This window comes from Gemmatimonadaceae bacterium, assembly GCA_019637445.1.
Lineage (GTDB): Bacteria > Gemmatimonadota > Gemmatimonadetes > Gemmatimonadales > Gemmatimonadaceae > Pseudogemmatithrix.
In genome coordinates this window covers 1,038,086-1,094,335 of sequence record JAHBVS010000001.1, presented here as the reverse complement: position 1 = coordinate 1,094,335, position 56,250 = coordinate 1,038,086, and the positions used below count along the sequence as shown (strand labels likewise).

63 protein-coding genes and 1 riboswitch (2 of these 64 only partly in view) are annotated in these 56,250 nt (G+C 67.4%); of the genes, 18 read left to right on the top strand and 45 right to left on the bottom strand.

Annotation, left to right across the window (positions count from 1 at the left end; translation table 11 throughout):
• A protein-coding gene (locus tag KF709_05080; protein ID MBX3173761.1) for a Rieske (2Fe-2S) protein crosses the window boundary here: on the bottom strand, positions 1–180 show its start. 333 nt of this gene lie to the left of the window's left edge; 180 of the gene's 513 nt are visible here — the first part of the coding sequence; its start codon is at positions 178–180; its stop codon lies beyond the left edge, outside the window.
• A gap of 163 nt (positions 181–343) precedes the next feature.
• Here KF709_05080 and KF709_05075 point away from each other — a divergent pair, with 163 nt between their 5' ends.
• The gene (locus KF709_05075; GenBank protein ID MBX3173760.1) at positions 344–553 is read left to right on the top strand and encodes a hypothetical protein; all 210 of its coding nucleotides are present in this window, start codon (positions 344–346) and stop codon (positions 551–553) included.
• A 22-nt stretch (positions 554–575) separates the two neighbouring features.
• Entirely contained in the window at positions 576–971 is a 396-nt protein-coding gene (locus tag KF709_05070; protein MBX3173759.1) for a hypothetical protein, read from the top strand.
• A 67-nt stretch (positions 972–1,038) separates the two neighbouring features.
• On the opposite strand, the gene KF709_05065 is transcribed toward KF709_05070, so the two are convergent.
• Together KF709_05065 and KF709_05060 are read right to left on the bottom strand one after the other, a co-directional pair.
• Positions 1,039–1,671, bottom strand: coding sequence for a hypothetical protein (locus KF709_05065; GenBank protein ID MBX3173758.1), 633 nt, complete (start codon positions 1,669–1,671; stop codon positions 1,039–1,041).
• 1 nt (position 1,672) lies between these two features.
• Positions 1,673–2,113: a hypothetical protein gene (locus KF709_05060; protein MBX3173757.1), complete on the bottom strand. Its 441-nt coding sequence runs from the start codon at positions 2,111–2,113 to the stop codon at positions 1,673–1,675.
• A 104-nt stretch (positions 2,114–2,217) separates the two neighbouring features.
• Here KF709_05060 and KF709_05055 point away from each other — a divergent pair, with 104 nt between their 5' ends.
• Together KF709_05055 and KF709_05050 are read left to right on the top strand one after the other, a co-directional pair.
• Positions 2,218–2,511 carry a 4a-hydroxytetrahydrobiopterin dehydratase gene (locus KF709_05055; protein MBX3173756.1) on the top strand — a complete coding sequence of 98 codons (294 nt, stop codon included), beginning with the start codon at positions 2,218–2,220 and terminating at the stop codon, positions 2,509–2,511.
• Positions 2,512–2,516: 5 nt separating this feature from the next.
• Positions 2,517–2,753 (top strand): hypothetical protein, encoded by a 237-nt coding sequence (locus KF709_05050; protein MBX3173755.1) that lies wholly within the window; start codon positions 2,517–2,519, stop codon positions 2,751–2,753.
• 28 nt (positions 2,754–2,781) lie between these two features.
• On the opposite strand, the gene KF709_05045 is transcribed toward KF709_05050, so the two are convergent.
• From KF709_05045 to KF709_05035, 3 genes are all read right to left on the bottom strand, one after another.
• Positions 2,782–3,450: a DUF1080 domain-containing protein gene (locus tag KF709_05045; GenBank protein MBX3173754.1), complete on the bottom strand. Its 669-nt coding sequence runs from the start codon at positions 3,448–3,450 to the stop codon at positions 2,782–2,784.
• Between the two features lie 289 nt (positions 3,451–3,739).
• Positions 3,740–3,940: a hypothetical protein gene (locus KF709_05040; GenBank protein MBX3173753.1), complete on the bottom strand. Its 201-nt coding sequence runs from the start codon at positions 3,938–3,940 to the stop codon at positions 3,740–3,742.
• Positions 3,941–4,015: 75 nt separating this feature from the next.
• Positions 4,016–4,573, bottom strand: coding sequence for a dihydrofolate reductase family protein (locus KF709_05035; protein MBX3173752.1), 558 nt, complete (start codon positions 4,571–4,573; stop codon positions 4,016–4,018).
• A gap of 85 nt (positions 4,574–4,658) precedes the next feature.
• Positions 4,659–4,732: riboswitch (SAM riboswitch) on the top strand.
• Positions 4,733–4,842: 110 nt separating this feature from the next.
• On the opposite strand from KF709_05035, the gene KF709_05030 reads away from it, so the two are divergent.
• Genes KF709_05030 through KF709_05020 form a run of 3 tightly spaced genes read left to right on the top strand, consistent with a single transcriptional unit; the run spans position 4,843 to position 8,062 of the window.
• A complete protein-coding gene (locus tag KF709_05030) occupies positions 4,843–5,883 on the top strand; it encodes an alpha/beta fold hydrolase (protein ID MBX3173751.1) in 1,041 nt (346 codons plus the stop codon).
• Complete coding sequence (locus KF709_05025; GenBank protein MBX3173750.1) at positions 5,880–6,851, top strand: homoserine dehydrogenase; 972 nt, start codon at positions 5,880–5,882, stop codon at positions 6,849–6,851. Before KF709_05030 ends, KF709_05025 begins: the two co-directional genes overlap by 4 nt.
• The gene (locus KF709_05020) at positions 6,851–8,062 is read left to right on the top strand and encodes an aminotransferase class I/II-fold pyridoxal phosphate-dependent enzyme (GenBank protein ID MBX3173749.1); all 1,212 of its coding nucleotides are present in this window, start codon (positions 6,851–6,853) and stop codon (positions 8,060–8,062) included. Before KF709_05025 ends, KF709_05020 begins: the two co-directional genes overlap by 1 nt.
• On the opposite strand, the gene KF709_05015 is transcribed toward KF709_05020, so the two are convergent.
• The 5 genes from KF709_05015 to KF709_04995 all read right to left on the bottom strand — a co-directional run bounded on the left by KF709_05015 (position 7,977) and on the right by KF709_04995 (position 11,709).
• Entirely contained in the window at positions 7,977–8,867 is an 891-nt protein-coding gene (locus KF709_05015) for a DJ-1/PfpI family protein (protein ID MBX3173748.1), read from the bottom strand. The genes KF709_05020 and KF709_05015 overlap by 86 nt on opposite strands.
• Positions 8,864–9,925, bottom strand: a complete 1,062-nt coding sequence (locus tag KF709_05010; GenBank protein MBX3173747.1) for a DNA topoisomerase IB — start codon at positions 9,923–9,925, stop codon at positions 8,864–8,866. Before KF709_05010 ends, KF709_05015 begins: the two co-directional genes overlap by 4 nt.
• A gap of 96 nt (positions 9,926–10,021) precedes the next feature.
• Positions 10,022–10,327, bottom strand: coding sequence for a hypothetical protein (locus KF709_05005; protein ID MBX3173746.1), 306 nt, complete (start codon positions 10,325–10,327; stop codon positions 10,022–10,024).
• A 222-nt stretch (positions 10,328–10,549) separates the two neighbouring features.
• A complete protein-coding gene (locus tag KF709_05000) occupies positions 10,550–10,981 on the bottom strand; it encodes an RNA polymerase sigma factor (protein ID MBX3173745.1) in 432 nt (143 codons plus the stop codon).
• 53 nt (positions 10,982–11,034) lie between these two features.
• Entirely contained in the window at positions 11,035–11,709 is a 675-nt protein-coding gene (locus KF709_04995) for a hypothetical protein (protein MBX3173744.1), read from the bottom strand.
• A 181-nt stretch (positions 11,710–11,890) separates the two neighbouring features.
• Here KF709_04995 and KF709_04990 point away from each other — a divergent pair, with 181 nt between their 5' ends.
• The 3 genes from KF709_04990 (at position 11,891) to KF709_04980 (ending at position 16,293) form a co-directional block, all read left to right on the top strand.
• Complete coding sequence (locus KF709_04990; protein MBX3173743.1) at positions 11,891–12,226, top strand: PadR family transcriptional regulator; 336 nt, start codon at positions 11,891–11,893, stop codon at positions 12,224–12,226.
• Positions 12,227–12,228: 2 nt separating this feature from the next.
• Positions 12,229–14,865 carry an ABC transporter permease gene (locus tag KF709_04985; GenBank protein ID MBX3173742.1) on the top strand — a complete coding sequence of 879 codons (2,637 nt, stop codon included), beginning with the start codon at positions 12,229–12,231 and terminating at the stop codon, positions 14,863–14,865.
• Positions 14,866–15,078: 213 nt separating this feature from the next.
• Positions 15,079–16,293: a hypothetical protein gene (locus KF709_04980; GenBank protein MBX3173741.1), complete on the top strand. Its 1,215-nt coding sequence runs from the start codon at positions 15,079–15,081 to the stop codon at positions 16,291–16,293.
• Here the strand turns inward: KF709_04980 and KF709_04975 are convergent.
• The 11 genes from KF709_04975 to KF709_04925 all read right to left on the bottom strand — a co-directional run bounded on the left by KF709_04975 (position 16,290) and on the right by KF709_04925 (position 25,249).
• Positions 16,290–17,303, bottom strand: coding sequence for an alkaline phosphatase family protein (locus KF709_04975; GenBank protein ID MBX3173740.1), 1,014 nt, complete (start codon positions 17,301–17,303; stop codon positions 16,290–16,292). The two genes, KF709_04980 and KF709_04975, sit on opposite strands and share 4 nt — an antisense overlap.
• 9 nt (positions 17,304–17,312) lie before the next feature.
• Positions 17,313–18,101, bottom strand: a complete 789-nt coding sequence (locus KF709_04970; GenBank protein MBX3173739.1) for a TetR/AcrR family transcriptional regulator — start codon at positions 18,099–18,101, stop codon at positions 17,313–17,315.
• The gene (locus tag KF709_04965; protein MBX3173738.1) at positions 18,098–18,745 is read right to left on the bottom strand and encodes a hypothetical protein; all 648 of its coding nucleotides are present in this window, start codon (positions 18,743–18,745) and stop codon (positions 18,098–18,100) included. Before KF709_04965 ends, KF709_04970 begins: the two co-directional genes overlap by 4 nt.
• Positions 18,746–18,758: 13 nt before the next feature.
• Positions 18,759–20,351 carry a SulP family inorganic anion transporter gene (locus tag KF709_04960; protein MBX3173737.1) on the bottom strand — a complete coding sequence of 531 codons (1,593 nt, stop codon included), beginning with the start codon at positions 20,349–20,351 and terminating at the stop codon, positions 18,759–18,761.
• Positions 20,352–20,416: 65 nt separating this feature from the next.
• Complete coding sequence (locus KF709_04955) at positions 20,417–20,971, bottom strand: hypothetical protein (protein MBX3173736.1); 555 nt, start codon at positions 20,969–20,971, stop codon at positions 20,417–20,419.
• 94 nt (positions 20,972–21,065) lie between these two features.
• Positions 21,066–21,704, bottom strand: coding sequence for a hypothetical protein (locus tag KF709_04950; GenBank protein MBX3173735.1), 639 nt, complete (start codon positions 21,702–21,704; stop codon positions 21,066–21,068).
• Positions 21,705–22,414: 710 nt separating this feature from the next.
• Positions 22,415–22,948, bottom strand: coding sequence for a protease complex subunit PrcB family protein (locus KF709_04945; protein ID MBX3173734.1), 534 nt, complete (start codon positions 22,946–22,948; stop codon positions 22,415–22,417).
• Between the two features lie 83 nt (positions 22,949–23,031).
• Complete coding sequence (locus KF709_04940) at positions 23,032–23,394, bottom strand: hypothetical protein (GenBank protein ID MBX3173733.1); 363 nt, start codon at positions 23,392–23,394, stop codon at positions 23,032–23,034.
• Positions 23,395–23,611: 217 nt separating this feature from the next.
• Positions 23,612–24,031, bottom strand: coding sequence for a hypothetical protein (locus KF709_04935; protein MBX3173732.1), 420 nt, complete (start codon positions 24,029–24,031; stop codon positions 23,612–23,614).
• Between the two features lie 59 nt (positions 24,032–24,090).
• The gene (locus tag KF709_04930; protein MBX3173731.1) at positions 24,091–24,375 is read right to left on the bottom strand and encodes a hypothetical protein; all 285 of its coding nucleotides are present in this window, start codon (positions 24,373–24,375) and stop codon (positions 24,091–24,093) included.
• 268 nt (positions 24,376–24,643) lie between these two features.
• On the bottom strand, positions 24,644–25,249 hold the full coding sequence (locus KF709_04925) for a hypothetical protein (GenBank protein ID MBX3173730.1): 606 nt from the start codon (positions 25,247–25,249) through the stop codon (positions 24,644–24,646).
• A gap of 314 nt (positions 25,250–25,563) precedes the next feature.
• Between KF709_04925 and KF709_04920 the strand changes: the two genes are divergently transcribed.
• On the top strand, positions 25,564–26,139 hold the full coding sequence (locus KF709_04920) for a hypothetical protein (protein MBX3173729.1): 576 nt from the start codon (positions 25,564–25,566) through the stop codon (positions 26,137–26,139).
• Positions 26,136–27,104 carry an NAD(P)-dependent alcohol dehydrogenase gene (locus tag KF709_04915; protein MBX3173728.1) on the top strand — a complete coding sequence of 323 codons (969 nt, stop codon included), beginning with the start codon at positions 26,136–26,138 and terminating at the stop codon, positions 27,102–27,104. Before KF709_04920 ends, KF709_04915 begins: the two co-directional genes overlap by 4 nt.
• On the opposite strand, the gene KF709_04910 is transcribed toward KF709_04915, so the two are convergent.
• From KF709_04910 to KF709_04815, 20 genes are all read right to left on the bottom strand, one after another.
• Positions 27,101–27,889, bottom strand: a complete 789-nt coding sequence (locus KF709_04910) for a helix-turn-helix transcriptional regulator (protein MBX3173727.1) — start codon at positions 27,887–27,889, stop codon at positions 27,101–27,103. The genes KF709_04915 and KF709_04910 overlap by 4 nt on opposite strands.
• A 13-nt stretch (positions 27,890–27,902) precedes the next feature.
• The gene (locus tag KF709_04905) at positions 27,903–28,241 is read right to left on the bottom strand and encodes a type II toxin-antitoxin system PemK/MazF family toxin (protein ID MBX3173726.1); all 339 of its coding nucleotides are present in this window, start codon (positions 28,239–28,241) and stop codon (positions 27,903–27,905) included.
• Positions 28,229–28,468, bottom strand: a complete 240-nt coding sequence (locus KF709_04900) for an AbrB/MazE/SpoVT family DNA-binding domain-containing protein (protein MBX3173725.1) — start codon at positions 28,466–28,468, stop codon at positions 28,229–28,231. The genes KF709_04905 and KF709_04900 overlap by 13 nt, the downstream gene beginning before the upstream one ends.
• Before the next feature lie 122 nt (positions 28,469–28,590).
• The gene (locus tag KF709_04895; protein ID MBX3173724.1) at positions 28,591–28,998 is read right to left on the bottom strand and encodes a hypothetical protein; all 408 of its coding nucleotides are present in this window, start codon (positions 28,996–28,998) and stop codon (positions 28,591–28,593) included.
• A gap of 210 nt (positions 28,999–29,208) precedes the next feature.
• A complete protein-coding gene (locus KF709_04890; GenBank protein MBX3173723.1) occupies positions 29,209–29,442 on the bottom strand; it encodes a hypothetical protein in 234 nt (77 codons plus the stop codon).
• A 292-nt stretch (positions 29,443–29,734) separates the two neighbouring features.
• Positions 29,735–30,472: a hypothetical protein gene (locus KF709_04885; protein ID MBX3173722.1), complete on the bottom strand. Its 738-nt coding sequence runs from the start codon at positions 30,470–30,472 to the stop codon at positions 29,735–29,737.
• A 179-nt stretch (positions 30,473–30,651) separates the two neighbouring features.
• A complete protein-coding gene (locus tag KF709_04880) occupies positions 30,652–31,131 on the bottom strand; it encodes a hypothetical protein (GenBank protein ID MBX3173721.1) in 480 nt (159 codons plus the stop codon).
• A gap of 711 nt (positions 31,132–31,842) precedes the next feature.
• A complete protein-coding gene (locus KF709_04875; protein ID MBX3173720.1) occupies positions 31,843–32,628 on the bottom strand; it encodes a GIY-YIG nuclease family protein in 786 nt (261 codons plus the stop codon).
• A gap of 509 nt (positions 32,629–33,137) precedes the next feature.
• Positions 33,138–34,088: a DUF4268 domain-containing protein gene (locus tag KF709_04870; GenBank protein ID MBX3173719.1), complete on the bottom strand. Its 951-nt coding sequence runs from the start codon at positions 34,086–34,088 to the stop codon at positions 33,138–33,140.
• Between the two features lie 321 nt (positions 34,089–34,409).
• The gene (locus KF709_04865) at positions 34,410–35,051 is read right to left on the bottom strand and encodes a Bax inhibitor-1/YccA family protein (GenBank protein ID MBX3173718.1); all 642 of its coding nucleotides are present in this window, start codon (positions 35,049–35,051) and stop codon (positions 34,410–34,412) included.
• A 75-nt stretch (positions 35,052–35,126) separates the two neighbouring features.
• On the bottom strand, positions 35,127–35,957 hold the full coding sequence (locus tag KF709_04860; GenBank protein ID MBX3173717.1) for a hypothetical protein: 831 nt from the start codon (positions 35,955–35,957) through the stop codon (positions 35,127–35,129).
• Positions 35,958–36,079: 122 nt separating this feature from the next.
• On the bottom strand, positions 36,080–36,865 hold the full coding sequence (locus KF709_04855) for a DUF4097 family beta strand repeat protein (protein MBX3173716.1): 786 nt from the start codon (positions 36,863–36,865) through the stop codon (positions 36,080–36,082).
• Between the two features lie 3 nt (positions 36,866–36,868).
• Positions 36,869–37,774, bottom strand: a complete 906-nt coding sequence (locus KF709_04850; GenBank protein ID MBX3173715.1) for a DUF4097 family beta strand repeat protein — start codon at positions 37,772–37,774, stop codon at positions 36,869–36,871.
• Positions 37,775–37,776: 2 nt separating this feature from the next.
• The gene (locus KF709_04845; protein MBX3173714.1) at positions 37,777–38,448 is read right to left on the bottom strand and encodes a hypothetical protein; all 672 of its coding nucleotides are present in this window, start codon (positions 38,446–38,448) and stop codon (positions 37,777–37,779) included.
• The gene (locus KF709_04840; protein MBX3173713.1) at positions 38,445–39,011 is read right to left on the bottom strand and encodes a sigma-70 family RNA polymerase sigma factor; all 567 of its coding nucleotides are present in this window, start codon (positions 39,009–39,011) and stop codon (positions 38,445–38,447) included. The genes KF709_04845 and KF709_04840 overlap by 4 nt, the downstream gene beginning before the upstream one ends.
• 576 nt (positions 39,012–39,587) lie before the next feature.
• Positions 39,588–42,071 carry a hypothetical protein gene (locus KF709_04835; GenBank protein MBX3173712.1) on the bottom strand — a complete coding sequence of 828 codons (2,484 nt, stop codon included), beginning with the start codon at positions 42,069–42,071 and terminating at the stop codon, positions 39,588–39,590.
• Positions 42,056–45,166 (bottom strand): N-6 DNA methylase, encoded by a 3,111-nt coding sequence (locus KF709_04830; protein MBX3173711.1) that lies wholly within the window; start codon positions 45,164–45,166, stop codon positions 42,056–42,058. Before KF709_04830 ends, KF709_04835 begins: the two co-directional genes overlap by 16 nt.
• Before the next feature lie 57 nt (positions 45,167–45,223).
• On the bottom strand, positions 45,224–45,886 hold the full coding sequence (locus KF709_04825; protein ID MBX3173710.1) for an HAD-IA family hydrolase: 663 nt from the start codon (positions 45,884–45,886) through the stop codon (positions 45,224–45,226).
• 51 nt (positions 45,887–45,937) lie between these two features.
• Positions 45,938–47,131, bottom strand: coding sequence for a glycosyltransferase (locus tag KF709_04820; GenBank protein ID MBX3173709.1), 1,194 nt, complete (start codon positions 47,129–47,131; stop codon positions 45,938–45,940).
• Complete coding sequence (locus KF709_04815; protein MBX3173708.1) at positions 47,124–48,428, bottom strand: dicarboxylate/amino acid:cation symporter; 1,305 nt, start codon at positions 48,426–48,428, stop codon at positions 47,124–47,126. The genes KF709_04820 and KF709_04815 overlap by 8 nt, the downstream gene beginning before the upstream one ends.
• Before the next feature lie 90 nt (positions 48,429–48,518).
• Here KF709_04815 and KF709_04810 point away from each other — a divergent pair, with 90 nt between their 5' ends.
• The 5 genes from KF709_04810 to KF709_04790 are packed head-to-tail and all read left to right on the top strand — an operon-like array spanning position 48,519 to position 53,162.
• A complete protein-coding gene (locus tag KF709_04810) occupies positions 48,519–49,703 on the top strand; it encodes an efflux RND transporter periplasmic adaptor subunit (GenBank protein ID MBX3173707.1) in 1,185 nt (394 codons plus the stop codon).
• A gap of 3 nt (positions 49,704–49,706) precedes the next feature.
• Positions 49,707–50,924, top strand: a complete 1,218-nt coding sequence (locus KF709_04805; protein ID MBX3173706.1) for an ABC transporter permease — start codon at positions 49,707–49,709, stop codon at positions 50,922–50,924.
• A gap of 42 nt (positions 50,925–50,966) precedes the next feature.
• Positions 50,967–51,329 (top strand): hypothetical protein, encoded by a 363-nt coding sequence (locus KF709_04800; protein ID MBX3173705.1) that lies wholly within the window; start codon positions 50,967–50,969, stop codon positions 51,327–51,329.
• A gap of 1 nt (position 51,330) precedes the next feature.
• Positions 51,331–51,981 (top strand): CoA pyrophosphatase, encoded by a 651-nt coding sequence (locus tag KF709_04795; protein MBX3173704.1) that lies wholly within the window; start codon positions 51,331–51,333, stop codon positions 51,979–51,981.
• Positions 51,978–53,162: a phosphatase PAP2 family protein gene (locus KF709_04790; protein MBX3173703.1), complete on the top strand. Its 1,185-nt coding sequence runs from the start codon at positions 51,978–51,980 to the stop codon at positions 53,160–53,162. The genes KF709_04795 and KF709_04790 overlap by 4 nt, the downstream gene beginning before the upstream one ends.
• A gap of 1 nt (position 53,163) precedes the next feature.
• On the opposite strand, the gene KF709_04785 is transcribed toward KF709_04790, so the two are convergent.
• Together KF709_04785 and KF709_04780 are read right to left on the bottom strand one after the other, a co-directional pair.
• A complete protein-coding gene (locus tag KF709_04785) occupies positions 53,164–53,868 on the bottom strand; it encodes a hypothetical protein (GenBank protein ID MBX3173702.1) in 705 nt (234 codons plus the stop codon).
• Positions 53,865–54,740 (bottom strand): acyl-CoA thioesterase II, encoded by an 876-nt coding sequence (locus KF709_04780; GenBank protein ID MBX3173701.1) that lies wholly within the window; start codon positions 54,738–54,740, stop codon positions 53,865–53,867. The genes KF709_04785 and KF709_04780 overlap by 4 nt, the downstream gene beginning before the upstream one ends.
• A 172-nt stretch (positions 54,741–54,912) precedes the next feature.
• Between KF709_04780 and KF709_04775 the strand changes: the two genes are divergently transcribed.
• On the top strand, positions 54,913–55,791 hold the full coding sequence (locus KF709_04775; protein MBX3173700.1) for a hypothetical protein: 879 nt from the start codon (positions 54,913–54,915) through the stop codon (positions 55,789–55,791).
• Here KF709_04775 and KF709_04770 read toward each other — a convergent pair.
• A protein-coding gene (locus KF709_04770) for a TonB-dependent receptor (protein MBX3173699.1) crosses the window boundary here: on the bottom strand, positions 55,788–56,250 show its end. It continues 1,583 nt past the right edge of the window; 463 of the gene's 2,046 nt are visible here — the last part of the coding sequence; its start codon lies beyond the right edge, outside the window; the stop codon is at positions 55,788–55,790. The two genes, KF709_04775 and KF709_04770, sit on opposite strands and share 4 nt — an antisense overlap.

Genomic DNA, 56,250 nt, shown 5'->3' with positions numbered 1-56,250 from the left:
TTCATCGCCGACGCGCTCGCCCGTCAGGAAGACGCGCTGCATCGCCTCGAGCCGATCGGCACCAACGCCAACGGCGGCCAGCGCGGCCACGGCCATCAGACTCTCGCGCAGGAAGGCGCGGCGGCCGCCGGTAGGTTCGTCGTGGCAATCGGTGGTGGACAGATCGCAGGGGTCGTGCACAGGGGGCTCCGGTTGGAATTGGGCCGCGGGGGCAGGTTCCAGACTAACGTCCATACCCCGCCGGACGTTCAGGGCCCCGCACGTAAGGGCGAGGGGTAGCGGTCGGATGCACGCGGCGGCATCGTTGGGGAGCGTCACCCGACACCCCTGCACGGAGCCGCTCGTGGCGTTCACTCCAGAGGCGCAGGCCATCTGGGACAAGGTCCCGGAGGCCACGAAGACGAAGCTGCTCGACAGCGGGTTCTGCACGCGCTGCCTGGCCACGCGGCACTTCGACCTGACCGAAGCCGAGTTGCGCGACAAGGAGCTGGCCTTGATCGGCAAGTGCGGGACTTGTGGGGCGCGCGTCGTGCGCCTCGTGGCCTTGAACTGAACGGAGGGACTGCGTCTTGCGCGTGCTGCTCGCACTGATCGCCGTCGGACTTGCTGCGTCGTCGGCCGCGGCCCAGGCGCCGGGCTGGCGGGAAATTGGCAAGACATCGACCGGCAACGCCGTCTATGTCGATCCCGCCAGCATCTCGAAGGACGCCGCGGGCATCATCACCGCCACGGTGCGCGTGGTCTACGCCGAGCCAGTGGATACGCCACAGGGGCCGATCACCGGCTCGCGTGCGGTGGCGATGTTCGACTGTGCCGCCAAGAAGGTGGCGGTGAAGGAGAGCATCATCTGGCACGACGAGCGGCGGGGCACGATCTACCGCCAGAGTCGGCCGGCCAAGCCGGGCTTCGGCCCAGCGCTGACGAGCACCTTCGCGCACGTCGCCATGGAACACCTCTGCGCGGCTGGATAGCCGCGAGCGAGACGCAAACGGGGGCGGGCGCCGGAACCGGCGCCCGCCCCCGTCGCATTCCCAGGGCTCAGCGAATCTCGATGTAACGTTCGAGCCGCGCGACTTCCTGGGCGTTCACGTACTTGCCGATCTCCTGGCGGAACTGCCCGATGCTCCGGTACGGACGGTACTCCCGGAACTCACGCAGCATCCGCGGGCCGAAGCCCGGAATGGTGCGCAGGTCGTCATCGCTGGCGGTATTGAGGTCCATCGGCACGAACACGTATTGCTCCATCCGCGCGACCTCGTCCTCGCCCACATACTTGAGCATCTCCTTCCGGAACTGACCGAGTCCGCGGTACGGCCGGTACTCCAGGAATTCGCGCAGCATCCGCGGGCCAATGCCCGGCACCATCAGGATCTCCTCGCGGGTGGCCGCGTTGAGGTTGATGTGCACGAACAGCTTGACGTAGAGCTCCTTGCGCTGGTCGGCGGCCAGTGTCGGCGCGAGGAAGGCGTCGAAGGCCGTCATCGAGAGGAACGGGCGCGCGGCCACGAGCGCCTTGGCACGCTCGGCGTTCATATGTGGCAGCGCGGCAATCTCGGCCTCGGCGGCCGTGTTGGCCTCCAGCACGCCGAGGGATTTTCCGACCTGTGCGTTGGCGACGAGAGCGGACGCGGCGATCAGGGCGAGACCAAGGAACAACGAGCGGGCAGACATTTCAGGACTCCGACTTGTTGAGAAGTGGATGACGATACGCATAGAGCAGGCCCAGCAATCCGAACTGGATCAATGTTCCGGGCGCGAGGGCGGGGGCGGCGCCACGGATGACTTCCATCCAGAAGGGCAGCCCGACGAGATCCGGTTCGAACTCGCGCTCGGCCTCATAGTTCCCGCCCAGATGCAGCGCCGCACCCGCGACGCCGGCGACAATCAGCAGCAGCATCAGCACCTGCAACGCGCGCAGGCTGGCCTTCGAGCCTGCGGTCCACTGCCAGCCGATGACGAGCAGCGTCAGCGAGAGCAGGGCCAGCGGCACGACTTGGTACGTCTCTTCGTAATGCTCCAGCACCACGAGTTCCCCGATCAGGCCGACGCAGCCGAAGGCCAGGAGCGCGAGCAGGCCGCGGCGCAGCAGCAGCAGGGAATCGGATGAGGTCACGGGTCCTCCGGGAGGTGAGGGCTCACCACAAGTTTGACGTCGCCAGCGCTTGAACGTAAGTGAGGCTTGGCGCAGCTTGGGTCATCACCCTGCCGGAGACTGCGATGGCCCGCCCTTCCCGCCTCTCGGAATCAGAGATTGCCGCACGCCTCGCGACGCTGCCCGGCTGGAGCCGGGCCGGCGACGCCATTACGCGCACGTTTACGTTTGGGGGATTCCCTGACGCGGTGGCCTTCGTGCAGCGTCTGGTCGCACCCGCTGAGGCGCGGGAACACCATCCCGATCTCGACCTGCGTTACAATCGCGTGATTGTATCCTTGTCTACGCACGACCAGGGTGGACTGACCACCTTGGACTTTGAGCTGGCCGCGCTGGTGGATGGCGCGGTGGAGGGGTAGTGGCCATGACTCGAGTTTCCCTCGCGCTGCTTGCCACAGTCTTCGCGACGTCGCTGTCCGCCTGCGGCGACAGCAAGCCGGCGGCTTCAACGCCACGCACACCGGAGCAGCAACGCGCCGTGGACAGCACCATCGGCGCCTCCGGGCTCCCCGGTTCGCGCGGCGTGCAGAACGCGTTGTCGGCCGCCGACTCCGCAGCGGCGCGGCAGCGTCGACTCGACTCCATCGCGAACGCGCCCTAAACGCGTCCCCAGATCGAATCGCGCCGGATCAGTCTCGGCGCTCGAGGTCCCGCAGCCAGATGTTCCGGAACTGCACGGGGTCGCCGTGATCCTGCAGCGCGAGTGGTAGTCGGTCCTCGTGCGCTGCGTAGCTGGCGGCGCGCATGTGCGCCGTCGCACCCTGGAACGCCACGCCGTCGTGCACCAACACTCCGTTGTGGAACATCGTGATTCGCGCGGGTTCGATGACGCTGCCATCGGCCGCGAAGCGCGGACGGCGAAAGACGATGTCGTAGCTCTGCCATTCGCCGGGCGGCCGGCTGGCGTTGACCAGCGGCGGATGCTGGCCGTAGAGCGCAGCCGCCTGACCGTCGGCATAGGTCTCGCTGCGGTACGAGTCGAGCACCTGAACCTCGTAGCGCCCCATCAGGAACACCCCGCTGTTGCTGCGGTTCTGGCCCTCACCGCGCGGCGGGGCCACGGCGCGCCACTCGACATGCAGCTGGATGTCGCCGAAACCATCGGCCGTCGCGATGCTGCCCGTGCCGCGCACGACCTCCAGCGCCCCGTCGACGATGCGCCACTTGGCGGGCGAGCCACCTGCGCTGCGCCAGCGACTCAGGTCACGGCCATCAAAGAGCACGATCGCGTCGGCCGGCGGCGCGGCGCTGGCATCGGCCGCCGCGGGCGAGACGACGGGCGGCTTGGGGCGAGACATCGAGTGCACGTCCCACGTTTGCGCGGCGGCGCTGACGGACAGGCAGGCGAGCAGCCCGGCGGCTCGGCAGAGCGAGAATGGCATCGTGATGGGGATTTCGAAGGAGGTCGTAGCACCACAGGAAATCGACCCGCCGGCACTTCGTCGCGCAAGCAGAACGCGCGGGCGCGGCGCGTGCGCCTCCACCCCTCGCAGCGCCGCCGCTAGCCCGCTTCGCAGCCGAACCGTACGATTGTTGGGCCGCAGTCAACCGCGGCCGCAGGTGGCCCAGCGCCCTCGGTCCGGGATCCTACGCGCCGGAGGTTCCATCGCTGCTGAGCCGACGGTACAACCACACGATGGCAATCAGCGGCAGCACGATGAACACCATCGCCTTGAGCGCGAAGATCGTGATGAGGCCGACCGCCACGAGCAGCAGGATCGGGAAGCCGAAGATGGCCAGCGAGAGCAGCGGCCGTAGGGCAAAGAGGCGGAGAAAGAGAGACAGCACTTGAGGCTCCAGGGAAGGAGTGGCCCGGCGGGGTGCGACGGCCGGAATCCCTACGGTGGCCCGGTTCGGGGAGTGTCAGCGCCGCGGCTCGTACCTGAGCACAACCGCACCCGACCCGAGCTCCACGCGGTCCACCAGCGAGAGGTCGACACTCTTGGAAAGGCCCGCAAACAGGCTCGGCCCGTCCCCCGCGATCCGTGGGTGCACCACGAACTCGTACTCGTCGATCAGGTCGAGTTCGGCGAGTGCCATCGGCAACGTCACGCCGCCCGTGGCGAGGCCCTTGCCCGGCTGCTGCTTGAGCTTCCGCACTGCGTCCGCAAGGTCGCCGCGGATGAGCTCCGCGTTCCAGTCGACCCACGAAAGACTGTTTGACACGACGTACTTTCGTGCGGCGTCGATCGTGTGCGCAAACGGGTCGGTCCACGCTGGCATTTCCACCGTGCGGGTCGAGAGCCGCCACGCGGATTCCATCATCTGGTAGGTGACGCGGCCGAGCAGAAGGGCGTCGGCCCGCGCGATGCCCTCAAGGGCATGGCGATGCGTGTCCTCGGTCGGGATGACGGCGCGGTGATCGCAACAGCCGTCGAGCGTGACGTTGATGGAATATCGAAGGGGGCGATGGTCAGCCACGGCTAGCAGTCCAGGTGAAAGGTCCGAACCGAGAAAGCGGAACGTCTTGACGCCACCTTGACACCCCACTATCCTCCGCCTCACAGTTGAAGCCCGTGGTCATTTGCCGCGATTGCCGCCACGCTAAAGAATGTGCTAAAACGCGATGTGCCCGCGGCGACCCCGTGGGCGTTCTTGTCTCCGGCCGGTCGCCATCGGCCTTCAGCGGCCCTCTCGATCGAGAGGGCCTTTGCGTTCCCCGCGGTTACCTGCTTGCCGGAGAACGCACAGTGCCAACCGACTTCCTCGCGCCCAGCCCTGCGGATCCCACGCGCCCGCGGTACCACGCGCCGATCCCGCTGCTACCGCTCGACCGCGGCGGGGTCCTGCGCCACGCGCGCCTAGCATTCCACGTGGACGGGGAACCGTCAAGGACGCGCGATAACGTCGTGTTGGTGCTGCACGCACTCACCGGATCCGCCGATGCCGCGGGCGACTGGTGGCGCGAACAGATCGGCCCGGGCCGCGCCATCGACACGACGCGTTGGGCCGTGGTCTCTCCGAATCTGCTCGGCTCCTGCTACGGCAGCAGTGGGCCGCACGTGCCGGGCTGCGAGCTGTTCCCCGCGCTGACCGTGCGCGACCAGGCGCGCGCGCTTCGAATCCTGCTCGACCAACTCAACGTGCAACGCCTGGCACTCGTCACTGGTGGCTCGCTGGGCGGGATGGTCGCGCTTGAACTGGCCGCGAGCTTCCCCGGGCTGGTCGAGCAAGCCGCCGTCTTTGCCGCGCCCGCGACGCTCGGAGCCGGCGCCATCGGCTGGTCGCACGTACAGCGACGCGCGCTCGATCTCGGTGGCGAGCACGGGCTCGCACTCGCCCGTGAGATTGCGATGCTGACGTACCGCACCTCGCGCGGCCTCGACGCGCGATTCGCGCGCCGCTCCGGCGACACGGCGGCGTACGCCGTGCAGGACTGGCTGGCCACCCACGGCCAGCGGCTCAGCGCGCGGCTGCCGGCCGTCACCTATCGTGCCCTGTTGGAGGTGATGGACTCGCACGACCTCGCCCACGGGAGAGTCGGCATCGGCGAACGCCTCCGCGCGAGTGGCACGCGATTCACCGGCATCGGGATCCCGGGCGACATCTTCTGCGCGCCGGAAGACGTACGCAGTTGGGTGGATGCCGCCGGCGGCGAGTACCGCGAACTGCAATCGCCGCACGGGCACGACGCGTTCCTGCTCGAGCACGAGCAGGTCAGTGCCGTGCTCGCCGAGGTGCTTGCGTCGACGCCGCAGAGTCCAGCGAGCCGTGCGCAGGAGGTCGCGTGACGACGACCGTGAACCTCACGCTTGCCGGACTCGGCACGGTCGGCGGCGCGCTGGTCGATCTGCTCGATCGGCACGGGCCGGCAATCGCCCGCCGTATAGGCGTCCGGTACACCCTGCGACGTGTGCTGGTGCGCGACATCCAGCGCCCGCGCTCCGGCTCCGTCTGCCGTTCGCTCCTCACCGACGATGTCGGCGAGTTCCTGTCCACGCCGAGCGACGTGGTGGTGGAGGCGATCGGCGGCACAGTGGAGGCCGCAGGCATCGCCCGTACAACGCTGGCGCGCGGTCGGCGGTTGGTCACGGCGAACAAGGCGCTGCTGCGCATCGACGGGCCCGCACTCGCTGCCTTGGCGCGCGCGCACCGCGACGAGGGTGCCTCGCTGGACTTCGAGGCAGCCGTCGGCGGCGGCGTGCCGATCGTCCGCCTGCTGCGCGAGTCGCTCGGCGGCCACGGCCTGCAGCGCATTCGCGGTGTGCTCAATGGCACGACGAACTTCATCCTCTCGCGCGTGGAGCGGGGCCTTCGGTTCGCGGACGCGGTGGCCGCGGCGCAGCGCGCGGGCTTCGCCGAGGCCGATCCCTCGCGCGACCTCGCGGGCGCGGACGCCGCGGACAAGATCGCCGTGCTGGCGTGGCTCGGATTTGGGGTGGATCCCGCAACGCTGTTGGTACGCACGAGCGGCATTTGCGAGGCGCTTGCGGCGGACGCCGTGCGTGCGGCGAAACGCGGGCGGGCCCTGCGCCTGGTCGCCACGGCAACCCTCGTCGGCGAGGGCGTCTATGCGTCCGTGGCACCCCGCATCGTGCCGGCCGGCCATCCCTTCGCCCAAGCGCGCGATGAGCACAACCTGATCCAGCTCGAGAGCGAAAGCGCGGGCACCCTCACGATCGCTGGGCGCGGCGCGGGTGGCAGCGCCACGGCGTCGGCGCTGCTGGCCGACCTGCTGCGCCACGAGGAGACCAACTGATGCATCCCGAAACACTCGCCATCCGCACGCAGCATCCGACCAGCCCCGCCCGCGAGCACGCGGTGCCGCTGTTCCTCACCTCCAGCTTCGTCTTTGATGACGCCGAGCAGGCACGCGCGCTGTTCGCCGAGGAGATCGAGGGGCCGGTGTATTCGCGCTACTCGAATCCCAACACGGACGAGTTCGTGCGCAAGCTCTGCCTGCTCGAGGGCGCGGACGATGGAATTGCCACTGCGTCGGGAATGGCGGCGGTGTTCACGACGATCGCGGCGCTTGCGTCGGCCGGCGATCACATCGTGGCCGGCCGCGCGCTCTTCGGGTCGACGCACCAACTGCTGACGCGCGTGTTTCCGCGCTGGGGCATTACCCACACGTACGTCGACGGCGACGATCTCGGTGGCTGGGAAGCTGCCATCACGCCAGCGACGAAACTGTTGTTTGTCGAGACGCCATCGAACCCCGGCCTCGACCTCGTGGATCTCGCGGCACTCGGCGCGTTGGCGCAGCAGCGCGGGATCCCGCTCGCGGTGGACAACTGCTTTTCGACGCCGGTGATCCAGCGCCCACTGGAGTTCGGCGCGTCGCTGGTCGTGCACTCCGCGACGAAGTTCATCGATGGCCAGGGGCGTGCGCTGGGCGGGGCAGTCATCGGACGGCGTGACCTGATCGGCTCGATTCGCTACCTCGCGCGCCACGCAGGGCCCGCGCTTTCCCCGTTCAATGCTTGGGTGTTGAGCAAGAGCCTCGAGACACTCTCGCTCAGAATGGAGCGGCACAGCGCGAACGCGCTCCAACTGGCGGAGCGACTCGCGCGACATCCATCCGTCCAGCAGCTGCGATACCCATACCTGCCGTCGCATCCACAGCATGCGCTGGCGCGCCAGCAGATGCGCTGGGGCGGGGGTGTGCTTACGCTGACGGTCGCGGACTACGAAACGGCGCGCCGCGTCATCGACGCGCTGCGGCTCTGCTCACACTCACCGAACCTCGGCGACACCCGCACGATCGTCACGCATCCGGCGTCGACCACGCACTCCAAGCTCAGCGAGGATGAGCGTCAGGCCGTGGGGATCTCGCCGGGCCTGCTGAGAGTGTCAGTCGGGCTGGAGCACCCGGACGACGTGTTCAACGATCTCGCACAAGCGCTGTCGAAAGCCGCAACGCCAGTCGCTGCCCGCCCGTCCGCGCCGCAAAGTTGTCCTGCACCGTGATGTAGATGCCGTCCTCGGCGATTGCGTCGCGCCGCGCGAGGTCCGTGGGATCGGCGGCGTCGGGAACCGACTCGTACACACTCGGAATGATGGCACCGTTGTCGGTCGCGAAGCGTCCCATCCGGAAGCACGACGAACCCGCCACCGGGTCCCACGGGCAGGCCTGGTCGAGCGTCCAGCTCTCGCCGTAGCTCGAGCCGAGGTAGTCAGACTGCGCCGGCGCGCTACCCCAGGGCGCGCGGGCGTTGCGGCCGGCGAGCGGACTCTCGGCGCCCGCGACACCCGGGATGCGCGCCCAGGCCAGCACGTTCACGCCGTTGCAGACGGCCAGGATGCGCTTTCCAGCCGCCACAAACTCGACAATCACGGCGTTCACGGCATTCGCCGCGGGATCCGACCGCTGCCACGCCGCGTCGACGAAGGTGCCAGGGTAGGCATAGTAGTAGCGCGAGGCACCCCATCCCCCGACAATGACCAGCGCGTCGTAGTCGGCCACGTCGATGCTGGCCAGCGGCAGCGTTCCCATCAGGTTCACCGCGGCGGGAGCGAGCCCGGTGAACCGACCATCGTAGCTGCCGGCGTGCGGCACGGCCGTTCCGCCAGCTACGGAAGCGACGTCAATCAGTACGCCTGCCGCTTCGAGCGCCGCACGCGGGTCGTAGTACTCCTGGAAGAAGAACCCGTCGTTTGCGACAAGCATCAGGACGCGCGGCGTCGGTGGCAACGGTGGCGGGTCGCCGACGTCGCCGCAGGCGATCATCAAGGCAATCGCACTCAGTCCAAGTAATCTTGTGCGCAGGCTCACGTATGTGCCTCCAGCTGGTCGTGAAGAAACTGCAACACCAGGACCTCGTCGCGCCGAAGCGCGGCCGATGGTCGTGCGCCACGCTTGGCGCGCCTTGGTTCCGGCGCCGCGACTCCGCGATGATATGCCGCGATCACCGCAGGGTGCACGTAGTACTTGCGCGCCACCGCGCGGGTGTTGCCCAGGCGCTTGGCCACCGAGTCCAACGCCGCGTTCACGTTGCGCCGCGCCTCGGTCTCCGTCGCCGCCTGTCCGGCGTCACGCAATGCACGGGCCGCAAGCATGGTGCCGCTCCAGGTGCGGAAGTCCTTGGCCGTCACGTCCTCCTCGCAAAGCTCCTGCAAGTACTCGTTGACGTCGCCCGAGTCGACGCTCACGCGCTCGCCGTCGTCGTTGACGTAGTGGAACAACTCCTGTCCGGGCAGCTCCTGCAACTGCTTGACGATGCGAGCCAGTCGCCGGTCCGTGACGGCGATCTCGTGTTGCACGCCACTCTTGCCTCGAAAGGAGAAGGTGAGCGTGTGGCCATCCACGGCGACGTGCCGCCGACGCATGGTGGTCAGGCCCACCGACTTGTTGGCCTTCAGATACTCCTCGTTGCCGATGCGGATCAGCGTCTTGTCGAGCAGCCGGACCATCGTGGCCAGAAGCTTGCGGCGCGGGAGGCCCGGCAGGGCGAGGTCGCGCTCGATGCGCTCGCGCAGGCGTGGCAGGCCGGCACTGAAGGCCAGCATCCGATCAAACTTCGACTCATCGCGCTCCGCGCGGAATTTGGGATGGTATCGATACTGCTTGCGCCCCTTCACGTCGCGCGCCGTGACCTGCAGGTGTCCGCGAGGATCCGCGCAAATCCACACATCTGTCCACGCCGGTGGAATGGCGAGCGAGAGTAGGCGTTGCCGCTCCGTGGCGTCCGTGACGCGCTTCCCCTTCGGCGATACGAACGTCCAGCCGCTCCCGGCACGCTTACGCGTGATGCCGGGCTGCGCGTCCGTCACGTAGCGCAGCCCGGCGGACTTCGCCGCGGCGATGTGTTCGTCGTGGGGGTCGGTCGGCACGCGTCCATTCTGGGACGCGGGCCGTTGCTGCGCCAGTTGCGGAGAGGGGTCGCGCCGGCGCCAGAGGCGTGCGTCGTCGGCTGACGGCAGCCCAGGCTAGGTCGCTGGAACCGTCCGCACGCTGACCACGCCACCGTACTTGAGGTGCGGGCAATCTCGGGCGAGTGCGACTGCCTCGTCGTAGGAACTCGCGCGCACCATAAAGAATCCCGTCGGCTCGGCGGTCGGTGCGTCGCCGCCAAGGACGCGGGCATCCCCCAGCGCCTCGCCTCCCACAAAGTCAGCGCCCAGCGAGCCCGCCCAGGCGCGGTACTCGACGGCGAGTCGCTCGTGTCCAAGCGTGGTGTCGAAGCTGGCCGGCTCGTACAGGAGCAACGCAAACTGATCGCGGGTGTCGGGCACGGAGGCTCCAGACGAGGGTGATGGATGCGTGACTCGGCCGGCATACGCACCGACCGCAAGTAGCAGCACGGCGGCGGCAACGCGGCCCAAGTGTGAAATGCCAGTTCGTGGCCGCAGTAGGCCCCGGCCACGCAGCGCGCGCACGGTACGCTGCTTCAGCGCCGCCGGTGGCTCGACCTCGCGCGGGAGTTCAGCGAAGGGATCTTCAGTAGACATAAGACCTCAAGGTTGAAGCGCCGCGCGCAGGGCGCGGCGCGCGCGGGCGAGTTGGCTCTTGGACGTACCGGGCACGATGCCGAGCAACGCAGCGATCTCGTCGTGGGCGTAGCCTTCGATGTCGTGCAGCACGAGGACTTGGCGGAAGCCAGCGGGGAGCGCGTGGATGGCGCGCTCGAGATCCAGTCGATCAAACACGCCGGTCAGTCGGGCATCAGGTGCGCCGGTCGTTTCGAGCTCGGCATCGGAGAGCGGAGCGGCTTCCACGCGCACGCGTTCCCATCCCACGCGGACAACGAACCCGCAGAGCCAGGTCTTGCGTGCGGACTCCCCACGGAAGTCGTCCCAGCGCTCTACCGCTCGCACCCACGCCTCCTGCACGACCTCTTCGGCCGCGCCGACGTCGCCGCCGACGCTGCGCAGGGCCAGCGCGTACATCGCCGGCGTGTACTGGTCGTAGAGCGCCGAGAAGGCGCGTTCGTCGAGCGGTCTCAGTAGCGTCTCTCCCCGCCTGGCGGCTGGGCTGCGACCGGCTGGACGGAGCGTGGCACGACAACCATCAGGTTCGCCATCGGCTTCCCCGGGTCGACCACCAGTCCCGAGTAGGGATCGCGATTGCTCCCGGTGCCCGCCATCTCGGCCGTAAGGAACGGAATGTAGATCATGATGTGTGGCTGCCAGGCGCCTGCGCGCTGGCCTTGGTCGCTGTAGAGGTCTTGCTTGGCTGACATCATCCAGCTCATCGCGGGTCGGATGGGCAATTGAAACTCACCATCGGCGAGCGCGATGGCGAGCCGCCTGGCTGCCTCCTCGTTGGCGATCCCTGCGTGGGCCAGTTCCACGCCACGCATCGCCATCCGCATGATGGTCCGCGCACCCTCGGCGTCGAAGCAATGCGGCTCTAGGGACAGCGGCCAACTGCGGCTCACGTAGCACTCGACATCCACCGAACCTGAGTCCGCGATGACGTAGCGCCCGTTCTGGAAGAACCACACGCGGGCGTCGCCGCTGACGCTGGCGGGGGCCGCGCTGCGGGCGAGCGCAATCTCCTCCGCGCGCTCCATCAGCAGCCGCGGACCCGGCGGGCCGCTGACCTCCTGCGCCACGGCGGGCGACGCAGCGAGACCGATTGTGAGTACAGCCGCCGCGTACTGGTGCCACGCCACCGCGCGCTCCTGGTTGGGTTCGCAGTGAGTGCGGCTCGACGACCAAAAGGTTGCATGGAACCCAACAAGTTCCCTTCCTCCGCCCTGTCGCTGCAGCAGCGCGCTCTCCTCCTGACAGCCACATCTTGACAATCAAGAGTAAGGAGGCCAGCTTGCGCGTGCACCTATACCTCGAGGCCGCGTGGCAGAGCAGGGCACCGACGTCATCCAAGGCACGCTCGACGTCATCATTCTCAGGACGCTCGCCCTGCAGCCGCTGCACGGTTTCGGGATCGCGCGCCGTATCGAGCAGGTCTCGAAGAACGTCTTCAAGGTCAATCCCGGCTCGCTGCTGACGGCGCTGCAACGGCTTGAGCGTGATGGGGCCATCGACTCCGAATGGCGCATCACCGAGAACTCGCGGCGGGCCAAGTACTACTCCCTCACGCGGAAGGGACGCCAGAAGCTCAAGGTCGAGACCGAGGGCTGGCAGTTGCGTGCCGCCGCCGTCGCGCGCCTGCTGGGCGCCGAGGGCTGAGCGTGTCGCTGCTCCGGCATCTGTGGCGTGGCATCGCGGACCTCTGGGACCGCGCGCCGCGCGATCGCGACACCGCGGATGAGGTCGCCCAGTTCCGCGAGGCCTTGGTGGACGAAGGCCTCGCGCAGGGCATGTCCGCGGCGGAAGCCCAGCGCTACGCACAGCTCGAGCTCGGCGGCGAGACGCAGGCCCGCGAGACGGCGCGCAGCTATGGCTGGGAGCGTCCGGTCGCGTCGTTCCTCGAGGACCTGCGCTACGCCTGGCGTGGGCTGCGGTCAGACCGCGTGTTCAGCATCGTGGCAGTGTGCACCATCGCGATTGGGATCGGCGCCACCACCGCCATCGTCAGCGCAGTGCGGCCGGTTCTGTTCGACTCACTGCCATACCCGGACGCGGCGCGGGTGCGCGCCGTCGTCGAGCGCTCCGCCGATGGCGACCGTATTCCCGGGACCTTCGGGATGTACGCAGCGCTCGCAGATCGCGCGCGCTCCTTCGAGCAGATGGCCGTCTACGCGCCCTGGCTCCCGACGCTCACGGGTGACGCACGCCCTGAGCGCCTGAGCGGCCAACGCGTCAGCGCCGCGTACTTCCGCACGCTCGGCGTCGCCCCGGTGCGCGGCCGAGACCTGCACGTTGACGATGACCGGCCAGCGAGCGCGCCGGTCGTCATCATCAGCCACGCACTCTGGCAGCGACGCTTCGCCGCTGACACGGCGATCATCGGACGCAGCCTGCGCCTCAACGACGAGGACGTCACGATCGTGGGCGTGATGCCGGCCGGTTTCGAGAACGTCGTGGCGCCGAGCGCCGAATTGTGGGCCGCACTGCGATATGACCGAACGGAAGGACGTGCGTGGGGTCACCACCTCGGCACGATTGCGCGACTGCGCGCCGGTGGAGATCCGGCGGTGGCCGAGTCCGAACTCAATGCACTCGGCGCACGCGTAGTCCAGGAGCTGCAGCCGCCGACCTACGGCGAGCAGCTGCGCATCGTCACCCCATCGTTGCAGGAAGACCTCACGCGCGATGTGCGACCGGCGCTCTGGGCTGTCCTCGCAGCTGTCGGCGTCGTCTTGCTGCTCGCCTGCGTGAACGTGACAAACCTGCTTCTGGCGCGCGGATCGCGCCGGCGCGAGGAGTTCGCGCTGCGCGCGGCGCTAGGTGCCTCCCGCCCGCGTCTCATCCGCCAGGTGCTGACGGAGAGCCTGCTGCTCTCGACCGTTGGCGGCCTGCTCGGCATCGCACTCGCCAGTGTCGTTGTTGGGGGCATCGTTGCGGCAAGCCCAGCCGGCCTCACCCGAGTGCAGGCCATCGCGGTGGATCGGCCCGTCCTTGTCTTCGCACTCGTGCTGACGACGCTTGCAAGCATTGCTGTTGGAATGCTTCCTGCGCTGCAGGCTTCGGGCACCGACAATCATAAGCTCGACCTCGGTGCTGCCCGCGTGACCGGCGGCAAACGGCGCGGGCTGCGGGGCGGGCTGGTCGCGGCGCAGGTGTCCTTGGCGCTGGTGCTTCTCGCGGGCAGCGGGCTGTTGCTGCGCTCGATGCAGCGTCTGCTCGCCGTCGCGCCCGGCTTTGACGCCGAGGGCGTCGTGACGATGCAACTGCAGGCATCGCCGCGGCGGTACGCGGAACGCGGGTCGGTGGGCCGGTACTATGACGAGGTGCGCGAGACCGTGCGACGCCTGCCCGGCGTCGCGGAAGTGGCCGTGACCAGCCAACTCCCGATGAGCGGCGACAACGACGCCTACGGCGTCACGCTGGAGTCGCCACCGGAAGTCGCACTGACGGATGACCGCGAAATCTTCCGTTATGCGGTGAGCGCGGGCTATCTGGAGCTGATGCGCATTCCGCTGCGCGCCGGCCGCACGCTCTCCGAGGTGGACCGCGAGGACGCCGCGCGCTCCGTCGTGGTCAACGAGTCCTTTGCGCGCCGCTACTTCCGCGACCGCGATCCCATCGGCCAGCGACTCTGGGTCGGACCGGCGGACGGGGAACCGTACACGGTGGTCGGCGTGGTGGGCGACGTGAAGCAACTGTCGCTCGCCGGTGAAGTACCGGACGCCGTGTACACGACACCGTCGCAGTGGCGCTTCGACCAGTACGTGATGTCGCTCGTCGTGCGGGGCAATGCGTCGCCCGATGCCTTGGCGCCGCAGGTGCGCGATGCGGTGTGGTCCGTGGACCGCGACCAGCCGGTGGTCCGCGTTGCGACGATGGCTTCGCTGGTCGCGGACACGGCTGCCGAGCGGCGGTTCATCCTGGTCCTGTTCGAACTCTTCGCGGCGTCCGCCTTGGCACTCACGATGGCCGGCATCTATGGAATGATGGCCGGGCTGGTCTCCGAGCGGACGCGCGAGCTCGGCCTGCGCGCTGCTGTCGGCGCGACGTCGGCGCAGCTTGTGGCGTTAGTGCTCAGGTTCGGCGCGCGCGTGACGGGGATCGGGCTGGCCGTGGGCATTGCAGCTGCTGTCTTTGGGACGCGGCTACTGCGCGCGATGCTGTATGGCGTCTCGCACCTGGATGTGATCACGTATGGGAGCGCAGTTCTGCTGGTTGCCCTCGTGGCGACGATTGCCAGTGCGCTACCGGCTTGGCGGGCCGCTCGCATCGATCCGGCGGTGGCGTTGCGGGAGTGACCACACCGGCCGCCAGTCTCACGCAGCCCGCTCGATATGTGTGAGTCAGGTTTGCGTGTCCGCCGAGCCTGTGGCTCGCGCGCCGACCCCCCGCGGGGAACGCTAGCTTTCTGGTTGACCGCCACGCCGGATTGCGCCCTACATGCTTGCTGCCACTCCCAATAGCTCCCGGCGGGCCAAGCGCCCGGGCCGCCCTCGGCGGTGGCGCCCGTCGTGAGTCGTCAGCGGGCCCTTCCCGCGCGCTGGGTCCGCGGCCCCGAGCGGCTCACCATCATCGCCGGGGCCCTGCTGTTGATGCTCAGCACGGCGCTGTTGATCCTCGGCTGGCGCTATGTCGCGGCCGCCAACACCAACCTCCGCAACGCCGAACAGAGCGCGCAAACGTACGTCGGCCGCGTCTCCGAGAACGTCGCGAACCTCTCGCAGATCACTGGTTTCGGGACAGCGGCGGAAGCGCTGGCGCCTGCGCTTGCGGCTCCGGACGCCAGCCACGCCGTGGCAGACGCAATGGTCGAGCGCGCAGAGCGCTATGTGGAGGCCTGCACCTGCACTCCGCCTCGCGCGCAGCACGTCGCCGTCCTCTCGGGGAAGACCGGACGTTTGTACGAGGCCAAGGGCGTCGCGAACGCTGCATTTCCGTTGTACGCGGCGACGGCACTCCGCGCCTTGGTCGATACCGCGCCCGTGAACCTGCGGACCGTGCGCGCGATCCCGTTCACCAACGCGGGCTACCTCCTGCTGGCGCGCGTCTACCACTCCAGTGCGGGAACGCGCGTTGGCGCCGCGCTCACGTACAGCATCGAGGAGTTCCGCGAACTTGCGGCGGCGCACGCCTTCAGCCGACACATCGAGGCGGCGTATGCTGGCGTACCCGATCGGGATTCCCTCTTCGGCATCGAGTTCCGGTGGGGGTCCGGCGAGCTGCTCGTGCAGCGGGGCTGGTCAGGCGACGGCCCGAGCGACATTACCGAGATCGGCGTCGAGCCAAACGTCATCTATTCGATTCGCGCCACGCTGAACCCGGCGATGGCACATCTGGTGGTGAACGGTGGACTCGACAAGCCGCCCACGGGACTCTTTCTGCTCTTCGGCATCGTGCTGGTCCTCGTCGCGGGCACCGGGTTGCTCACGCTGCACCGCGCGCGCCAACTGATGACCGCGCGCACGCCGTTTGCGGATGCACCGGTTCGGGCCACCGTGCGGGCCAATCGAGTGCATCTCTTCATTGATACGTGGCGCCCCGGACCGATGCTTCTCCCGGCGCTGAGCGCTTCAGCGAGGCGCGCGTACCTACTGGCGGATCCCGGCGCCGGCCGGCTGCCGCTGCGCACGGTGGCTGAGGGTGTCGAGCTGCAACTGCCCGAGCGCGCGCCGGGACCAATCCAGCCAGTCGTCGTGATTGAGTACGCCGAGTCGGTCTCGGCTTAGGGCTGACGCCCGGGAGTCGCGGGCGCCAGAAACGACACGCCCTCCATCTGCGCCGCGACAGCGGCAGGCAGCACGATGCCGAGGTGCTGCAGGATGCTCGGGGCGATGTCCACGATGCCCGGCGTCTGCGTGGTGTAGCGCTGCGTCAGCGCAGCGTGATTGGTCGCGATCCAGGTCGTGCGCTCGCGCGCGGAGTTGCCGCCGTGTCCCTTGCCAGTCTCGGCGTCGCGTCCGTGGTCCGTGGTGACGACGATCATCCAATCCTCGCCGAGTGATTGGCGATGCTGCACGGCCGCCCAGATGCGGCCCACGAGATCATCGGCGCGGCTCACCGCGGTACTGAACGCCTCGCCCTGGCCGGACGCGTGGCCGACGTCATCTGTGTACTGCAGGTACACCCAGGAGAGATCCGGTCCCTCGTTGTGAATGAACGCCGCTGCCTCGGTGGCGACGCGGTCGTCGATCGCCGCAATGCGCAGCTGTCCCAACGACGGCGGAAACGCGATGCTGTCCTTCTCAAAGCCATCCGCCGCGTGGTCGATGCGGAAATCGCCGGCACCCGGCTGGCCCTCACCGACGAGGATCGTGCGATTGTCGGTCCAGGTCGAGAAGACCGCCGTGCGCTTCGACGCATCCACGGTTTCCACGATGCGGAAGACGTTCCAGTAGTCGTAGTTGGGTCTGAGCCCGTAGTTACCGCGCACGTTGTGCTTGTTGGCCCAGGTGCCGGTGATGAGGCTCATGTAGCCGGGCGCGGAGATCGTCGGGGTCTCCGTCGGGCCGCCGAGCTCGCCGCCAACATAGGCGCGAGCATAGCCACCGGCGGCGGCGATGGCGTCGATCGCGGGCGTCGGCGTCGTCTCGATGACGTCCGCCGGGATGCCGTCGAGCAGGATGAAGACGGCCTTGCGCGGTGTCGCCTGCGCGTCGAGCGGGGTGGCGCCGCCTAGAGTAGCGAGGAGGACCGCGCAGACCAACAGCGTAGGAAACGGCGTGCGGGAGTGACCCATTGCCGAACGCTACCGGGCGTGGCGCGGCGCGCCCTTCTGCCCAATGGCGACGAACACCAGTTCCGTGAGGAACGCCGTCGTTGAGCGTTCGACGGACGGGATCTTCACCTCGGTGAGCGAAGGCAGGTGCTCGGCGAAGTACTTCTGGCGGTGCGAACTCTCCACCACCGTGGAAACAAGCGCGACGGGATACGGGTAGGCGGGGTTGATCTCGACGATCAGGTCCGCCACGCCGCGACAGAGACGCTTGTAGCTACGGAAGAACCCCTCGCGATTCTCCGCGTCCACCTCGCGCTGCAGGTAGGTCTTGGACGACTCCGTGCTGACGATACGATACAAGGCGGACTCGCTGACGTGCGGCGTGTCCGCGTCGTCGAGGATCGTCTGCGTCAGCTCACGCAGGGCCAGGCGCAGCCGTTCCTCGGCCGACGCGATATTCCGCGTGGCCAATCCGATCCGATACTCCAGCCAGCTCCAGTAGTACGACGTGAGGTACAGCAGGAACAGGTGCTTGCTGCGGAAGTACCGGTACAGCGACGCCTCGGTGCTGCCGATCCGGTCCGCCAGCTTCCGGAACGTGAACTCCTCGTAGCCGATCTCGTCCATCAGCCGGATGCCGTGGTCGACGATGTCCCGGCCAAGCCGGGTCGACGTGGGATCCTTGAGATAGAGCTTCTCGTCGACCTGCAGCCGAACCGGCGCGTCGTCTCCCACGGGCGAGGCCGACGCCGACGCCGACGCCGCGGACGGCGTCGACGTCGGGGCCGACTTCGCTCTCGACGCCGTCTTTCGGGTCACACCGTGTTCATCCGCATGTGCGAATCGTAGAACGCAACGGCGCCCGTGTCCACGTCGTACATGCCGCCGATGAGGGCGATCTCGGATTTGTCGAGCATCTCGGCGAGCACCGCGCTGCGCTCCCGGATCTGGCGCTGCACCAGCCGGACGTTGAGCTCCGCAACGCGCTCGACGAAGGCGGCGTTGCCGGCATTGCGGTCCTTCGTCGTCTCGGTCTCGAGCGCCACGGCCGCCTCGAGCTTGGCGAGCAGCGTCGTGAGGTTGCCCATCTTCACGCCGTCGCAGGCGCCCTTGACCGCGCCGCACTTGGTGTGCCCGAGCACCACGACCACCTTCGAGCCTGCGACCTTGCAGGCAAACTCCATGCTGCCGAGGATGTCGTCGTTCAGGACATTGCCGGCGATCCGGCAGCTGAAGATGTCGCCGAGTCCCTGGTCGAAGATCAGCTCGGCCGACGTGCGCGAGTCGATGCAGCTCAGGATGATGGCCATCGGGTGCTGGCCATCGCTGGTCTCGTTCACCTGCTGCAGCAGGTTGCGGTTGGCCTTCAGGTTGTTGACGAAGCGCTCGTTGCCCCTGCGCAGGACCTCGATGGCCTGGACCGGGGTCAGTGCGTCGCGCATCTCGCGGGTGAGGGTCTTCATTGTGTTGGGTGCTCTAGAGGGTGATGCCGCGGAATTCGGCCTGGATGGAACGTGCGGGGGCGCCGACCTTGAAGTCCCGGAGGATCTCCAGCACGTCGAAGTCGACGACCTTGCTGCGGGAGCCGTCGATCACGACCCGCGAGCCTGCGGGGACGACCTGGAGCTGCTCGAGGATGCGCCCCTTGTTCAGGAACGACACCTCCTCGGCCAGCGTGATGGTGTACTCCGAGGTCTCGGGCGCGTGCTGCGAGACGCTGAAGGGATTGCGCAGGTTGTGGTGCAGGACGATGGCCACACCGGTCGCGAGGCCGATGCCGATGCCGCGGAGCAGGTCGGTGGCGACAATGCCCACCACGGTCACCACGAACGGGACGAACTGTTCCCAACCGTTGCGATACATCTGCTTGAACAGCGCCGGCTTGGCCAGCTTGTAGCCCACCACGAACAGGATGGCGGCCAGCGTCGCGAGCGGGATTAGGTTGAGCACGTTCGGAATCGCCACCACGCAGACCATCAGCAGCACGCCGTGCAGGATCGCCGACAGCTTGGTGCGTCCGCCGAAGGCGATGTTGGCCGAGCTGCGGACGATCACCTGCGTGACCGGCAGGCCGCCGATCAGTCCGGACACGAGGTTGCCGAGCCCCTGCGCCTTCAGCTCCCGGTTGGTCGGGGTGATGCGCTTCTGCGGGTCAAGCCGATCGGTGGCCTCGACGCAGAGCAGGGTCTCGAGACTGGCGATCACCGCCAGCACCAACGCGACGACGTACACATCCGTGCGAAGCAGGGCGCGGAAGTCCGGCGTGGCGAACTGGCCGAGGAACTCCGCGAAGCTCGAGGCGACCGGGATCGCGACCATCTGGTGCTGCGGGATCGCGAACGGCAGCGCCCCCGTCGACATCAGCCAGGCCAGGAGGATGCCCATCGCGACCGCGGCCAGCGGTCCCGGGATGGTGCGAAACAGCTTCCAGCGCGGCGCGAGCAGCGTGTCCCAGACGACGAGCAACGCGAGCGAGAGCAGGGAGACCGTGAGGGCCGCTGGCGAGACGCGCTCGACAAGCGTGTGCAGGGAGTTGATGGCGGCCTGGCCGCCGGCTTCCATCAGGTCCGCGCCTGGCGGCTGCAGGGTGCCGAGGGCGTGCGGGATCTGCTTGATGATGATCAGCAGGCCGATGCCGGTGAGCATTCCCTTGATGACCGACGAGGGGAAGTAGTACGCGATGCCGCCGAGGCCGATGTAGCCCATCACGATCTGGAGCAGGCCCGCGACCACGACCGCCGCAAGGAACGCCTCCCAGCTGCCCAGCGATCCGATCGCACCGAGCACGATGACCGCGAGTCCGGCCGCGGGGCCACTCACGCCGAGCGGCGAGCCACTGGCGATGCCTACGACGATGCCGCCGACGACTCCGGCGATGAGGCCGGCGAAGAGTGGAGCTCCGGATGCCAAGGCAATCCCAAGGCAGAGCGGCACCGCGACGAAGAAGACGACGATACTGGCGGGCAGGTCGTATCTGAGCTGCTGGAAAAGTGTTGTCAGTGGACGCTCCCGAATGTGTGATAGTAATACTCGCCGCGATAATAGTATTACTATCAATTCAATTGTCAAGGAGTCGCCTGACACTCATCGTGCCGCATCACAGCAGAAGTCGGTGATGTCCCGCCGCGCCCGCGCTACGGCAGTATCAGCTCAACTTCGGAGCCGGGAAGCCGGCAGGCGGTTCCGCGAATGTCGACAAGCGGCGGGCCGCCGACCCCGAGGTCGACGCTGATATCCGCGTTGATGTCGATCGCGCAGTGCCCGGAGCGTCCATCGGAGGTCTCGAAGTCGACGCCGCCGGTGATCCGGAACTCATAGTCGGCGACTTCGTCGACTGCGGTGATCCTGACCCGCGCCCGCACGCCGGGTTCACCGTTGAGCCGTAGCGTCTCGCCATCAACCAAGGCATCGCAGTTGAAGTACGCCTGCCTGAAGTCAACCGAGACGACCGTCGTGCCGGACTCGGCGTTCGTGGTTCCCGTCAAGCCGCCGCGCTTCTCGTAGCCGCCGCCGTCACCACAGCCAAAGACCTCATCGATCGTCTGACTGAACTCACCGGCACCACCAATGGGATCGAAGCCTCCGCCGAAGCCGAGGAGAAACGGGTGCATCAATCGCTGCGCTTCGTCGGAGGTCAATGCGTCCCCCGAGTTCCCGGTGACGGATCCGTCGCAGCCTGTGGTGAGCATTGTTGCGACTACGAGTGCGCCGAGCGCGGCCGTGCGTCCGAACGAGTTCATCGCGCCTCCACACGGCCCCGGCGGGCCGCGACTGGGGTTCGTGTCAGATTGAAGTGAGCGTGGGGTTCTTGACCCGGCACATGCTGCCTTCTACCTGGAGCCCGGTGATCCCGAGGGCCAGGCCGAAAGCGACGTGGAGGTCGACCGCACAGCGCCCCGATCGGTCGTCGTCGGTCTCGAAGGAGAAGGCGCCCGTGAGAGCCAACTCAAACGATGCCTCGCCGCCAAGCCGCTTCACCGCGTAGACGCCGCGTATTGTTCGGTCTCCCTCGATCTTGATGTCGGCGCCTCCCGTACCCAGCAGGCAGCGAAAGAAGTCGACTTCCACGTCGCCGGTGAGATCGAAGTCGTTGGCGACGCTATCGCTCAGGCCCTCGACGCGTCCTTGCACGGCATAGAATCCCGACGCGGCGCCGGCGTCGCAGGTGCCGACGCGGTCGATCACGCGATCAACCGTTCCGTCCGGCAGGGAGTCGATGGCTCCGACGAGGGAGAGTTCGACCAGGATGCCGAGGAGGTCCCCGACCTCGGCGTCAAGCAGGCGATCGCCTGAGTTGCCGGTGGGCGACCCATCGCAGCTGGCGACGAAGCAGACGGCGGCGAAGGCCAGCACGGCGCTCGCGACTCGGCGCGCGCAGCGTGAAGCGACGCTGCGGTGGTGACGCGTGGCTGAATTCGGCATCAGGAACCTCACGGTGTCGGCGTGGAACGCTTGCCTTGCTTGCCGCACGGGTCCCACGAAGGGGTACGAGTGGGCGACGAGGCCCTGACACACGCTGCGTCTGGACCGTGGCGCATTGGCGCACGGGACGACTTCGCTGACCGCGAGCCCGCGCGGTGGCCGTTCGAGTGAGATTGGGGGGCTTCCGCCGCCCCTACATCCGAAGATGTAGGTGGGACCGCGCGGGCGCTATGGATGCAGAGTAATGCGTTGAGTGACGCGCATCACTCGGGAATACTCGCAGTAACAATCGCCTGCTTGCACGCAGGGCCACACTGTCGCCCATTGGGATAACGCGTAGTGTAGCTCACCGTCGTCGCGGGATGCGTGATTGAGCCCATTGGCGTCGTCACACGCACCCGTACCCGCTCGAGAAAGAGGCCCGGGTACTGGATCAGGGTCGGACAGGTGCTGGCCTCGTCAGCGCACTCAAAGCGATAGGTCGGTTGTATCGGAACGGATTCGTCAGGAAGCACGTCCACCGTGAACGGACGATCCGGCAGGCTACTGAGCTGAACCGCGAGGCCACTGACGCAGCCAACCTGCGTGCAGACCTCGGTAGGCGAGGAGCAGCCTGAAGCCAGCGAGACCACGAACAAGGACGATAGGGTCCAGCGGATCGATGCCGAGTGCATACCTGAGTCGTAAGGGTCGCTTGGGGCGCAAACTTGTCAGCAGCGGCGTACTTCGTCGTACATGACAAGTATTGCGGGCGGAGGCGCCCGCGGAACGACGAGGCCGTCCACGTCCGCAGTGACTACCTGGGAGACGACGCAGTTCCTGCCAGGACGGACGGCGGCGGTCACGACGAAGGTCGTATCACGGAGCCGAGCCACGTGTCGGATCTCGATGGAGTATCCGCCGTTGGGAGTCGAACCATTGAGCGCGACCACCACCATCTCCGACGCAAAATCTACGGCCGGCGGTGTGGGCGGCGGAGAGAGCGGGGCGACGATCGTGTCCCAGATGGCCGACCACTCCGCTTCCGTGCGCGCGACACGCAGGCCACGGCAGCAGTAGCCGGTGTTCCACGGGTTCCCAAAGGCTGCCCGGAACTCCTGCTCGCGCTCCGCGCCAAGGGAGAACGGCGCGGCGGCCAAGAGTTCGATCACCTCGGGCTGAGAGAACGAAGGCGACGTGGACGGAGAACACGCGGCCGTCGCGAGCGTGGCGGCAGCCGCGGAGAGGAGAAGCACAGGCCGCATCATGTCTACTCTACTCGTCGGAAGTCGATTTCATCACACGCGAGCGGCAAGCGCCTTCCCAGGCACGGCGATCGTGGCAGTCATCAGTTTGCTCCCGGGTGATGCGCCTCGTAGAACGCCCGTAGCTCCGGCGGCATCGGCTCCTCAAACTCGCGCTCGAGCGTCGGCCACTCAGCGCAAAGTTCAGCGAGCATCTCCACAGAGGGGCGCCTTGGGCACTGCTCCAGCGCCTGAACGTCTCGGAGCAGGTCGATCACCCCGTCCCACGACGCGCCCCCGATGCTCCACCCGTCGCCCGCGGGATGATCCGAGTGACGATTCGCCTTCATCGCCTCGACGCGCGCGTGGAACTCGTCCTGCAGCCGCGCCAGGATGCGCCGACGCGCCTCGGGCCAGCACGCGCGGCAGAAGCGATGCAGCTCGAGCGTGTTCCCGTCGTCATCCATGCGCACTGCGCGGCCGATGGTTCCGATGGCCCCGCAATCGTCGCAGGTCGCGGCTGCGTCTCGGAGCGGCTCGTCGCCACTGTGTATCAACCTCTCGGATCGGCTCATGCCTGAGTCTCGCGCTAGTGGCGGTCGCACCTGCGTCAGCGGCTGGCTTCCTACCTCACCACGCCAATCGCTGTCGCTCGGTTTCAGCGCGCGTCCAGTTGGTCCGTCTTCATCGTCCCGGACGCAGCGTCTCGTGTTCAAAGACAATCGCCATCCCTGAGTCCTGGGCTACGGCGAGGGCCGCGTAGATGTATCGCGTCGTGTCGCGGCTTCCCGCGTCCTGCCAGAGAAATCCGCCGGTGACGAGGACCTGGCTCGTGGAGAGTGAATCGAAGCTCAGGCCCTCCCAGGCGAAGTAAGCCGGCGGTGTCCACGAAGTCAGGTAGCGCTGGCGCAACTCGTCACGCGAGAAGCGTCGCTGTGCCCCGTTGAACACGATGCGTGCGCCCTGGAAATGATAGAAGTTCGCGATCTGGCCGCGGCGACCGGCCGAGAGTGCCGCGCCGTACTGGTCGTAGAGGCGCTGGGCTGAGGCAATGAGATCCGGCGGAGGGCCGTCGTTTACGACTGGTGATCTCGCGATGCGCACGGAGCATCCGGCACTGACTCCAATTGCCGCAACTGCAATGAAGGTACGCAAAGAGCGGGTCATGGCTTCGCTGCGCTTGTCGAATCCCGGGCCGCCAACATCTCGCGTACTGCGGAGAGTCCCATGATCAGGGCCGCCATCCCGCCACGAACTCCCTGCGCTTCGATCTTGGTCGAGTCACGCATCGGACTGAAGCGAGCATCCGTTGCCTCACCGTTGGACGCAGGCGTGACGAAGCGCACTATGCGCTGCGTGCTGTCGGTGCGCTGGATCTCGTAGGACTTCGCACGCAGATGGCGGAGAAATGCCACGAAGAGTGTGTCGGCGTTGCCGGGAACCGACACAGATCCCATCGGGGCCTGAGCGCTGGCTGTCGCTGTCGGGACAGCGAAGGAGGCAAGAGCGATGAGAAACAGCGCTGTGATGCCTTTCATAATCGCCGCGTGGGAGTTTGTGCTGGCGAGAGACATCCAGCGATGGAGTGAGTGCCGAGAGGTGTGCTGAGCCGCTACCGCGTACCGCGCGCACAGACGATGCTGCGGCGGATGGCGGGTTGCAAGCCAGCGTCGTTCTGCAAGGGCACGCCACCCCAGTCTCCACGGCGGCGACCCACTACAGCCCGAACGCGAACCGCAGTCCCGCAAACGTGGACCCAAACTCCGAGAGTCCGCCGCGGTCTGTCTCCCCAAACACGTTGACGCGCTTCACGAACACGCCCACCTCACCGCGGCGAAAGCGGTAGCCGACATCGGCAGACGGCGCGACGAAGTAGCCGTCGCCCTTGAAGTAGGCGCCCGCCTCCGCGCCCTCAGGCTGGGCCGCGCCGGAGCGAGCCATCGCGTTGACAATCAGGCCGCCCGCGTGCAAGCCGCCGGCGATGAACCACCTGCTTCCGTAGGAGATCTCCACCACCGGACCGGCCGCCTGGTAGTTCATCGTCGTGCGCTCATCCTGGGTCGAGTTGGACACCAGTGTCTCGACGCCGAGTCGGAGATGGGGGCGCACGCGAACCAGGAAGAAGAAGCCGGACATATGCGGTCCCTCGGCGCCGTCAGCGGCGAGATCGTCGAACGCGGGGTCGAGGCGAGAGAGGTTCATTGAACCGACGATCAGCGCCGAGCGAATGCCGACCTCGTACTTCTGGTCACGCTGCTGCGCCTGGGCGGTGGTCGAGAGCATCGCGGCCGCCAGGCCGATGAGCAGAAATGTCTTTTGCACGTGCAGTCCCCTGAGAAAGTGTGTGCCACCTGTGGTGCTCCGGCGAACGCCGAGCCTCGTGGCACAGGGAGGATGCGGCGAAGGGCCCGGTGGGCGATTGAACGCAGCGGCTGACTTCGGTTCGAAGGTCAGCCGCTGTGTTCAAGACCCACGTGACGGGCAGTCGCATCCTTCCCACACCGGCGCGGCAGCCGACACACACTCACTTGAGGTCTCACTGTATGCCCATTGCATTTCGTCATCGCGACGATGCCCCTCCTTCGATTCCTGAACTGGACGGATTCACTGTATACCGCGAGTTCGACGCCGGAGTCATGTCTCGCCTCCAAGGCCGCGACATCGCGCAGATTGAGGACCGCTTCACTGAAGGACATCGCGCCTACGTGGCCGCCGTGCACGGAGTGCCCGCCGCGTGGGGCTGGGTGGCCACCGCCACCGCGCGCATCGGTGAGGTCGAGGCGAGCTTCTCGCTGCTCGCCAGCGATCGCTATCTATGGAACTTCGTGACGCTCGCGGGCTTTCGCGGGCGAGGGATCTATCCACGCTTGCTGGACGCCATCGTGACCGCAGAAGCACTCGAGGCCGATCGGTTCTGGATTGCCTACGCCCCGGAGAACCACGCCTCGGGCACCGGCATTCGGAAAGCCGGGTTCACCCTCGTCGCCGATCTCTCGTTCGACCGCGCGGGTCGTCCGGTGGTGCGCGACATTCGCGACGGTGGCGGAAGTCTCGCGGCGCGGCTGCTTGGGCTTCCCGAGATCAACGAAGCCGTCGCGCACTGCTGGAAGTGCGCTCGCGGTGCGGCGCCGGCACAGTCGTCGTGCGTGAGCGGGCCCTGCGCCTGCGACTACCAGATCGCGGACAAGTCCTGCGCCGAGGAACTCGTATGAGAGCCGCCATCTACCACCGCTACGGGCCGCCCGAAGTCGTCAGCGTTCAGGAGCTGCCTACACCGACGCCGAAGGACGACGAGATTCGCATCAAGGTCCGCGCGAGCACGGTATCCACCGGTGACTGGCGGGCGCGCAGCCTGGAGATGCCGCCGGGCTTCGGACCCTTCGGAAGGCTGTTCTTTGGGATCACCGGTCCCCGACAGCCGATCCTCGGCACCGAACTCTCGGGCGTGGTGGACGCCGTCGGACGCGCGGTGTCTTCGTTCGTGCCCGGCGACGAAGTGGTCGTCTTTGCCGACACGGCGATGGGTGGCCACGCCGAGTATCGGTGCATCTCGGCGAGCGGCCTCGTGGTGCCGAAGCCGCCCACGCTGAGCTTCGAGCAGGCGGCCGCACTCTCGTTCGGCGGCATGACGATGCTCGGGTTCTACCAGCGCGGCAAGCTTGCAGTCGGCGAGCGCGTGCTCGTCAACGGCGCCTCGGGCGCAGTCGGATCGGCTGCCGTGCAGTTGGCGCGCTACTTCGGCGCCGAGGTCACTGCGGTGTGCGGGCCAAGCAACGTCGAGCTTGTGCGGTCAATCGGTGCCGACCACGTCATCGACTACACTGCCGAGGACTTTACGACGAATGGCCAGACGTACGACGTGATCGTGGATACCGCCGGCACCGCGCCCTACGTGCGAGCCAAGCGCTCGCTCTCAGCGAACGGGCGATTGCTCGTCGTGCTCGGCGGATTCCTCGAGCTGCTGCAAGCGCCGTTCGTCGGCGTGACGAGTTCGCGGCGCGTGATCGCCGGTCCGTCGCCCGCCCGCGTGGACGACCTGCGGCGTCTGGCGGAGATTGCGGCGTCCGGCGCATTCACACCGGTGATTGATCAGGTGTTTCCGCTGGAGCGGATCGTGGACGCGCATCGGCGCGTGGATTCCGGGCGCAAGCGCGGCAGCGTCGTGGTGACGCTCTAGGGCTTGTCGGTGCCGGGGCCGGCATCAACCTGCAGCAGGGATGGTGGGAAGCCGAACATCTGGGTGGACGTCCGGGTGAAGTGAGCCGCGTCGGAGAACCCGGCGCGGTGTGCCGCACCCGAGACGGACTCGCCCTGCGCGAGCAGGTCCCAGGCGAGGATGAACCGCCGCCAGAGCACGTATGGGCGGAGTCCCATCCCCGTCTGTTCCACGAACAGGTGGCGGAACCGCTCCGGCGACAGGAACACTTGTGCGGCGACTTCGTCGAGTGTCACCGCGCGGTCGAGGCGCGACCGGATGTATTCCGTGGCGCGCAGGATGCGTGCGTCGGTCACGACCGTGGGAGCGGTGTCACCGGCAAGTGCGGCAACCACTTGCGTGGCATCGGCCGTGAGGCGCGTCTTGGGTGACCCGGCGAGCCAGGCCGCGAACAGATCGGCGCAGCGCGTGCGCACGGCGGCATCGTCGACCGAGGCGATGCCGCGGTTGAGGTGACGCTCCGTGAGCGCGCGCCCTTGCGCGGTTTCCGGCTCAATGAAGATGACGGCGTTGTAGGTCGCAGTGGTGGCGTCCAGCGAGTGTGGTTCCTGTGATGCGACGATACCCAGCGGGTAGGGGCGCCACTCCTCTGCCTCGGATGCCCGGAGGCCGACCGGTCCGGTGTAGCCGAAGACGATTTGGATGGCCTGGTGGGCGTGCGGCGGGATGACGCGGTGTGCGCGTCCGATGAGCAGGACGCCTCCGTCCCACGCTACGAGGTCACCGGTGCCGATTGCCTTGGACATTTCGAAGCGTGCCCTACGCCGCAAACATCTCCTGCAGGATACCGAGCACCTTGCCCAACGTCGGCGCCGTGACCGTCCCGAGCCGCTTCACGAGGCGCTCGCGATCGACCGTGCGCAGCTGGTCGAGCACGATGTGCCCATCCTTGCCGAGGAACCGGCAGGCCACCCGGAACGGGTACCCGTGGCTCCCCGTCGTCAGCGGCGCGACGATGAAGGTGCCCATGTGCGCGTTCAGCTCATCCGGGGACACGATGACGCACGGGCGTGTCTTCCGGATCTCCCGTCCTCGCGTCGGATTGAGCTGCACGAGGTAGACCTCGCCGCGCTTGATGGCGGTACCTACCACGACCATTCCTCGTCGTCGAAGCGGGTGCTCGAGGGCTCGTCGAGGAGGCCTGTGGGCCCGTGTTTCGCGGCGGCCTCCGCCCATCCCTCCCGGGTGACCGCGGCGGCCGTGATGATGACTGCCCCCTCCTCGACGCGGATCTCGACCTCGTCGGCCAGCCCAGCCTGCTCCAGGAGGGGCTTGGCGAGGCGGATGCCGCGGGAGTTGCCGATGCGTACCAGGCGGGTCTTCATGGGGGCCTCCAATTGTGTGATTACAACGTAATCACATACCGTTGGGTGCGCCAGTTGCCGGTGGTCCCGCTGACGGTTGCTTGTGCTGCAGCCTTCCACGCTTCCGCAGCGCGGCGGTCAGCTCACCAAGCCGTGCTAGGTTGTCCCGCGGCGGACCGGCTCCGCAGTGCTGCGACTGCAGAACGCGCCGCGGCACTGGAGCCGAGCGCCGGCGTGCCCCGGTCGTCGTGTGCGCGGCGCGCAAACCAGAGCATGCCGGCGGACGAGGCGGCACCGAGCGCGACGGAGACTCCGACGAGCGGCAGCAGCGCCCAAGGCGCGCGCCCGCTTACTGTGCTTGCCACCGCAGTCAGCATGAGCGCGACAGCGCCGCTTCCGACCGCACCCCACCCCAGCATCCGACCCATTGAGAGCGTCACGAACGTGGCGCGTCGCTCCGTGACTGCGACGGTGCCTGCGAACGCGGCGCCGGAGAGGGCGCCGATGACGCCCGACACGAGCGCGCCGTTCACGAAGAGGTCAACAAGCACCCCGGTCGGCGGAGCCGATGCGCGAGCCAGGGCAAGGTAGCCAAGCACCGTGAGCGCGGCGCCGCCCGCAAGAGCCCACGGGAGCGCCCATGTGATTGCCGTTCCGAGCACACCACGTAGAGTTCGAAGCATTCTAGAAAGTCCTCCGAGGGCGTTGGATCAACCTGACGTCTTCTTCAGCTGCAAGCGTCGTTAGGCTGCAGCGCGCCGCTAGTGCGGCGACGCCTCGCGCGCGATGCTAGCTCTTTCCTCACCCGACGCGGATCCTCCGAGTCGCGCGCTGAAGCGCTGCGACTCGCCGATGCGCTCGACCTCAATCGCGATCGCGTCGAGCGCCGACTCCATGCGACCCAGGCGCTCTGCCAACGCGGGATCCGCAAGCCTGGACTGGATCTGCCGGACGCGAACCACTCCATAGACGATTGCCCAGACTACGGAAGCCACGCCCGCGCTCCCCGCAATAACTATGACGGCAACTGCTGAATTCATGTACGTCCTCCCCACGCTGAGTTCGTACAACCCTACGCGCCCATCGACACGAGAGTGTCAGCCTAACGTTTGCTTCTGCTGCGGACACTCCATTAGAACGCGCGGGCGCAGCCCGCGCTACCATTGTGTGGCCGTCAGCAGCAAGCGTCGTTAGCGTGCGCGAACGAGACCCGGCCGTGGCGTTTGACGAGCCGCGCAGATGTGGAAGGACGCATCGCGCATACTGTCTGCGGGGGTACGGGTGCGCCTAATTGCGCTTCTGGCTCAGAACTGTCAGGGCGGCGAATGTTCGCTGAATAGCCTGCTTTTCGGCAGAGCTTACAGCGCGATCAGAATAGTAGGTGCTCCCGTTATAGCGGAGCGTCGCCGAGCGCGACTCGGCCAATGCACGGAGGAGTGATTCCTCGTAAGCGCCTGCCGGAATGTCATACCACTCCCAAATTCCTGAGTAAGCGCTGTTATCTCGTTCGACGTCACGCGAGCCTTCGGGAACGATCTCGAACGTCCGGTCATCGACCTTGAAGGTAAAGCTTCTCACAAACAACCAATCGTCGCCGCTGTACCGAATCTTGAGGCGCAAGAACGGGTTGCTGCCCTTGGGATGGACAATATAGGCAAATACGCGCCGATCCCTAGAATTGGCAACGGGGATAGTCCTGTCAGTGTAGAATGCAATCTCCCTGACATCATCGAAAGTACGCCTCATGGAGGAGAGTGCTCGAGCAAGGCGTAGGCTGTCGGCCCGCGCCGAATCGGCGCGCGCGCGCCGCACCGCCGCAACACGTGCTTGCTCGGCACTGCGTGCAAGAGTCGCAATCTCCCTAGCGCGGCGCGCCTCTGGCGCACCTGGATGCCGCAATAAGAGACTGTCCGCAACAGCCACGGCGCGAACGAACTCGCTGTTCGAAAGAAGTGCCTCCGCTTCTCCGAGTCGGCGGGTTGCTCCGTTGCGCAACTCGTCGATCTCACGGCGCGCAGAGTCCATTTGTGCACGAGTGGTTGCCAGCTCTTCCTTAACGCGATCGTGAGTGTCCTGTGAGACGCAGCCTAGAGAACCAAGCGCCAGGGGCAGAAGAGATCGTCTGAGGCCTAGTAGCGTTGCGTGTTTGCGCACGAGCCAGAATAGCCTGGGGTAAGGCGGCAAGAGTGAGGCGAGAGGGAATGTCACTGACCGCTCGCCCAGCGATTGGCTGCCGCCGAAACGTCCTCCATCTGCTTTCCAACAACTCCAAGAAGTCCGCCGCTCCAAGACGAGTATGCTGAGGTGCCATCCGGCAGCAGTAGCTTTTCTGGTAGCGTGCGAACCAGGTAGATCGGATTCTGCCCTGCTGCATACTCCGCGCCCAACTCAGAGAAGTCCTCCCCGCCAATGTGAAAGACCTCCGTCCCGCTGCGCGAAAGCACAATTCGTTCGAAGCGTCGCCCCTTCTGTTCGAGCGCTGCTGCCGCTTGAAAAAGGCCGCGTAGAAGGTCGATGGGTGCTGCGCTCTGGACCTCAGCTAGGTCCAGAACAAGAACAACTGGATTGATGTAATGGCTGAAGCGTGCTTTGAGCCTGAAACCGGAATTGCGAGTGTCCTGGGACACCGCCTCGAGGACTGGTGAGGAAACCAGAAGGTGATTGGCAACAGCGACCGAAGCCATCGCTAGAACGAGAACTAGTGCAGTCGCCTGCGGCCAGCGCCTCGATGCTCTGATCGGACCGGGTTGTACTGGGGTAGCTTCGGATGAACTCACTTCCGCCGTCATGGATGTGACCCGCTAGAAAAATATTGAGAACGACTGCCATAACAGCTAGCACTGCGCGCTGAAAGACGCCACCTAGCCTAGGCCACTCGAGTGTACCGTGTCTCTGCGAGATCTCAGCGGCGCGAAGTGTAGTCGGACGTGTTAATGCTGACATGTGCGAATGCCGGCTGTCGCGCCAACGTTTGGTTGTGCTGTGGACGCTTCCATAAGATGCAGGTGGGCGGCCGCGCCCAACCGAAAGGTACGAGAAAGCGCGGCCGTCCAACTGCTTCACTGATGCGGCCGTGTGCACCAACCTCCGTTATGCCGCCCGTTGCCGATTAAGTAAAGCACGGTATTCTCCGATTGATAGCACTGTGCCCGCTGCTCCGGCCCGTACTGCCACTTCCTTGAAGAATCGGTCGTCGGTTACAAGGAGCACGGGCATCACGCGTCGTCATGCTGACGCGCTCTTATCTAGCCTGTGTGAAGTTGCGGAGCAGGAGCGGAGCGTGATGATGGCCAGTGCAGGAGGAGAAGATTACGCATGACAGACTGACGCGCCCATCAATCATCGGCCCCAAGCGGGCACCTTGAGTATGACCGGCAGAGGGTACTGACCGCCCATCACTTGCGTGTTCGGTGCCGCCCAAACGGCGGCGGGCCCAACAATGCCGCAAGCCTAGACACCGCAACTGCAGGGTCGATTGCGAAGAACTCCCGGTCGTTTCCCTTTCGCTGGGCTTTCAGAATCTCGTGAGCCTTCGTTTCGACCATCTTCGGATCCTGCACTGGCCATGCGGCATCCAATTCAAAGGGGGTGGGCACTCCCGTCGTGAACAGTTCGGCCAGCCGCTGTGGAATGGATCGGGTGGTCATGCCGATCTTGACGAGCCCAGGGAGCGAGGGATTCGACACGACATAGACGAAGCCCGCGGGCTTCGTCGCGGCCATCAATCGCTCCGCAGTTGCCGCATCGCTGGTTAGCCCAGAATACTCTCTTCCGAATTGTTCACGAAGCAGCAGGTTTGTTGCTTCTGTCTCGAGAATCGCCAACTCAGTGAGCGTCGCGGAAACCGTGCCTCTATCTGTTCCACGAGCGCTCGCCCATCTGCTGAGAATTGCAGCCGAGCGGAGGTCACGGAGGCTCCCAATCAGCCACGGGACTCCGAAACCAAGAAGAGCCCCCAGCCAGATCATGTCTTCACGAAGAGCCAGAAGGGCGGGCAAGACACCGGCAACGTTCTGCAGCCGGTCACGAGCTGGCTTCCGTGTCCACTGAGGACTTGCACTTGCTGCTTCTTCAATCAGACTCGGAGCAATGCCATAATGCTGCGACAGATGTTCAACGCGCGCCGCGCGTCCTAGGGCATCCTTGCGCACATACTCCTGCGCGGACACCAACTCATCCATCCGCCGCGCCGACTCTTCCTTGCCCTCAGCTTGACGCCCTCGGGCCCTAGTCCCGAGAGGACGTGTTCTTCCCGGCGTTGCTGTGCGCTCCCGGCTCTCTTCTTCCTCACGCAACTTGCGCTGCCGTTCGAGCGCCTGCTGCACTCGCCTCGCGACGGGATCCTCTCGATCGGCTTCGTTAGCACCGAGGGGAACTGGGCGTGAGCGCATCGGAGATGCTGGTCTGCGTGACCCTAAATTGGGTGCGTTTGCAAGTGACCGCCCACACGCAGGGCAGTTCGAAGGTGTGCCTCCGACTCTTGATTGGCAGGAGTCGCACCATTTCGACATATCTAGCTCGTTCGATGCTTGAGATGAAGGAGCACAGCATCTCCAGTCGGCATAGCGTTTGCTTCAGCTGCGGACGCTCTAACAAAATGCGGGAGCGGGGCGCGCGCCAGACCGACCTAGGGCATCAGGCGCGCGTCCCGCTCCCGCTCCCCTGACGCGACCGACAGCTGCAAGCGTCGTTATGCGGCGTCGAGCACGGAACGGACACGCGGCCCGAGAATGGCTTTGAGCTTGAGGAGCCGATCGACCGCCCAGGCCTGGACCTCCCCAAGCTCCTCGTCCGAACTGTCAATAGAGCCAGCGCGATACAGTGCGATGCGAGACGCACGCCTGTTGTCGAGGCGCTCCCATTCCAGTGCCTCACCAAGCGCGGTCTCAATGGACTTCTTGTCCTTGAGCAAGGTGTCGAAGACGAGCTTGTTGGCGTCGGCGTCACCCTGGTCGATGTAGACTTCTGCGCGGGCACGCCCATCCTGCGCGAAGGACATTCCGTAAGTGATACCGGGCATGCCCGACGAGAAGGAGTACCAGTTCTGAGGCTGCCCGGCACGAGCGCCGGTGAAGCGATGGCGCTCACGCAACTCATCGATAAGCGACTGGAAGAACCGGCGATAGGCCTCTGATTTCGGAGAGGTTTGCCGGTCTGTTGTCTCCCGCGCTTCTTCCTGCCATTCGTTCGGAGCGACAACGGACTTGAAGACTGCTGCGGGTCGCGACTCGTCGATGCGCAGAACTTCGACGACGACGGCGAAGAAATGGAGACCGGTGTCCGTGCGACGGTTCAGCCACTCAATCGCCTGACGGTGCTCGTCTCGGATAGACTCAGCGATCCACACCACGGCGGACGCATCGACACCAGCGGCGTAGGTGAGCAGCTTGCCGAGGTGGTCGTGATTGGTCGCGCCAAACTGATTCTCAATGACGACATGACGACCGGTGCTCAGATCCTTGGCTAGGAGATCGAGCGAGAAGTCGCCGATGTCGGCCTCGCGCTGCACGAGCTCTAGGTCCATCCCAAGAGACGCGCCGAGCGCACCGAGATTGGCGGCCAGCCAAGGCGTGAAGTCGCGCGCCTCGTTTGCCCATACGGTGCGCACAGGAACCGTCGCAAGAACGCCGAAGTCAGGCATCTGTGAGTGAGCTAAGTACGTGAGAAGTCCGCATAACTTGCGTTAGCCAGCGACGATATCCACACCTAGATGCGATTCAAGTCGCTGGCAGATGCCATATGCACCGACGATGGTGCCACGCATCCAGTGCCGCAAGCCCCTCCAGGGCGCACGCTTGCGTGCCCTAGGTTTGCGATGACTCCGCTGCGCATGCATCCACTCGGCTGCCGGTGAATGTCGAAGTCCGGGCGTGGCACTCTCGGGAGAAACCTTCGTCTGCCAATCAAATCAGAAGGCCCCCGGCGCTTCGCGCCGGGGGCCTTCGCCTACCGCCTGAGAAAATCAGTCCCGACGCCCGCCAAGCAAATGCAGAATCGCCAAGAACATGTTCAACAGATCGAGATAGATCGCCACCGCAGCATCCACATACTCATCCGGCCCATACACATTCCGGATCCGCCACGTATCAAACACAAGCAGCCCGCTGAAAATCACAACCGTCGCCCCACTCAGCCAAAGCGCCGCCGACTCATTCCTGAAAAACAGATTCAACAGCGAGGTGGCAATCAACACCCAAAGCCCGACAACAAAGAAACTCCCCCAAGCACTAAAATCCCGCTTGCTAATCCACGCATACGCCGTCAGCACCCCGAACGCCGAGAACGTCAGCCCCGCCGCCTGCCCGATCACCCCAGGCGCAACCTGCGAGTAGTACAACATCAGCGGCGAAATCCACACGCCGATGGTGAACGAAAACAGCAGCGTCAGCCCGATATTCGCCGGATACTGCGTCCGCGCGCGCATGGCCAGGAACAACGGCAGCAGCGCCGCAAAAAATGACAAGAGCCGATGCCGCGCCACGAGCTCCATCAACGCCGGCTGCGTGAACGTGAACCCCACGCCCACAATCGTCAGCGCCACGCCACCCAGCACAAGGAGATACGTCCGGCGCACCAGCGTGGCGCGCTCGGCGCCCGTGCGCACCAGTACGGCAGTCTGCGGGAAGGTCTGGTCCATCGGCAGTCCGGTAAAGAGTCCAGACGCAATATACCCAGTGCCCTACGGACGCTGGTAGGACCGCCCCTCGGCGTCGAGACGCCCAACACCCACGCGCCCGTTCAGCGTGCGCACGTGCACGACGCGACCGCCTCCGTTGATGGCGCCATCTATAGACTTGCGCGACGCGGACCCGCCGGCGAGCGAGGGGAAGTCGGACTCGACGCGCCCGTTGGTCGTCGCAAGGTCCGCGGTGAACGCCGCAGTCTCGGGCAGAAACACCCAGGCCTCACCGTTGAGCGATGACACGACCACAGAATCGCCGCCCGCCAAGGTGGTCATGCGCGCATCCACGTCACCGTTGATGGTCGAGGCGCGCACGGGGCCCACGGCCGTCACGACAGTCACGTCGCCATTCACGCTCTGCGCCTTCACAGGGGCAGTCGACGCGGACGTGATCCGCGTGTCCACGCCGATGAGATCGAGCTTCACGCCGGCCGGCACCTTCACGCGATACGCGACGCGCAGGCCACGGCTGCTAAACGGATTGCCGCGGCCTCCCTTGATCCCGTAGTCCTCCACGGTGCAGGTGCCCTCGCCGAACTTCGAGCAGACGAGGATGCCGTCGGCGGTTGGGTTGGCGGAGAGGTAGACGCCATCAGGACGCTCAGGCCCACCGCGCCAACTGATGTCGGCCTCGATGCGCAGCGTGTCGTCCGCCGACGGCTCGACATCGATCACACCGCGCCCGTTGCGCAGATACAGCGTGCGCTCGCCCTGCATATGGGCCGAGTACGTGAACGCGTTCCGGTCCGTCTGCAGCGGTCCGCTCTCGGGATCGTCGCAGCCAAGGGCCAGGGCGAGCGGCAGAACAAGGAGGTAGCGAGACGACACGGACCGACTCCGAGGTTCAGGGGACACCTGAACATACGGGGTCGGTCCGCGTGGGGTTTCTTCGGCTGTCCTCCGGCACTCCCGCGAGCCCTGCTGCGAGCTCGCGGGAGTCGGCGCCCCGGCTAGCGCTTCCGCAGGCGGATGCTGCCGTTCACGGTGCGGATCCGCACGTTCGGGCCGCCGTTGCCAATCGACGCGCGAATGCGCCGCGGGTTGATGGTGCCGTCGAAGGTGATCGGGAAGTCCGTCGAGATGCGCCCGTTCACGGTGCTCAGGTCCACATCGGCGTTGAGGTCTGGGGGCAGCTCCACGGTCACGCTGCCGTTCACGGTGCTGTACTCGACGTCGCCATCCAGGCTGCCACCCACATTGATGGAACCGTTCACGGTGCTCGCCGACACGCGGCCGCGCGACGAGCGCGCCTCGACATCGCCGTTCACGGTGCTGGCGCTGACGGTGCCCTCGATCTCGGGAATCGTCACGTCGCCGTTGACGGTGTTCGCATCCACCCGCGCCGAGCGCGGGACACGCACCACGAACTCGACACTCGGCGTGTCATCGCGCCAGTTGCGGTCACGATTGCGCTCGCCGCGGATGCCATCACGCGTGCAAGTGGCGTTCTCATTGTAGAGCGCGCAGATGATGATGTCGCCGCCATCCTCACGCGTCTCGATGCGCACACGGTCGAAGCTGCTGCTGCGCCGCGCGCGCTTGGTGGCCTCCACCTGCACGCTGTTGCCGCTGCCGACCTCGAAGCGGACGGCGCCGTTCACGTTGTGGACGTAGACGGTGCGGCCGTTGCCGAGGTTGCCCGTCCAGTTGGAGCGCTCGGATTCCTGCGCCTGAAGCGCGCTGGCGCTGGCCACGAGGGCCGCGCCGAGCGTGAGAGTGCGAAGTGCGCTGTGCATTGATCAGTCCCGGTTGCCCGCCGAACCCCGGCGGATGTTGATGCTGCCGCTGAAGGCGCCAGCCGTGATACGCGCGCCGCCCTGGCCGAGCGTGAACTCCATCCGCCGTCCCCTACGGCCGCCCGTCTCACCCGGTTGCAGCGTGAGCGGGAAGTCCGTGTTGATGCGGCCGCTGAAAGTCTCGAGATCCAGCAGCGCATTGGTGCCCGCCGGAATGGTCATCGTGATGCTGCCGGAGTGCGAGTTGAGGCGATACGAACCGCTGGGCGCGATGGTGCCGTCGTAGCGCACTGAGCCACTCATCGCATTGGCGCGCAGTTCGGTGAGCCGCGCCCGACGGATGTTCACGTCCCCGCTCACCGCCTCGGCGCGCAGGTCGCCTTCGACGTCCTCTATATGGATGGTGCCGCTGACCGACTCGACCGACATCCGGCCGGTGGCGTCGCGCACATCCACCTCACCGGAGACCGAACCGATCTCCAGGCGATCACGGGCGCCGCGCACCTCGGTGTTGCCACTGGTGGACTTGGCCGTGACCTCGCCCATCGTCCCAACAACGACGATGGTGCCGGAGACAGTGCCGATCGCCACGCGCGTGCCGACGGGCACCTCGACCTCGAAGCGCGCACCGGTCTGCCGGCCGCCGACGGAGCGCGTGCGCAGTCCGATGCGGCTGCTGCTGGTGCTCAGCTCAAGGCGTCCGCGCTCGATGCTCGCCTGGATGCGCACATCGCTGCGGCTGGAGCCGACGACGCGGAACTGTCCGCTCACGGCGTCAAGCTGCACGATGCCACCGCGGCTGATGGTGAGCGTGGTGTCCACGCTATCGCCATCGCGCTGGGCCTCTGCCACGAGGGGCAGCGCGCCGAGCAGGGCGAGGGCGGCAAGGAATCGAAAGTGCTTGTGCATGATCAAAGTCCGGTCGGGAGCAGGGCTGCTTCCCGCAGTAGAGTGAGTTTGCTGGTGTACGCGCGGGCGAACTCCGCGGCGAGGAACTGGCTGGCGGGGTCGGCCTTGAGGGCGGCGCGGCTGTCGGCAATCGCCGCATCGATCACGGTGAGGTTGGCCTCGAGCACCGCGATGGTGCGCGGGTCCAGCGACTCGCGCCGTTCACTGACGATGGCCTGCAGCACGGCGATCTCCTGGTCGAGCTGCGTGACGCTGGCGGTGAAGGAGGCGAGATGCACGGCGCCGGTGGCATCATCCTCTTGGATGGCCGCGGCGAGATCCGTGTTGTCGGCGTCACGCGAGGCGATCTGCCAGGTCACGGCCGAGCTGACGGCCACGAGCAAGGAGGCCGCGACGGCGAGCCGGACGATGGGCGCGGAGAACCAGCGGCGCTTCGCGCGCTGCTGAGCCGATGACTCAGCGGCCGCCTCCGTGGCGCCAGTCGCCATCGCATCAATAGGTCCCAGCCGCGCCTCGATGCCCGCCCAGAGATCCCGCGAAGGCGCGAGGTCCGGCAACTCGGCGGCGCGATCGCTGATCGCTTCCAGCTCCGCCCAGAGCGCACGGCACTCGGCGCAGCTCGCGCGGTGCTCGTCCAGGGTGACGTCGTGTTCGGTGTGTGGGGTCATGGTCATTGGGTCAACATCCTCCGTAGCAGCATCCGGGCGCGGTGCAGTTGGGCCTTGCAGCCCCCGGCGGTCACGCCCAGCATCTCGCCGATCTCCTCGTGCGTGTATCCCTCGACATCGTGGAGCACGAAGACCTTCCGTGCCCCGGGCGGAAGCGCCGCGATGGCCGCCTCCAGGTCCAGCGACAGTCCGGGCACCGGCAGCGGTCGCACATCGCCGGCCGAGATCCCGTCCATGTCCTCGACGCCATCGTCCATTCGCTTCCGGCGCCGGCCCTCGGCTTCGCGATCGTTCAGCACCACGTTCACGGTCAAGCGGTGCAACCAGGTGCTGAACTGCGCGTCGCCGCGGAAACTGCCGAGCTTCTCCCAGGTCCTGACGAACACATCCTGCGTGAGCTCCTCGGCCTTGCCCCGGTCGCCGACCATGCGCACGCAGATCGAGAAGACGCGATTCGCGTGGCTCCGGTAGAGCCGTTCGAAGGCGTGTCGATCGCCGCGGGCGGCGAGCGTCACGTCGTCGGTCGGTCCGGTGGACGTCGAGCGGGAAAGGGTCAGTGGAGCGGTCACGAGGCGTAGAAGCTTCTCACGCCGGATTGGATGGTTGGGGAGGGCCCACGGTTTGAATCGAGGCCTGGCGGATTGGCGGCTGGCTGGGAGAGTTTGGCGGCTCGCCTGAGGCGAGCGCGACTAGCCGCGGGCGGCCAGTGACTGGATATTGGCTCCGACACCTCCCCGGGGCGAGCGCCGTAGGGTGGGGTGACCCCCGACCCGGACCAGACCAGATGGCAGTCGTGCAGCAGGTAGGAACTCCCGCTCCCGTATCGCCGGCCCCTCCGGCGATTCCGGCGTTGCCGTCGCGGGCAGGTGCCGCGACCGGCGCCCAGCAGGCGGCGACGCAGGCAGCCGATGCCGCGGCCGATGCGGTCGATCAGGCGCTGGGGTCGCAGAGCACCGCCGACCAAGTCCGGGAAATCGTCCGCCGCGAGGTCCAGAACGCGGTCGAGCGGCAGCAGGGCGAAGCGATTACCCTAGTGCAACCCCCCTTCCGGGAGCCCGATATTCCCCCCGAAGTCATCTCCATCGTCGAGGTCGTGTTCGGTTCGCTGATCGCGATCGTGCTCGGCTATCCGATCATTCGGTTCATCACGCGGGTGATCGAGAAGCGGATGGATCGCTCGCTGGTGAAGGCGGCCGAGGTGGAGAAGCGGTATCACAGCCTGCAGCAGAGCATGGATGCGATGGCGATCGAGATCGAGCGGATCGGCGAGGCGCAGCGCTTTCAGGCGCGGCTGATGGCGGACCGGGCGGAGCGGGTGGCGCTGCCGGCGGATGGGGAGCGGCGATAGGGGCTGGGGCTCTAAGCAGCAAGAGCGCGACTGTTCGCACTCGCGCTTCTGACTTGCTCGGGCTGTCCCGAGCCTCCGCCGAAACATCACGGCGGCCTTGGGCGCCCCCGACCAGCCTGTCGATCGCCGCGAGCAGGTCCGCGTCAGTTCTCGGCCCGCGCAGCAGCCGGCGCAGGCCGCGCCAGAGCCCAATGTGTGGGCGTTGGCGCAGCGACTCGAGCAGCCGCGTCCACTGCGCTTCGCGAGGGGCACGACGGGTGAGCGGTTGGGAGTCGTTGTCCTCGTGCACGCGGCGCAGCAGGAGCCGCCAGGTGTCGGGGTCGCCGGACTCGCTTGCCGTTGCGGTTCGGCTCGCGCTCTGTTGCAGCCAGCGCCGAATCGCCTTGAGCACGGATCGAACTTCGCCATGCGACGGCCTGGCCACACTCGGTGGATCAAGCGGCCGGCGTCGCGACGGGAGCGACGACGGCTTCGGGCATGCGCTGAGTTCGCGCAGCGCCCGTAGCAGCGTCGCGGGATCACTTCCGACCTTCCACCCGCTGCTCCGCAATCGACCGCAGATGAGTTGTGTCGACGCGCCCATCTGCAGTACGGCAACGAAACCAGCGCGGCTCGAGGTCGCCGCTGCGAGTACTGAGGCCTGCCACGACGCCCCCCGCGGCTCTTCCCGCGAGTCTCCCCGCACGGGTGCTTGGTCGCCGTCGCGCGGTTGGGACCGCCAGCCCTGTAGGAGTCGGTCGAGCTTCCTGACTGCGCGCGCCGCGCGCAGTTCGGCGTGTGCGGCGTCTTGCTTGGCCCTGAGTCTGGCGCCGAGTCTCAGCCGCGCCATCGCCTGGCGATCAACACCGAACCGCGTCACGAACACCGGTGCATCGCGTCCACTGCGCGCAGCGCGCCCGACCCGCTGACGAAGTCGCGCCGGCGTCCACGCAGCATCGCCGTGCACGATCACATCCACGCCCTGCAGCTCAACACCCTCGGCGAGCACGTCGGTGCTGAGCAGCAAGCGGACGCCGCGCGGGTCGGCAGGGTCAAAGCGCCGCGCGCGCGGGCCGAGTTGCGTGAGGATCTCACTGCGATGCCAGCGGCCAGACGCGGCGAGCACTCGCGGCCCGATGACCGCAACCGTGCCCGGAAGCGCCCGGAGCTCGCGCCACAGTGCCCGAGTCGTTTCCGCGTGCGCCGCGAACACAGCGATGCGGCGTCCTGTGTGCTCGGACAGCAGCCCGCGAATCGCGCTGGCACGAGCAGCTGCATCACCCTCGACCGACGGGTTGACCAGCGCGCGCAAGGTGCGGACTTGCTGAAGATGCGCTTCGAGCACCTGCACCGCGTCGCCAGGCGCGGGCAGGGAGTCGAGCGCAAACGGCAGTCCCAACTGCGTGGCCTCATCGTCCAACAACATCCAGTCGCGCAACTGCGATCGCTCGGGCCACTGCCCACGCTCCAGGTGCTCCAGCAGCACCTGCCCGCGCTGCAGTCGTCGACGGAGCGCCGCGTTCAGCGCAGCAAGGCTGGACTGCCACGCGAGCAGAAGCGAGGCCTGGATCAGCGCGAGGGCCGCGCTGCCATCGGCGGTGGGGAAGGGAGCGGGCAGGGCGTCGATGGCCGGGCCAATCATCGGGTGCTCGGGCACCGCCAGTGGCTGAAGTCTCAGAATGGGCGGTCGCCGTGCATCGCCTGCGCCCGACTGCAGCACGATGCGCGCACGGTCCGCCGGCGAGAGTTCCGCGACCCGCGCGCCGAGGAAGAGCTCAAGCAGGGCATCGGAGTCGCTGCGTCGATTGACGACGGGCGTCGCAGTGAGCAGCAGCACCTGGCCACGTTGACAGAGTTCCGCGAGACGTGCGTAGCGATGCGTGCTGCGGCTGCGCACGTGATGCGCTTCATCGACGATGACGAGTGCAGCGGGCAACGGTTCGCGGTCGCGGCTGAGCGCCTCCACTGAGACGAACCGCATCGGAACGTCCGCGCGGGCAGCGGCGCGAAGCCATTGGTCGCGCAAGGTTGCGGGTGCGACGACAAGTGAATCGGGGTAGCGCCGCGCGACGCCGAGTGCGATGACGGTCTTGCCCGTGCCCGGCGGGTCCACGAGGAGGGCGCCGCCGAAGTGGGCAAGCGCTGCGTCAATCCGGCGCAGCACTTCCCGCTGCGAGTCACGGAGCGTGAATCGTCCGAGTGAAGCGGAGGTTTGCGCGGCGGTGCCACGCGCGGAGAACCACGCATCCGCAATGCGCCGCTGGACCTCGGCGAGTCGCCGCGAGGCTAACACCCGTTCCACGCGAGCAGCGCGGAGATGGCAGACTCCTCCACACCATAGGCGGCGAGCACCTGCTCGTCGATCTCCCGCGGAGTTGGTGGTTCGCTCCCCGCCGCCGCTTGTGCTCCCAGTGTTGCGAGCAGCGTCCGCGCCTGCGGCCAGTCGCGTGGGAGCGGGAACCGCGCGCAGGTCCAACCAAGAAAGCGCCGATATCCGCCGCGAGCAGGTTCGGCCAGCGCGGCGAGCCAGGCAGTGCCGATCGCGGAGTTGAGCAGGACGGCCAGCGCGTGCGCGTCGTCCTCTGTCGCGGCGAAGACGGCGTAGCAGGTGTTGAGCGGTACCGAGCGGTCGCCGCGCGGTAGCACGAGGGCGCGCGGCTGCTTGCCGATGTCTCCCCACACGACGCGTGGCCGGTCGCTGCGCGCGGACTCCGTGCGGTACAGCGACCACCAGCGCGCGCCGCGCGCATCGCTGCGCCGCTCCAACTCGTGTCGCCAGCGACGCAGGTGTCGATGTACAGCGCTCGGCAGCGTTTCGAGCACCGCGCCGCGCCGGTCGTGCGTCCAGATGATGCGCGACTCCGACGGCCGCGCCTTCCAGGGCGCGAGGTCCTCGCCGCGGAGCAGGGGACGGACCGAGCCGGCGTCAATGCCGAGCCTTGCGGCTTCGTGCCGCGCGAGCACGAAGGCGGCATTGCAGCCGCTCTTCACGCCGAGCGTAGGGCGGCCGAAGGCGGTCTCATGCAGCGGCGTGCCCAGCGAGGCGAGCAGATCGAAGGCGGCGCGTACGGCGGGGGGCAGCAGCAGCCAGGGCGCTCCGGCTGTGTCGTCGAGCGCGAGGCCCGCGGCCGGGCTCTTCCATTCTCGCAGGTCGTCATCGCGCCTGACGCGGACTTTCACGCCGTCTGACGGCCGCGCCGCGGCCTGCGCCTCCACCCGCGTCGCCACCAGTCCAGACGGATACGTGACCGCGTCGAAGCCCTGTGATGCCTCGCTCCAGTCGTCCACGACACGCAGCCGAGTGCTGTCGGTGAGCAGCGCACGAACACCTCCGCCCGCCAGCGAGGACCACAGCTTCGCGGGCAGCAGCAGCGCAATGGCTCCACCGGGCCGTGCGAGATGCAGTGCCCGCTCGGTGAACAGCGCCGCGAGATCCGCTTGGCCCGCGAAGCCGCGGCCAGCACCGGCACCGGCCGCACCGGCCTCCCACGGCGCGCTGCGGAACACCTGGAATCGCTCGCGCAGTCTCGCGCGTTCGTCGGCTTCTACCGCGTGGGGCCGCACCCAGGGCGGGTTCCCGAGCACCAATCCGAACCCGCCCTCTCTGGCGATGTGAGGGAAGTGCGAGGCGAAGCCGAAGCGAAGGGCGGCGCCATCGCGAAGCCGTTCGAGTCGCGCGCGCAACCGCCGCGCCTCAAGCCTGAGCGCGGCGAGTTCACGCCAGGCCGCAGCGTTGGGCGTGCGAGGCCCGGAGAAGAGAGTCGGCGAGCGCACACCGGACAGCAGGTCGCGGCGCTGCGCCTGTGTGAGCAGCAGCCGTCGCTCGACGTCGCCGATCTCCGCCTTGCGCTCCTCTCGGTCGAGCGTGCGCGCCAGGGTCCGCTTGCGCGCGCCTGTGGTGCGGGCGTATCGCTCGCGCAGCCGCGAGATCGCTAAGGCAGAACCGAGCGGCGGTGCCGTGAGCCTGCCCGTGGGGGTCGCCGCGTGTGCGAAGGCGTCGCCAGCGAGCGCATCGCCTTCGCGCACGTTGCGGTCCAGGTTGGGCAGTGGCTGTAGTTCCGCCGGGTCGCTCGCGGGGTCGTCGACGATGACCGCCAGCCACAGGCGCAGCTGGCAGAGCCACACCGCGATGGGATCGATGTCCACGCCAAAGATCTGCTGCGTTGCGACGCGACGGCGGATCTGGGTCGGTGGCGAGTTGTCGCCACCTGCCTGCCAAAGGGCGCTCAGTCGATCCAAGGCGTGCACGAGGAACGCGCCGGATCCACAGGCGGGGTCACAGATGCGGAGATCCGCCAGCGTCGCGTGCTCAAGCGCGGCCGCCAGCCCATCGCTGGTAAGCGCGCCGAGCATCGCCGGCGGCGTATAGAAGGTGCCGCGGCTCTTGCGCGTCGCCGGGTGCATCAGCGACTCGAAGGTTCGGCCGAGCATCTCCGGGTCGACCGCGGCATCGGACCAGTCGAGCGCCTGTTCGCGCGCCGTGAGGCGGAATCCGCCGAGGACGCGGTGAATGAAGTCGCCAAGTGCGTTGTCGTGCAGGGCAAGATGCCGCAGGCGGCGCTCCAGTGGCGTGCGCGTGAACAGGCCGCCGTTGAGGAACGGCAGGCGGCCAAAGGCCTTTGCATCCGGCGCGCGTCGTCGCAGCGGTGTGTTGAGCGTCCCGAACCACAGGGGTTCGAGCATTCGCCGATGCGCCCCGCGACCGCCGCTGCGCAGCGTGAACTGCTGCCGCAGGAACTCACGATCGCCGTTGAGCCAGCCCCGCGCCTCGAGGAATGCCACAAACAGCAAGCGCGAGGCGTGCAACAGCGCGATAGTGCGACGCTCGTCGGGCGTCGCGCGTCCCTGCGACGAATCGGCCAACGCGCCGACACCGCGTTCAAACTCACGATAGAAGCGCTGCGACAGGGCGTCGCGCCCGAGGATCTCGCGCCAACGCCGATGCCGCGCGAGCGTGGAGTCGCCCGCTGCGCCTGCCAGCGCCGCGAACGTCTCTGCGTCGCGCTCAGTGACGGAACGGCGCGCGACCTCCAGCGCGGCTACGCTTCCGCTGCCACCAAGTGGCGGGACCGCGACGACCAGTCGGTCGGACTCGCGCAGGTCGACCAGAATCAACCACCCAAACTCCGGTGCGACCCACGCCACCTGCTTGCAGAGTCGTGCGAGCGCATCGCGTGAAGCCTGTGCCGCCGGCGCCCGCAGGTACAGGGCTCGCAGTTCGTTGGCCCCGACGCCGAGTCGGGGAGCGGCGATGTCCTCGGGAAGGCCGAGTCGACGGCACTCGCGACGTGCGAGTGATCCTGTAGCGCGAAATCCCAGCGCCTCGCCGAGCGCGCACAGGCTGTTGCCGTCTCGCGGGGCGCTCAGGAGCTTGGCCGCATCGATTGTGGTGAGCACGCGCGCACGCTGCCCTGCGAGCCGTCGCAGCCGCGCACCGCGCGATTGCCCGTTACATCATCGCGTCGCCAACATCCGCGCCAATGGCACCACCTCCGGCATCGCCATGAGCCAATGCCGCGGCTTTGTCGGTTCGAGATCCGTGCGCGAGTACGGGCCCCAGAGCACGGCCGCGGTCTCGACGCCCGCCGCATTCCCGGCGTGCATGTCGTGCGTGGAGTCCCCGACAAACACCGCGCGCGCTGCCGGCACCCCAAGCCGCGACAAGGCCTCAAGCACCGGCTCGGGCTCCGGCTTGTGCCGCGTCGTGGCTTCGATGCCGACGACCGTGGTGAAGCATTCCTCCACGCCGATCAACTTCAGCGCACGCCGCGCGCCCGTCTCGAGCTTCGACGTCACGACACCAAGCGTGAATCCTTCCGCGTGCAGGGCACGCACACTGTCCACCGTACCGGGATACGCCGTCACCATACGGTCGTGATGCTCGAGCTGGTGCTCCCGATACCGCGCCCGCAGCCGCGCCACGTCCGCCTCATCCTCGGCCCAGAGCCCGAGCATCTGATCCAACGGCGTGCCAATCAGATTGGTCCACTCGCGTACCGACGGCCGCAGCGCCCGGCCCTCGTATGCGTACTCCATGCTCGCGATGAGCAGGCCGATGGAATCCACAAGCGTGCCGTCGAGGTCGAACAGCACGGCGTAGTTGCGAGTTGGGGCCACGGGGCTTGAATTGGCGCGGGTTCAGGTCGTCGGGCGCGACGGCGCCGATTGCTACGGCGCGGCGCTCACCGAATGGTAACCACGGCCCTTCCAGGCCACGCGACTGCCGCGCCACGCAGCCGTGGCACAGATGGCGGAGAACATCACGGCGGCCAGCGGATAGCTCAGCCCCCAAAGCGGATTGAGACGCGCATAGGCGTAGGATCCCATCCAATAGAGGACGCTGGTGGCCGAGCCGATGGTGCCGAACCACAGGGCCCAGTCGCCAAGCACGCCGGAGAGTCCAAGCGCGAGCACCACGATGGGGAACACGGGCAGGAGCGCCGGCAGCGGAAACACGAACGGCAAGGCCGCGCGCCCGATGGCGCCCAATGGCAGGGTGTCGCGACCCGCCGCGTACACATTCTTCCCCCAACCGCGCCAGATCTCACCCAGGCTCGTGTACATCCGCGTGCTGAGATGATCCTGCGCCAACACCATCTGCGCGCTCATCCCCAGCTCGGTGTATCTCTGCGCCAGGCGCAGGTCCTCGGCCACGTGCGCACGCACGGCCTCGTGTCCGCCGGCGCGCGCGTAGGCCTCGCGCGCGGTCAGCACATACTGGCCGTTGGCGATCTTATCGACGGGGCGCGTGCTGCGGCTCATCGTCTCGAGGCCGCCGTAGCGCGCGAGCAAGATGCTCATCACGTAGGGCTGCAGCACCTTTTCCCAGAAGCTGACGGCAGCCTGATGGCCCGCCACCGTGAACAGGTCGGCGCCGCGCTGCTCGCGGGCGGTCACGCTGCGCGCGATGAGCTCGGAGCCGTGCCTGGTGTCGGCGTCGGTGAACAGCAGCAGCGCACCGCCTGCCTGCTGCGCACCGCTGTGACAGGCCCATTGCTTGCCGAACCAGCCGTCCGGGAGCGGCGGCGCCGGCACGACGCGCACACGCGACTGTCCACCACGCCGCGCGGCATCTTCACCGGCTACGCCGCGTGCGATGTCAGCCGTCCCGTCGCTGGAGTGATCGTCCACCACAATCACCTCCAGCGCCGGATACGAGGACGCCAGCACGCTGCGCAGGCAGTCACCGATGTTGTGCGCTTCGTCGCGCGCGGGGATCACCACGCTGACCAGCGGCGTGTCGCCCTCAACGCGCTGCGCGTACTCGTCGAGCCGGCGCGAGTTGCGGAACCGCAGGGCCACTACGAGCATCGGCAGCGCCCAGAGTCCGGCGCCCAGCAGCGCCGGCCAGTGCTCAGCCACTAGCAGCGGCGGATGTGCCGGTCGCAAGGCGCGGCGCACCTGCGTCATCCGATGCGTCGCCCGCGCGCTCGCCACGCGCGAGGATCGTCGCGGCGGCCATATGCCCCGTCACGTTGGTCGTGGTGCGGAACATGTCGGGAATCGTGTCCACGCCGAGCAGGATGCCAATACCTTCTATAGGAATGTTCGCCGCCATCAGCACGGGAATCATCACGAGAATCGAACCGCCCGGCACACCCGGCACGCTGAACGACGTGATGGCACTCGTCGCCGCGATGGTGAGCAACTGCGCCGTGTTCAGGTCCACTCCGTACAACTTCGCGATGAACAACACACCCACCGTCTGTCCGATGCCCGCGCCCGCGCGGAACATGCTCGCCGCCAACGGAATGAAGAAACTGCCGATCTGCGGCGGCAGGCGCAGGCTGTCCCTCACGCTCTCCAGCATCGCCGGCAGCGCGGCCAGTGAGGAGCGCGAACTGAAGGCGATGCCCTGCGCCGGCAAGCAGGCCTTGGCGAACTCACGCAGCGGCGTGCGCCCAATCACCACGGCCGCGGGATACAGCACCAAAGCCATGAACACGATGGAGATGCTGCTTACGATCACGATGTAGCCGAGCAGCGCACCGGCAGCCGCAAGCCCCATCCGCGCCGCGAGCGGCACGGCCAGCGCAAAGACACCGATGGGCGCCGTTGCGAGAATGGCCCGCACGAGCACCAGCGACGCATCCTGGATGCCCTCGAACACCTTGCGCAGCGCGGCGCGCCGCTCGCCCTCCACACGCGTCATCGCCGCTGCGAAGAGCACTGAGAAGACGATCAAAGGCAGCATCGCCCCATCTGCCGCCGACTTGATGGGGTTCGTCGGCACCAACGACAGCAGCCACTCACTCAGCGTCTGCACCTTGGCGTTCGCTTGTGCGGCCTCGCCGGCGCTCGCGGCCGAGGCGCGGAGCGCATCAACCGCCGACGGATCAAGATCGAAGGCGCCCAGCAACGGCGCCCCCAGCGCCACGCCCACAATCGACGCCAGCGCGATCACCACGACGAAGATCGCCAGCGACCGCGCGCCAAGCCGCCCGACCGCACGCGGGTCCGGCGCCGCGCTCACGCCGACAATCAGCGTGGCGACGACCAGCGGAATCACCGTCATCCGGATCGCGTTGATGAACAGCGTCCCCAGCGGCTCGATCCAGCCCACCAGCGCCGCGGCCCAGGCGCCCTCGACGCCCGCGATGCCAAGCCCCAGGCCAAGGCCGGCGATTAACCCCAAGAGTACTTGTAACGTCAGAGACATAGGGGGCAAATCTGGCGCGAGAACCGCGTCTCCGCCTCTTCTGAACGCTCTTCACGCCTTACGCGTTACTGAGATATGAGACCAGATGCCTTGCGCCACGCGCTCGGTCTCGCCGCGGCTGCATTCGTAGTCGCCGCGTGTTCCGAGGTTGAAAGCGCCGAACCGCTCCGCACCGCCGTTATCGGCGCGCGCGACATCGTCATCAGTGCCCGTGCCGCCGGCACGGTCGCGCCGGTGACCACCATCGAAGTCAAATCCCAGGCCTCGGGCGAGATCACCGAGGTGCACGTCGAGGAAGGCGAGATGGTCCGCCGCGGCCAGCTCCTGGCGCGCGTGGACCCACGCATTCCCAGCAATGCGGTCATCCAGGCGACGGCCGATTCCGTCGTCGCGCAGGCCGCGCTGGCCAACGCCGAATCACGGCTTGAGCGCGCCGAGCAGCTGTTCGCGCAGCAGGCGCTGACGGAAGAGGAAGCCGAAGCCGCAAGGCTCTCGCGTGCCACCGCCTACGCAGACCTCATCCGCGCGCAGCGCGCGCTTGAGGACGCCCGCATCGCCTTCGTGCAGACGGAAGTGCGTGCGCCATCCGACGGCGTCATCCTCTCCCGCAGCGTCGCCGTGGGCAGCGTCATCGCCTCGGCGAGCCGCGACGTGGGCGGCGGTGCGATCCTGATGCGGATGGCCTCGCTCGATATCGTCGAGGTGCGCGCGCTGGTCGACGAGCGCGACATCGGCCGCATCAAGGAAGGCCTCCCGGTGGAGATCACCGTGGCCTCGTTCCCGAACCGCCCCTTCCGCGGCGAAGTGCTGCGCGTGGGCGCCGAGGCTGTGATCGAGCAGAACGTCACGACGTTCCCGGTGATCGTGCGCATCCCCAACGCGGATGCGCTGCTCAAGCCCGGGATGAACGCAGAGGTGGAAATCATGATCGGCGAGGCCCGTGACGTGCTCGCGGTGCCGGTCACTGCGCTGCGCGACGAGCGCGATGTGGAAACGGTCGCCGAACTCGTGGGCCTTTCTTCGGATTCGATCCGCGCGCAGCTGCGTGACTTCCCCCGCGGTGCCTTCGCGGCCTTCGTGCGGCACAACGGGCAGGTGCGGGCGCAGGCGGTGCAGATGGGTCTCACCGACTACGATTGGGCCGCGGTGCTCGATGGCCTCGTCGAAGGCGACACGGTCGTGATCCTGCCGACCTCTGGCCTGCTGGCCGACCAGGCGCGCCGCGCCGAATGGATCCAGCGTCGCGTCGGGGGCGGACCGCTGGGCGGAGGCTGAGCCGTGCGCTTCTCCGAGATCCTCAGCGTCGCGCTGGCCTCGCTGCGGGCCACGAAAGGGCGCGCCTTCCTCACGGCGCTCGGTATCGTGATCGGTGTGGGAGCGGTCATCACGATGATTGCGCTCGGCTCCGGCGCACAGGCCGCCGTCGAGGCGCAGCTGGCCGCACTGGGCACGGACCGCCTGACGATCTCGCCCGGTCAGTCCTTCGTGCGCGGCGCGGCCAGCGCCGAGCGGGCGCGGCTGACCATCGACGATGCGGAGGCGCTGAAGGAGGCGTCGTCGCTAATCGCCGTGGCGCCGATCCTCACGGGCCGGCAGCAGCTGAAGATCGGCGAGAACAACGGAAACGTCGATGTCATCGCGACGGTTCCGCAGCTGGAGCAGATCGATCGCTATGAACTCGTGGCGGGCCGATTCATCAGCGAAGGCGACCAGGCGCAGCGCAAGCAGGTCGTGGTGCTGGGCGCGGACATCCCCGAGGAACTGCGGCTGGGTGAGGTCGTGGCCGCCGACCTGGTGGGGCGGCAGGTGCAGATCCGTGGCATCAACTTTGAGGTCATCGGCGTGCTCGGGCAGTATGCGAGCCGCGGGCGCGACGATCCCAACGAGTCGGTGTTCATCCCGCTCAGTACCGGGCAGTTCCGAATCTTCGGCTCGGACCGCATCCAGCGCATCAATGCGAAGCTGGTGGCGCCGGAGCGGATGAACGCGGGCATCCTGGACATCGAGCAGATCCTGCGGCGCGAGCATCGTCTGCGGCCCGATGCCACCAACGACTTCCGCATTCAGGACAACTCCGAGTTTCTCACGGCGCAGGCGGAGGCCGGCGAGACGCTGACCTTCCTGCTCGCCGGCATCGCCGCCGTGAGCCTCATCGTCGGCGGCATCGGCATCATGAACATCATGCTGGTGTCGGTCACCGAGCGCACGCGCGAGATCGGCGTGCGGAAGGCCTTGGGCGCCACGCGCCGCAACGTGCTCATCCAGTTCCTGCTGGAGGCGATGACGCTCTGCCTGATCGGCGGTGTGGTGGGCGTGGCGATGGGTTACGGCGCGGCGATGTTCCTCGGACGGCTCAACGGCTGGCCGATGGAGGTGTCGATGGACTCCATCCTGCTGGCCGTCGGTTTCAGTGCGGCCATCGGTATATTCTTCGGGGTCTGGCCAGCGCGGCGGGCGGCGCGTCTCGATCCCATCGAGGCCCTGCGTTACGAGTGACCGCGGCTGGCCCTCCGTGCCACCCCGACGCCTCCCATATAGATGTCGTACAAGACCGCCGCCGACTTGATTGCCGAGGCGAAGAGCCGCATCCGCGAGGTGACCGTCGCCGAGGTGATGGCCGCGCTCGACGGCGCTGACAAGCCCGTGCTGCTCGATGTGCGCGAGCCGAAGGAGACGAATCTCGGGCGCTTGCCCGACGCCATCGTGATTGAGCGCGGGAATCTCGAGACCAAGGTCGAGGCGCTCATCCCGCGCGAGGCGAAGGTCGTGGTCTACTGTGCGCGCGGCAATCGCTCCGCCTTTGCCGCCGACGTGATGCAGGTGATGGGCTATCAGGACGTCGCCAGCATGGCCGGCGGCTGGGCGAGCTGGGTGGCGGCCGACGGTCCCGTCGAGGGCTGAGATGGCCGCGGGCGCTGACGCCTCGGACGCCTCGGCTGCGGCGCGTGCGGCGTCGGTGGAGTCGCGCATCGCCCGAGTTGCACAGGCGATTGTGCAGCGCCCCGGAGCACTCGCCGAGCGAGACGAGCCGTATCACGAGGCGGCGGTTGCCCTCGTGCTCCGCGAGGCCGAGGACGACCTCGAGCTGCTGCTGATCCGCCGCGCAGCGCGCGAGGGCGATCCCTGGAGCGGGCAAGTCGGGTTGCCAGGCGGCCGCTGGGATGCCGGTGATGCCTCGCTCGAGGAGACCGCGCTGCGCGAGACCATCGAGGAAGTCGGCATCGACGTTCGGGCGCACGGCCGCGTGCTTGGTGCGCTCGATGAACTGCGTCCGCGCACGCCCGTCTTGCCACCGATCATCGTGCGGCCGTACGTGACGATCCTCGACGCGGCGCAGGGGGCGTCGACGTCCGTCGAGGTGACGCCGAACCACGAGGTCGCGTCCTGGCGCTGGGTGCGCGTCGGCGAGCTCTTCGCGCCGGCGACGCGCATCGTGACAACGGTGGAAGTGCGCGATATGCAGCTGCGCGTCGACGCATTCCAGCTGGGCGACTACACCGTGTGGGGGATGACGGAGCGCATCCTCAGCACCTTCGGGGAGATTTGGCGATGAGCGAGGTCGGGTTGCGGGAGGCGACGCCGCGCAGCGCGTGGATTGCGCTCGCCATCACGCTGGTGGCCACCGCCGTGGCGATGCTCGTGGACCGCACGGCATACCAGTGGCTGAACGCACCGACCATCTACGACAAGGACCTCGGCCGCCTGCTACGCGTGATGGGCTTCAGCGGCACTTGGATCCTGCTGGCGCTGGCGGTCGGGCTGCACGAAGGCAGCAATCCAGCGCGACGCGCTTGGGCCAAGCGGCGCGCGTGGTTGCTGTTCTGGTCACCGACGCTGGCGGGCGCACTGGCGGAGCTGATCAAGATTGTGGTGCGCCGTGAGCGGCCCGGTGCGCACGATGGGCTGTACGGCTTCCGACCGTGGGATGAGCGCACGTGGAGCACCGGTGGTTTGGGCTTTGCAAGCTCGCACGCGGCCGTGGCCTTCGGTGGCGCGGCGATGCTGGCGCGGCTGTTTCCCCGCGCGCGCTGGGTGGGCTATGGACTGGCGATTGGCTGCGCGGCCACGCGCGTGCTGCACCGCGCGCATTTCGTGAGCGATGTCGTGTTCGCTGCCGGACTCGGCTGGCTCAGTGGCTGGCTGCTCTGGCGGTTCTTTGCGCCGGCGGACGCGTCGGCCTCGGCGTCGTCCTCGACGCCGCCGAACTCGGCGGCGAGCGCCTCGTCCGGCTCGATCAGCGGCGGCGGGGTCAATGGCGGCGCCCTGCTCGCGCTGCTCGGCCTGCTCTCACTCCCCACGGCTGCACTCGGCGCACAGTCTGCCTCGCCTTCGCGCCTGCCGTCCTGCAGCTACGAGTCTTGCGCGCTCAACGTGGTGCCACGCTGGAACGGCCTGGCCGTGGTCCGCGGCGCGGACGAGGCGCACGTGGCGACACTCGGATTCTTCTTTCCGGGCTCACTCGAGGCGGCCTTTTCCGGCGTGCCGACCGCCGAGGCCTTGGGGAGCCGCGCCGTGCGCACGCGATGGGCGGCGGCGTTGCTCACGGATCTCGGCGCGGCGGCAATCCTCGTGGGAGCACTGCGCGCGAGCGGTGAGCAGGGCAGCGACGACACCGCGCGATTGTGGCTTGTAGGCGGTGCCGCCGCGCTCGGCGTCAGCGTGCCCCTACAGTTCCGCGCCGACGGCTTCCTGAGTCGCGCGGCCTGGCAGTTCAACGCCCAGTTCGCGCGCTAGCTCAGCCGTAGGCCACTCCCGGATAGATCAAGCTGATGGCCGTGGTGAACACGGGCCCGAAGATCGACGGGAACAGCTTCCAGGCCACGAAGATTCCGAGGAATCCAAGCGCCGGCGTGCCCCAGATGAGCTGCTGGTAGCGCGCCGTCACGCCACGCGACATCAACAGGGTGATGGCCGCGCTGCCATCCAGCGGCGGCACCGGCAGCAGGTTGAACACGAACAGCAGCAGGTTGAGCGAGAAGACGATGCTGAGCATCCGTCCCGCCGCGTCCCAGGCCGCGCCACCGTCGGTCATCGCCAGCATGCCGAAGGTCGCGCGCTCGGGCGGCACGAAGATCTCGGCGATCGCCCCGACGCGCAGCGCGGCCAACGCGAGCACGACGAGCAGCAGGTTCGCTGCCGGGCCGGCCAGCGCCATCAACGCTGCGCGCCGCGGGTACCGCGCCGCCCATCGCGTGTCGTAGGGCGCACTGGCGTAGCCGAAGGGCCAGCCCATCGTCACCGACGTGAGTAGCGGCAGGATCACCATGCCGAATGGCTCGCGCCGGATGTGTGGCATTGGGTCCAGCGAAACCTGCCCGCCGTGGTAGGCCGTGGGATCGCCACCGCGCAGTGCCGCCCAGGCGTGCGCCGCCTCGTGCAGCGTGGTCGAGAGCAGGAAGACCACGAAGTACGCGAGGCCCGTCGCGAGTTGTTCGGTCACTTCTTCTCGACCAGTCGCGTGAGGCCTTCCTGCGCGGCGCTGGCCACCAACTCGCCGCTGCGCGTGAACACCTGGCCGCGCACGAATCCGCGCGCACCAAACGCCGACGGCGTATCGCTCACGTAGAGCAGCCACTCGTCGGCGCGGAAGGGACGATGCAGCCAGAGCGTGTGGTCCAGCGAGGCGAGGAACAGCCGCGGGTCGCGCCACCACACGCCGTGCGGCTGCAGCGCCGTGGGCAGGAAGCCGTAGTCGGAGGCGTAGGCCAGCACGGCGTGATGCAACATCTGCGCGTCGGGAATGCGCTCGCGCAGGCGGAACCAGACCATCCGATGCGCATCGGCGACTGGCACCGCTTCCGGCGGACGGAACGGATTGTTCGGCCGGATCAGCCGCATCTCCAGCGGACGGTCCTGCGTCAGCACGTGGCGCAGCGATTCGGGAATCTTGTCCGCGTTGCCGCGGATAATCTCCAGTTCCTCGGGGCACTCCTCCGGCGGCGGCACCTCGGGAATCGCGAACTGATGGTCCAACCCGGGCTCGGCGATGTGAAACGACGCCGAGAGGTGAAAGATCGCGTTGCCGTGCTGGATCGCGGTGACGCGGCGCGAGGTGAAGGAGCGGCCGTCTCGCGGACGGTCCACGAAGTACACGATCGGCGCCGAGGTGTCGCCCTCGCGCAGGAAGTAGCCGTGTACCGAGTGCGCCTCACGGCCCTCGCCGACCGTGCGGCGCGCGGCGACCAATGCCTGCGCGAACACCTGGCCGCCGAATACGCGGCCCGTGCCGACGTCGCGGTTCATCCCGCGGTAGATGTCTTGCTCGATCTGCTCGAGTTCGAGCAGGCGGATCAGGTCTTGGACGACGGACATAGCCCCTGTGGGTTGCGTTGGGCAGAGCTTCCTAAAGCTAGCGGGTTGGCCCCGACCCCCCCGAGGTCCGAATCAAAAGGTCGGGGAGCGGCGTAGTATGCACATCCGGGCCGCCGTCGCCGATATCGAACGGCTCCATTGCCTGTTATCCGATTCCTGAGGACGCAGTTCGATGTCGCGCACCATCACCGCCGTAGCCACCGCGGCGGTTGTCTTCTTGGCCTCCTGCACCGGCGACTCGCCCGCCGGCCCCCCGCGTTCACAACCCCTTCCGCCGCTCGCCGCCGCCACGTGGTATGTCCACGCGGCCGAAGGCCAGCCGCTTCCCGCGTTGATTGCCCACCGCTTGGTGGACGGGACCCTGGAGCAGGACTTCCTCGATTCCGCTACGGTCGAGGTGCGCGCCGACAGCACCTGGGAACGCCGGATGTGGTTCCAGCGCTACCGCGCCGGCGCGACGCCGGTCCGCGTGGCGCAGCTCGAATGGGGGCGCTGGGCCGTCAGCGACAGTGGCTACCTCTTCACCTCGGATCTCGGCGTGCGCAGCTTCGTCGTGGCGCGGATGACGCCTGGTGACTCCACGGTCCTGCCCATCCGCGGCAGCGCGGAAGGATACGTCCTCGCCACGCTGCGCAGCGTCGCGCCGCCGCCGACGATGTTCGGTGAGTACCGCGTGGCAACCGTGAACGGACACCCGCTGCCATCGGCGATGTACGTCTTCCCCGACGTAGAGGTCGACGGCCGACGCTTCAGCACGCATTACCTCGTGGACTCGGCGCGACTCGCGTTGCATCCCAACGGGCAGTACCAGCAGGGCATCTACTACAGCGAATGGGAGGGCGAGCCCAACGGCCCGCCGACGACCTTGCTCTACCGCGCCTACACCGGCGACTTCGGTACCTGGACGCGCAGCGGCACGCAGCTCGCGTTCGAGTCCGGCTACCTGCAGAACCACCGCTTCAGCGGCAACAGCGAAGGCCCAACGGGCCTGGCGTTGCTGCACGGGCTCTCGCACGGCGACCCGCCGGTGCCGGTGACCTACGCGCGCTAGAACTCCGTCGTGACACGCAGGATCAGCGCGCGTCCGGGTCCGTTGGCGAACTCCTTGTAGCGACTCATAAAGCTGCGGAACTCCGTGTCGAATGCGTTCCGCAGCGATGCGTCCACGATGAACACGCGCGAGCCGAGGAGCAGCGTGCCGCCGGCACCGAGGTTCCAGAGTGCATAGCCTGGTGGCGCGACGTCACGCGGGTCCACGCGGGTCTGCCGCCAGTTGTACTCGCCCTGGAGGCTGAGCGAGGGGCGAATCACGGCCGCGCCAAGACGCTGGCGCTCGAATCGCGCGCCAACCTGCGCGCGCGGCGGCGGCACGAAGGTCAGCGGGACCTCCGCAGTGGTGTTGTTTCCGCGCACGATGTCGCCGGCGCCCTGCAGCGTCAGCCAGGGCAGGGCACGCCAGGCGGCGCGCGCCTCCAGGCCCTGCAGCAGCGCATTGCCCTGCACGACCTCC

Bases quoted from the DNA above. Each gene is read 5' to 3' on its own strand.
- KF709_04915 (MBX3173728.1), top strand. From the start codon at position 26,136: ATGAGAGCCGCCATCTACCACCGCTACGGGCCGCCCGAAGTCGTCAGC.
- KF709_05050 (MBX3173755.1), top strand. From the start codon at position 2,517: ATGACTCGAGTTTCCCTCGCGCTGCTTGCCACAGTCTTCGCGACGTCG.
- KF709_04955 (MBX3173736.1), bottom strand. From the start codon at position 20,971: ATGCTCACCACAGGCTGCGACGGATCCGTCACCGGGAACTCGGGGGAC.
- KF709_05045 (MBX3173754.1), bottom strand. From the start codon at position 3,450: ATGTCTCGCCCCAAGCCGCCCGTCGTCTCGCCCGCGGCGGCCGATGCC.
- KF709_04905 (MBX3173726.1), bottom strand. From the start codon at position 28,241: ATGGTCGTGGTAGGTACCGCCATCAAGCGCGGCGAGGTCTACCTCGTG.
- KF709_05065 (MBX3173758.1), bottom strand. From the start codon at position 1,671: ATGTCTGCCCGCTCGTTGTTCCTTGGTCTCGCCCTGATCGCCGCGTCC.
- KF709_04965 (MBX3173738.1), bottom strand. From the start codon at position 18,745: ATGAAGACCCTCACCCGCGAGATGCGCGACGCACTGACCCCGGTCCAG.
- KF709_05000 (MBX3173745.1), bottom strand. From the start codon at position 10,981: ATGTACGCGCTGGCCCTGCGCAGCGTCGGCGGCGACGTCGGCGCGGCC.
- KF709_04795 (MBX3173704.1), top strand. From the start codon at position 51,331: ATGGCCGCGGGCGCTGACGCCTCGGACGCCTCGGCTGCGGCGCGTGCG.
- KF709_04780 (MBX3173701.1), bottom strand. From the start codon at position 54,740: ATGTCCGTCGTCCAAGACCTGATCCGCCTGCTCGAACTCGAGCAGATC.
- KF709_04910 (MBX3173727.1), bottom strand. From the start codon at position 27,889: ATGTCCAAGGCAATCGGCACCGGTGACCTCGTAGCGTGGGACGGAGGC.
- KF709_04855 (MBX3173716.1), bottom strand. From the start codon at position 36,865: ATGCACAGCGCACTTCGCACTCTCACGCTCGGCGCGGCCCTCGTGGCC.
- KF709_04790 (MBX3173703.1), top strand. From the start codon at position 51,978: ATGAGCGAGGTCGGGTTGCGGGAGGCGACGCCGCGCAGCGCGTGGATT.
- KF709_04900 (MBX3173725.1), bottom strand. From the start codon at position 28,468: ATGAAGACCCGCCTGGTACGCATCGGCAACTCCCGCGGCATCCGCCTC.
- KF709_04920 (MBX3173729.1), top strand. From the start codon at position 25,564: ATGTCTCGCCTCCAAGGCCGCGACATCGCGCAGATTGAGGACCGCTTC.
- KF709_04875 (MBX3173720.1), bottom strand. From the start codon at position 32,628: ATGGATGAGTTGGTGTCCGCGCAGGAGTATGTGCGCAAGGATGCCCTA.
- KF709_04880 (MBX3173721.1), bottom strand. From the start codon at position 31,131: ATGGCTTCGGTCGCTGTTGCCAATCACCTTCTGGTTTCCTCACCAGTC.
- KF709_04975 (MBX3173740.1), bottom strand. From the start codon at position 17,303: ATGGGTCACTCCCGCACGCCGTTTCCTACGCTGTTGGTCTGCGCGGTC.
- KF709_04870 (MBX3173719.1), bottom strand. From the start codon at position 34,088: ATGCCTGACTTCGGCGTTCTTGCGACGGTTCCTGTGCGCACCGTATGG.
- KF709_05020 (MBX3173749.1), top strand. From the start codon at position 6,851: ATGCATCCCGAAACACTCGCCATCCGCACGCAGCATCCGACCAGCCCC.
- KF709_04845 (MBX3173714.1), bottom strand. From the start codon at position 38,448: ATGACCATGACCCCACACACCGAACACGACGTCACCCTGGACGAGCAC.
- KF709_04775 (MBX3173700.1), top strand. From the start codon at position 54,913: ATGTCGCGCACCATCACCGCCGTAGCCACCGCGGCGGTTGTCTTCTTG.
- KF709_04950 (MBX3173735.1), bottom strand. From the start codon at position 21,704: ATGCCGAATTCAGCCACGCGTCACCACCGCAGCGTCGCTTCACGCTGC.
- KF709_04885 (MBX3173722.1), bottom strand. From the start codon at position 30,472: ATGGACTCTGCGCGCCGTGAGATCGACGAGTTGCGCAACGGAGCAACC.
- KF709_04815 (MBX3173708.1), bottom strand. From the start codon at position 48,428: ATGTCTCTGACGTTACAAGTACTCTTGGGGTTAATCGCCGGCCTTGGC.
- KF709_04945 (MBX3173734.1), bottom strand. From the start codon at position 22,948: ATGCGGCCTGTGCTTCTCCTCTCCGCGGCTGCCGCCACGCTCGCGACG.
- KF709_04800 (MBX3173705.1), top strand. From the start codon at position 50,967: ATGTCGTACAAGACCGCCGCCGACTTGATTGCCGAGGCGAAGAGCCGC.
- KF709_04940 (MBX3173733.1), bottom strand. From the start codon at position 23,394: ATGGATGACGACGGGAACACGCTCGAGCTGCATCGCTTCTGCCGCGCG.
- KF709_05055 (MBX3173756.1), top strand. From the start codon at position 2,218: ATGGCCCGCCCTTCCCGCCTCTCGGAATCAGAGATTGCCGCACGCCTC.
- KF709_04850 (MBX3173715.1), bottom strand. From the start codon at position 37,774: ATGCACAAGCACTTTCGATTCCTTGCCGCCCTCGCCCTGCTCGGCGCG.